Consider the following 55,540-nt stretch of genomic DNA (forward strand, 5'->3'; position numbering starts at 1 on the left):
TGAGGAGCGTGGTGAGGGTGATGCCGAGCTGCGCGCTGGAGAGGTGCGTGGAGGTGTGCCGGAGGGCGGTGATCGCCGGCTGCAGCCCCTTCTCCCCGCGCTCGGTGCGCGCCTCGAGGTCGGAGCGGTCGAGATTGACCAGCGAGAACTCGGAGGCGACGAAGAAACCGGTGCCGATCGTCAGCAGCAGGCCGACGCCGAGCATGACCCACTCAAAGACCACGGTGGCTCCCGCTCTCGAGGAGGGCGTGGCGGGGAGGGCAGCCGTCTCCGACCATCGTCAGGACGGGCAGGAAATGCGCAGAGGGAGGGTCGTCCATTGTCCGTCGAGTATAGCCGCGCTCACCAGCTGACCGGCAGGGCCTTGCCCTCCTCGTAGCCCGCTGCGGACTGCAGTCCGACGAGCGCGCGGTCGTGGAACTCGGCCAGGGTGGATGCCCCGGCGTAGGTGAACGAGCTTCGGACGCCCGAGGTGATCATGTCGAGCAGGTCCTCGACCGACGGGCGCAGCGGGTCGAGGTAGATGCGGCTCGACGAGATGCCCTCGGCGAACAGCGTCTTGCGGGCGAGGTCGTAGGCGTCCAGGCGCCCGAACCGCTCCTGCACGGCCTTGGTCGAGGCCATCCCCCAGCTCTCCTTGTAGAGCCGGCCGTCCGCATCCGTCCTCAGCGTGCCCGGCGCCTCGATCGTGCCCGCGAACCACGAGCCGATCATCACCGAGGAGGCACCGGCCGCCAGTGCCAGCGCGACGTCGCGCGGGTACCGCACTCCCCCGTCGGCCCAGACGTGGGCGCCGCGCTCGTGCGCCGCCGAGGCGGTCTCGAGTACCGCCGAGAACTGCGGGCGGCCGACCGCGGTCATCATGCGGGTGGTGCACATGGCGCCCGGCCCCACTCCGACCTTGAGGATGTCGGCACCGGCGTCGACCAGGTCGTTGACGGCCTGGGCGGTCACGACGTTTCCGGCCGCGAGGGGAACCCCGAGCTTGGCGTCCCGGAGTGCGCGGAGCGCGCGGAGCATCCCCTCCTGGTGGCCGTGCGCGGTGTCGACGACGAGTACGTCGACCCCGGCAGCGACGAGGGCCTTCGCCTTGCCGACGACGTCGCCGTTGATGCCGACGGCGGCCGCGACCCGGAGCCGGCCGTCCGCGTCCAGTGCCGGCCGGTAGATCGTGGCCCGGAGCGCACTCGTGCGGCTGAGAGTGCCGACGACGGCGCCGTGCCGGAGCACGGGAGCGAACTCGATGTCGGCGGCGACCATGGCGTCGAAGGCCTCGCGCGGCCCGGCGAGGTCGTCGGCCGCGAGGGCGGTCAGCGCGCCGTGCAGCTGGGCGCCCTGCAACAGGTCGCCGAGCTGGGCGTCCGGCAGAGCGGTGGCGAGGCGGGATGCGGCGATGCAGCCGAGATACGAGCCGTCGGCCTCATGCAGCACGAGTCCCTGACCGGCGACAGCGGGCACCTGGAGCAGAGCCTCCTCGACGGTCTGCTCGGGGCCGAAGACGAAGGGGGTGTCGAACTCGACCGGCTGGTCCTTCACCCAGCGGATCGCGGCCGCGAGCTCCTGCAGCGGCATGTCCTGCGGCAGCACGCCCAGACCGCCGCGGCGGGCGAGCGTGGCGGCCAGCCGAGGGCCGGTCACGGAGTTCATGTTGGCCGACACGATCGGGAGGGTCGCACCCGTCCCGTCCTCCGGCGCCAGCGACACGTCCAGGCGCGAGGTCACCGCCGATCGCGACGGAATGAGGAACACGTCGGAATAGGTCAGGTCGTCTCGGCCGGGGCCGCCATAGAACTCCATGTGAACACGCTAAACCCGCCCGCCCATGACCCGACGACGGCCGGGGAAGGTTTAGGGTTGTTGGTGCACGTGTCCACGCGTGAACAGCAGCGCAGCAGACACCGGCACGTGCCACACGTGAGGCAACGGGAAGTGGGCGATAGGCTTTGGCTAGCCAAGTGACGGGTACGAGCACCGACGAAGGCGCATCAGGAGAATTCGGCGCGAACGAATGGCTGGTGGACGAGCTCTACGAGCAGTACCTCGCCGACAAGGATTCGGTCGACAAGTCGTGGTGGCCGGTGCTGGAGAGCTACCGCTCCCACGTGTCGGGACAGGCAGATGCGGCTCCTGCCGCTCCGGCAGCGGCATCCGGGCCGTCCGAGGCCGCCGTGGCCGACGCAGCCACCACTGCTGCTCCTGCCGCCCCTCCTGCTTCTGCGACGCCGTCGCAGGGTGACGTGCCGCCGGCTCCGCCCACGCAGCCGGTCGCCAAGACCACGAGCCTCGAGGCCAAGCCGCAGCCCATCCCGGCCGAGGCGCCCGCCGCCCGGTCGACCGCCGAGCAGGACGCCGAGCAGGCCGAGAAGGACGTCGTGTCCCCGCTCCGCGGCATGGCCAAGTCCCTCGCCACCAACATGGATGCGAGCCTCACGGTCCCGACGGCGACGAGCGTCCGCTCGATCCCGGCGAAGCTGCTGATCGACAACCGCATCGTGATCAACAACCACCTCCGCCGGTCGCGCGGAGGCAAGGTCTCCTTCACCCACCTGATCGGCTGGGCGCTCGTCCAGGCGCTCAAGGAGTTCCCGAGCCAGAACGTCTACTACGACGAGGTCGACGGCAAGCCCTCTGTGGTCGCCCCGGCGCACGTCGGTCTCGGCATCGCCATCGACATCCCGAAGCCCGACGGCACCCGCGCCCTCCTGGTCCCCGGCATCAAGCGCGCCGACACGATGAGCTTCAACGAGTTCCTCGCCGCCTATGAAGATCTGGTTCGCCGTGCCCGCGCCAACAAGCTCACGGCCACCGACTTCCAGGGCACCACGATCTCGCTGACCAACCCGGGCGGCATCGGCACCGTGCACTCCGTGCCGCGCCTGATGAAGGGCCAGGGAGCCATCATCGGCGCCGGCGCCCTCGAGTACCCGGCCGAGTTCCAGGGTGCCTCGCCGAAGGTGCTCTCGAACCTCGGTATCGGCAAGGTCATCACGCTCACCAGCACCTACGACCACCGCGTCATCCAGGGCGCCGGGTCGGGCGAGTTCCTGAAGAAGGTGCACGAGCTGCTGCTCGGCGAACGCTCCTTCTACGAGAACATCTTCGCCGAGCTCCGCATCCCCTACGAGCCGATCCACTGGGCCGCCGACATCAGCGTCGACGAGGCCAGCGCGATCGACAAGACGGCCCGCGTGCAGGAGCTGATCAACGCCTTCCGCGTCCGCGGCCACCTGATGGCCGACATCGACCCGCTCGAGTACCGCCAGCGCACCCACCCCGACCTCGACATCGCGAACCACGGGCTCACCTTCTGGGATCTCGACCGCGAGTTCGTGACCGGGGAGTTCGGTCTCACCCGCCAGGCCTACCTCCGCGACATCCTCGGCGTCCTCCGCGACTCCTATTGCCGCAAGATCGGCATCGAGTACATGCACATCCAGGATCCCGCGCAGCGTCGCTGGATCCAGGAGAAGGTCGAGCGCCCCTATGCCAAGCCCGGGCACGACGAGCAGATGCGCATCCTCGAGAAGCTGAACGAGGCCGAGGCCTTCGAGACCTTCCTGCAGACCAAGTACGTCGGCCAGAAGCGCTTCTCGCTCGAGGGCGGCGAGTCGACCATCGCCCTGCTGGATGCGATCATCCAGGGCGCGGCCGAGGAAGGCCTCGACGAGGTCGCCATCGGCATGGCACACCGCGGCCGCCTCAACGTGCTCACCAACATCGCGGGCAAGACCTACGGTCAGATCTTCCGTGAGTTCGAGGGCACGCAGGATCCGCGCACCGTGCAGGGCTCGGGCGACGTGAAGTACCACCTCGGCACCGAGGGCACCTTCACCGCCTCCGACGGCAAGGAGATCCCGGTCTACCTGGCCGCGAACCCCTCGCACCTCGAGGCCGCCGACGGCGTGCTCGAGGGCATCGTCCGCGCGAAGCAGGACAGGAAGCCGATCGGCACCTTCTCGACGCTGCCCATCCTCATCCACGGTGACGCCGCCCTCGCCGGGCAGGGCGTCGTGGTCGAGACGCTGCAGATGTCGCAGTTGCGCGGCTACCGCACCGGCGGCACCATCCACGTCAACATCAACAACCAGGTCGGCTTCACGACTCCCCCGTCGGAGTCGCGCACCTCGGTGTACTCCACCGACGTGGCGAAGACCATCCAGGCGCCGATCTTCCACGTGAACGGCGACGACCCCGAGTCGGTCGTGCGGGTGGCCCAGCTGGCCTTCGACTACCGCCAGCAGTTCCACCGCGACGTCTTCATCGATTTGATCTGCTACCGCCGGCGCGGGCACAACGAGGGCGACGACCCCTCGATGACCCAGCCGCTGATGTACAACTTGATCGAGGCCAAGCGCTCGGTCCGGAAGCTGTACACCGAGGCCCTCGTCGGCCGTGGTGACATCACCGAAGAAGAGTACGAGGCCGCGCACCGCGACTTCCAGGACCGCCTGGAGCGCGCGTTCGCCGAGACCCACGCCGCGCAGACCTCCTCGATCCCGGTGATCACGGAGGACATGAACGCGGTCGCCGATCTCGAGCGCCCCGAGTCGCAGCGCGACGACAGCGAGAAGACGCCGTTCGACACCGCGGTCTCGGAGAACACGATCCGCCTCGTCGGCGAAGCCTTCGACAACCCGCCCGCCGGGTTCTCGGTGCACCCGAAGTTGCAGCAGCTGCTCTCCAAGCGGCTCGAGATGAGCCGGAGCGGCAGCATCGACTGGGCCTTCGGCGAGCTGCTCGCGCTCGGCTCCCTGCTGACCGAGGGCACCCCGGTGCGACTGGCCGGTCAGGATGCACGCCGCGGCACCTTCGTGCAGCGTCACGCCGTTCTGCACGACCGCGAGAACGGGCAGGAGTGGCTGCCGCTGGCGAACCTCTCGGACAACCAGGCGCGGTTCTGGATCTACGACTCGCTGCTCAGCGAGTACGCCGCGATGGGCTTCGAGTACGGCTACTCGGTCGAGCGGCCGGATGCCCTGGTGCTGTGGGAGGCGCAGTTCGGCGACTTCGCCAACGGAGCGCAGACCATCATCGACGAGTTCATCTCGTCGGCCGAGCAGAAGTGGGGCCAGCGCTCGTCGCTCGTGCTGCTGCTGCCGCACGGCTACGAGGGTCAGGGTCCCGACCACTCCTCCGCCCGGATCGAGCGGTTCCTGCAGCTCTGCGCCGAGAACAACATGACGGTCGCGCGGCCCTCCACGCCCGCGTCGTACTTCCACCTGCTGCGCCGCCAGGCCTACGCCCGGCCGCGGAAGCCGCTGATCGTCTTCACCCCGAAGGCCATGCTGCGACTGCGCGGTGCGACCAGCTCGGTCGAGGAGCTCACCTCGGGCCGCTTCGAGCCGGTGCTGGACGACGCACGGATCACCGACAAGGGTGCGGTCACGAAGGTGCTCCTGCACGCCGGCAAGGTGCACTACGACCTCGCGAGCGAGCTGCAGAAGAACCCGAACGACGCGATCGCGCTGGTGCGGATGGAGCAGTTCTACCCGCTGCCGCTGGAGGAGCTGAACTCGGTCGTCGAGCAGTACCCCAACGCCGAGCTGGTGTGGGTGCAGGACGAGCCGCAGAACCAGGGCGCCTGGCCGTTCATCTGCACCGAGCTGGCCTCGCGCCTGGACGGTCGCACGATCTCGGTCGTCTCCCGCCCCGCGGCGGCGTCGCCCGCCGCCGGTTCCGCGAAGCGTCACGCCACGGAGCAGAGCAACCTGATCGCTAGAGCGCTGAGCTAAGCGTTCCAGACGCAAGAACGGCCCCGACCCGCACACGCGGGATCGGGGCCGTTCTCATCTGACGTCAGTTGAGCTGGACCGCACGCAGGCGTGCCAGGAGCTGGTCCCGCAGTTCGTCAGGAGCGGTCTCCTTGCAGGCGCGCTGCACGGTCTGGGTGAGCACGATGCCGATGTGGAGCTCGGACTGACAACCCTCGCAGGTCTCCAGGTGCGCGCGGATCTCCGCCGCATCCGTTCGGCAGATCTCGTTGCGGAAATACTCCTCGAGCTCGGCCCGGGCCTTGTCGCAGCCGCAGTCAGTCATTTCTTGCTCCCTTTGACGTTCGTCGCGGCGGCCATACCGCGCTCGCGTGCGTAATCGGTGAGAAGGCCCCGGAGCAGTCGCCGGCCTCGATGCAGGCGACTCATGACCGTTCCGACAGGGGTCTTCATGATGTCGGCTATCTCCTGGTAGGAGAAGCCTTCGACGTCGGCCAGGTAGACGGCCAGACGGAAGTCTTCGGGGATCGACTGCAGCGCCTCTTTGACATCGCTGTCAGGCAGGTGGTCGATCGCCTCCGCCTCGGCGGAGCGGCTCGACAGCGACGCGGTGACCGACTCGGCCGTGCCGAGCTGCCAGTCCTCCATGTCGCTCGTCGACCCCTGGTAGGGATCGCGCTGCTTCTTGCGGTACGTGTTGATGAACGTGTTCGTCAGGATCCGGTAGAGCCACGCCTTGAGGTTCGTGCCCTGCTCGAACTGCGCGAACGCCGAATAGGCCTTGACGAAGGTCTCCTGCACGAGGTCTTGGGCGTCGCTCGGGTTCCGCGTCATGCGGAGGGCGGCGCCGTAGAGCTGATCCAGGAACGGGATCGCCTGCTCCTCGAAGAGGGCGCGCGGATCGGGCGCGACAGGGTCGGGCGAGACGGGGTCGGGCGTGGGAGTGCTCATCAGCGCCCAGTCTACGACCGGCTCGGTCAGCAGTGCGGTTGCCATCTGCGTGCTCCACCTCCCAGTGATCCCTCGTCCATGATCCTTCGTCCGACTATTCTCATAACCGATGCCCGTTTCCAGATATTCCACTCCGCAGTTCAATCCTTACGGCGACGACAGTCCGATCGTCACGGAGGAGCACTGGCCCGCGCCCCGAGCCGAGGCGCCGATCGACGCCGTCCTCACGCTGCCGGGGTCGAAGTCGCTGACCAATCGCGAGCTCGTCCTGTCGGCTCTGGCCTCCGGTCCCTCCCTGCTCCGCGCCCCCCTGCACTCGCGCGACTCCGACCTCATGGTCGAGGCGCTGCGGTCACTCGGCACGGTCATCACCCCGGTCACCGGCGACGGCGCCTACGGGTCCGACCTCGCGATCACGCCCGCCGACGAGCTGCTCGGCAGCACGACGATCGACTGCGGACTGGCCGGCACCGTCATGCGCTTCCTGCCCCCGGTCGCCGCGCTCGCGCTCGGCCCGACCACCTTCGACGGCGACGAGGGCGCCCGGCGGCGGCCGATGGCCACGACCATCAGCTCGCTCCGCGAACTGGGTGTCGACATCGGCGACGACGGGCGCGCGGCGCTCCCCTTCACCGTGCACGGCAGCGGCCGTGTGGCCGGCGGGGCGCTCACGATCGACGCCTCCTCCTCGAGCCAGTTCGTCAGCGGACTCCTGCTGACCGCGGCCCGGTTCGACGACGGCCTGCAGCTCCGCCATGAGGGCGCCCGGCTGCCGAGCCAGCCCCACATCGACATGACGGTCGCGGCGCTGAAGGCGCGCGGCGTGACCGCGAGCTCGGACGGCGACGGCCATTGGAGCGTCGCCCCGGGCCCCATCGCCGGCCGTGAGGTCGACATCGAGCCCGACCTCTCGAACGCGGCGCCGTTCCTGGCGGCCGCGCTGGTCGCCGGCGGCAGCGTCACAATCAGCGGCTGGCCGAGCGACACGACCCAGGTCGGCGCCGACCTCGCGACGATCCTGCCGCTGCTCGGCGCGACCGTGACGCAGGACGGGGATCGCCTGACGGTCACCGGCACCGGCGTCATCCGCGGCATCTCGATCGACCTGTCGACCGGCGGCGAGCTCGCCCCCGCCATCGTCGCGCTCGCGGCGCTGGCCGAGGAGCCGAGCGAGATCATCGGCATCGGCCACATCCGGCACCACGAGACCGACCGGCTCGCCGCCCTGGCGACCGAGATCAACAACCTCGGCGGCGAGGTGACCGAGCTGCCCGACGGTCTCGCGATCACGCCGAGGCCGCTGCACGGCGGGGTCTGGTCCAGCTACGCCGACCACCGGATGGCGACGGCCGGCGCGATCATCGGCCTCGCGGTCGACGGCGTGCTGATCGACGACATCGCCACCACCTCGAAGACCCTCCCCCAGTTCCCGGAGCTGTGGAAGAGCATCCTGCCGGCGCGCGCATGAGCTGGTGGACCGACGGCGACGCCGACGACGAGGACGAGTTCGACGCCTTCGACGAATCGACGATCCGGGTGCGCCCGAATCCGAAGGGCAACCGCCCACGCACCAAGACCCGTCCGGCGCACGAGGATGCGGTGCCGGGCCGAATCATGACGGTCGACCGTGGGCGGTTCTCGGTGCTGGTCGGGGAGGACACCCCCGACGAACGCGAGATCACCGCCTCCCGCGCGCGCGAGCTCGGCCGCACCCCGATCGTCACGGGCGACTGGGTCGACCTGGTCGGCGACTCATCGGGCGAGGTCGGCACCCTGGCGAGGGTCGTGCGGGTGCACGAGCGCAGCACGCTGCTGCGGCGCTCGGCCGACGACTCGGACGCGGTGGAGCGGGTGATCGTGGCGAACGCCGACCAGATGCTGATCGTCGTCGCGGCCGCGAACCCCGAGCCCCGGGCGCGCTTGATCGACCGGTACCTGGTGGCCGCGTTCGATGCCGGCATCACGCCCATCCTCTGCATCACGAAGACCGACCTCGCCGACCCCTCGCAGCTGCTCGCGGAGTTCGCCTGCCTCGACATCCGAGTGGTCACGCTCTCGCGCGACGAGGTGCCGATCGAGGAGCTCACCGAGCTGCTGGTCGGGCACACGACGGTCACGGTGGGGCACTCGGGTGTCGGCAAGTCGACCTTGGTGAACCAGCTCGTGCCAGGGGCCGACCGCGCGACCGGCGTCGTCAACACGGTCACCGGGCGCGGGCGGCACACCTCGTCGTCCACGATCTGCCTGCGGTTGCGGGCCGCCGACGGCCGTTCGGGCTGGATCATCGACACCCCGGGTGTGCGGTCGTTCGGGCTCGGGCACGTCGACCCGGCGAACATCCTCAAGTCGTTCGCGGCGACCGCGCGCATCCCGGACGGGCCGCCGCCGGGAGGCATCCCGCTCACCGAGGCCCACGACTGGGAGATCGTCGACCGGGTCGAGGCCGGCGAGCTCGGCGACAGCGGGCGGGCGCGCCTGGAGTCGCTGCAGAAGCTGATCGCGCACACGGCCTGAGCGGCGGCTGCTCTAGCCTGGACGGGTGACCGACTCGACCTCTGCTGCTTTTGCTGCTTCTGCTCCCTCACTCGCGGACGATCTGTCGCTGGCCCTCCGGCTGGCCGACCTGGCCGACGCGGTGTCGCGCGACCGGTTCCGGTCGAACGATCTCGAGGTGACGACGAAGCCCGACATGACGCCGGTGTCGGATGCCGACAAGGCGGTCGAACAGGCGATCCGCGCCGGGCTCGCGAGCGAGCGCCCCGGCGACTCGGTCTTCGGCGAAGAGTTCGGCACCGAGGGCGAGTCCGATCGGCAGTGGATCATCGACCCGATCGACGGCACCGCCAACTACGTGCGGGGCGTTCCCGTCTGGGCGACCCTGATCGCACTGGTCGTCGACGGCGTGCCGCTCGTCGGCGTCGTCAGCTCGCCGGCCCTCGGCCGGCGCTGGTGGGGCGCGCGGGGCCTCGGCGCCTTCACGACCGACGCCCTCGACGGCGGTACGGATGCGGTGCGCGCGATCCGTGCATCCGGGATCGCCGACCTTGCCGACGCCTCGATCAGCTACAACAGCTTCAAGGGCTGGGACGAGGAGGGGCGGCTGCCCGAGCTCACCGCCCTGGCCCGGGCGGTCTGGCGCACGCGGGCCTACGGCGAGATGTGGTCGTACATGATGGTCGCCGAGGGTCAGCTCGAGGTGGCGGCGGAGTTCGACCTGCAGCCGTACGACATGGCGGCGCTCATCCCGATCATCGAGGAGGCGGGCGGGCGCTTCAGCTCGGCCGAGGGGTCGCCGGGCCCGTGGGGCGGGAGCGCGCTCGCGACCAACGGACTGCTGCACGAGGCCGTGCTGGGGATCATCCGGCCCGCGTGACGGGGTCAGCCCTCTAGCGGTGGAGGGTTCCCAGCTCGGTCCCGGCCTGATCGGCGACCGTGGCGACCCCATCGGCGATCGTGAGGGTGGCGGCGCCTGTGAGCCAGGTGTCGACGCCCTCGCAGAACATCTCGGTCGCGGAGAGTTCGGCAAGCGTGATCACGCCCTTCTGACCCGCCGACCACGTGCCCGAGAGGCTGTTGCAGCCGTCGGAGCCGGTGACCTTCCCGTCGGGCCCGAGGGTGAGTTCGGCGCCAGGCGGCTGGTCGGACGACCAGGTGCCCGTGACCACGGCCGCAGCGTCTTCGGCGTAGGTGGAGCACCCGCTGAGCGACAGTGCCGCGAGGAGGCCCAGCGCGGCGAACCCCGAGCGGATGGCGGTCGTGGCGGCGCCGTGCGCCGTCGGGTGGAGCGTGGTCATGGGGTTCCCTCCTCGTTGCGACCACGCTAACAGCGGGTGCCCGCCCGCTCCTGCGGAGAGGCTCAGATGTTCGCGGCGAAGCTGCCCATGACGTGTTCGATGGCGGGCAGGTCGGCCGGATCCGCGATGGCCACCGAGACGACGATCACGTAGCTCGCGTCGCTGGGCTGGGCGACGACGATCACGTAGTCGCTCTGGCCGCCGCAGCCGCTGAAGTACCGGTACTGTCCCTCGTAGACGCCGTCGGAATAGGCATCCGCACTGACCGGGGTGCATTGGGCGGTGAGGCCAGCGAAGGTCTCGAAGATCGCGTCGGGGGTCAGGTCCGGTGCCGCCTCGGCGGCTGAGATGGTGACTCCCGAGGTGCCCCAGGATTCCTCGAACGCCTGGAGGTTCGTGCTCGCCCGCACGTCGAGGAACTCGTGACCGCCCGGGCCGGCGAACGAGGCACCGTCGACGTCGGCCCAGTCGACTGGAACGTCGACGCTGAGAACGCCCGTGTCGTCGGTGATCGTGGTGTACTCGCGCCCGTCGTCGCCGCCGGCCGCGGAGGCGCCGATGCCGGGAACCGTGACCTGCTCGAGCGCCGACCCGTTGAACTGCCCGCGGTAGAACGCGTCCTCCGAGGGGCGGTAGACGTCGACGTCGATGGTGCCGTCGTCGCCCTGGGTCTGGATCACGTCGCAGTACTCCTCGAGCGTGCCGTCGGCGGCCAGCGTCGTGCCGGCCATTCGCAGCAGGACGTCACCCGGCACGATGCCCGCCTCGTCCGCCGGCGACCCCGCCTTCACCGAGCTGACCCAGACGCCGACCGGGCTGCCGTCGTCGTCGGTGGGCAGGGCCTGCGCATTGACGCCGAGGCTCTGCACGTCCTCCCCCGCGATCAGCTTGTCGAGCACCTCGCGGGTCTCGTCGCGGTGGATCGCGAAGTTCGAGTCGAGCTCGCCGACGCTGGCGTAGTTGACGCCGACCACCTGCCCTTGAGCGTTGACCAGCGGCCCGCCGGAGTTGCCGGGCCGGATCTTGGCGTCGTGCTCGATGATGTGGTCGATCGAGGCCCAGGCCGTGCGGCCGGTCGTGTCGTTCTTCGAGACGATGCCCTCGGTGAGGGTGAACGCGGGGTCGCCGAGCGGATAGCCGGCCGCGTAGACCTTCTCGCCCGTCGTGATGTCGTCCTTCTGCCAGGTGAGGAACGGGAGGCCGCCGCCCTCGACCTTGACCACGGCCAGGTCGAGGCACTCGGACGACCCGAGCAGGCGAGCGTTGTGCTCGTCGCCGCCTCCGCCGATCGTGACCTTAGTGGTGCCGGCCCCAGCGACCACGTGGTTGTTCGTGACGATCAGACCGTCGGCCGAGATGAGGAACCCGGATCCGAGACCGGCCTGCTCGGCCGTCTGCCCGTCCTCCGGGTTCGCGAAGCTGCCCTCCGACTCGATCTGCACGGTCGCCGACTGCACGGCGTCGAATCCGCCACCGGACCCTCCGCCGGAACAGGCGGCGAGCGTTCCCACGGTCACCAGCACGGCGGCGGCAGCCAGGGGGCGAAGGGCAGAGGTGGCGATCATGGCGGGCTCCCGGTCGTGAGGATTTCTCTGGTGTCGGATCAGCATAGCGGTAACGAGACATCCTCACCTCCAGGAATTCGATCGAACCGGGATCTAGACTTGAGAGCGATGAGACTCCTCCTGATCCGCCACGGCCAGACGATCGACAACGTCCGAGGGGAGCTGGGCACCGCGATCCCCGGGCCCGGACTCACGGCGCTCGGGCGTGCCCAGGCCGCCGCCATCCCCCAGGCGCTCGAGGGCGTGCCGATCGACGCGATCTTCGCCTCGGTCATGGTGCGCACCCAGGAGACGGCCGCTCCCCTCGCCGCCGCCCGCGGGCTCACGCCCGTCGTGCTCGACGGCCTGCAGGAGATCACGGCCGGCGACCTGGAGGGCCGCTCCGACAAGGAGGCGGTCCGCACCTACCTGACCACGCTCTTCGCGTGGTGGACCGACTTCTCCGCGCGCATCCCCGGCGGGGAGGACGGCACGGAGTTCTACGCGCGGTACGACCGGGCGGTGGCCGCGATCCGCGAGCTGCACCCGGACGCGACGGTCGCGATCTTCAGCCACGGCGCCGCGATCCGCACCTGGGCCGCGTGGTCGTCGGAGAACGTCGACGCCGAGTTCAGCCGCACCCACGGGCTCGAGAACACCGGCATGGTGACGCTGGAGTCGACCGAGACCGGGTGGGTCATGGTCGACTGGCACGAGGATCCGCTGGGCGGCGACGCGCTGGAGGACGAGAGCGCGCCGGATCCCACCGGCGAGCCCGTGGCCTAACATCGGAGCATGACCACCCCGACGCCTCCGCTGGACACCGCGCATTTCGAGGTCTGGGCCGATTTCGTGCTCGGCTACACGCGCGTCATGCGCCTGATCGAGAAACGGCTCCGAGCCACCGCGGGGCTCACCTGGGCGCAGTACGACGTGCTCTACAACCTCAACAACGGCCCGGGCGAGGGCCTGTCGGTGACCGGCCTGTCCCGCACCCTGCTCTACAGCAGCGGATCGGCGAGCAATCTGGTCGGCAGCATGGAGAAGGCCGGCCTGGTCGATCGTGAGCAGTCCTCCAGCGACCGGCGGGTGAGCCTCATCCGCACGACGGAAAAGGGCCGCTCGGCGTTCGAGGCGGCCACGGTCGCTGTGCTCGAGGTCGTGCGAGACGAGTTCGCGGCGCCCCTCACCGACGCCGAGCTGCCGGCCGTCGCCGCGTTCCTCCGCCGAATCCGCGAGGCCGACCCGAACCTCGCCCGCCCCCCGTACAACCTCCCCGTCACCCTCCCCTGAGTGTTCCCCGCCTTACGGCCGGGTGACGAGAGCGACCAGGAGCACGACCACCATCGGCGACACCATGAATGCGCCGACGATGACCCACCACGACGACACGGATGCAGCCGCGACCACCCGCACGTGGGTGCGCGCCGACACCGACAGGCCCTCCCCGAGCCGGTGGACGATGTCGTCACGACGAGCCATCCGGCGAAGGACGTGCCGAAGACCGCGGCGGTCGCGAGTGCGAACTTCGCGAACCCCACCGCTCGCCGACCCAGCACCGACACCTCGGCGACCGGTCTCAAGGGCGGATGTACGGCACAGATCGCGGCCCCGATCAGCGCGATGACGAAAGCAGCGGCGAGAACAAGAGCGAGCACGACGACGACGGTGATTTCGATCATGCCGCCACGTTAGGAGCCACCTCCGACACGGAGGAACGGGAGGGGGATCAACGGCGTGCGACAGCGGCCGGGTGGTGGAGATGGGGGGAATTGAACCCCCGTCCATCGCTGTGATTCTGCGCCTTCTACGGGCGTAGCCTGTTGAGGCGTTCTACTCGGCTCCGACCTTTGCTACAGGCATCTAGGTCGACGAGCCCAGTCACAGTGCAAGTCCCGCATGACCCTGAGACACGATCATGCAGCAATCTCTCTAGATAATGCCGGAACCCGGGTAGAGAGCATTCCCGGACCGACAGTTGCTATTTAGCTAGGAAGGAAGACCTAGGCCGCGAGGGCGAAGGTGGCCTTCTTGGCCGCAACAGTGCTGTTTGAATTGGCACTTATAGTTTGCGGAGGGCGTTAACGAGATAACCCCGCATCCTCGACCCGCTTCTCGCAGTTTCGCAGGCAATGTCGAAACCGATCATCCCCGCGGTGGGTCGCTGTCGCACGCTGTTGAGTTTCCAATCGCTGCCCGGGACGAATCCCGCGCAGCCTTCAACTATACCGCATGGAATATCGTTGAAGCATGTCTGAGACCATCATCACCGTCGCCGGTCACGGCCGTCTGCGACGGAACCCGGAACGAGCCCGCGTGCGCATCGGCGTCGGCTTCGAGGGATCCAAGCGCGACAGCGTCCTGGCCGCCACCCGCGCGGCCCACGAATCGCTGACGGGCTCGCTCGAGTCCATCCTCGACGAGGTGAACGGACCGGTGGTCAACTGGCACTCCGAGCAGATTCGGGTCTGGGGTCAGCGCCCCTGGAGCCAGGACGGCACCCGCCTCCCGGTCGAGTTCCACAGCGCCGTCTTCGTCGACGCCGAGTTCGACGACTTCGAGGCGCTCTCCGAGTGGATCGACGTGGTCGCCATCCGCGAGGGCGTCGCCATCGACGGCATCGAGTGGCTCCTCTCCCGCGAGACCGAGGCCGTGCTGCACACCGAGGCCCGGCACGAGGCGATCGCGGATGCGCTGACCAAGGCCCGCGAGTACGCCGACGCCCTCGGGCTCGGAGAGCTCGCGGCACTCTCGATCTCCGACCCGGGCCTGCTCGACGACCCGGTCGCAGCCGGCGGTGGCCGGCCGATGGCGATGATGGCCTCGGCCAAGTCCGTGCCGGGCGGCGGCGGGATGGAGCTCCGGCCCAGCGCGATCGAGATCGAGGCGGCCGTGCACGCGCGCTTCCGCGCCGAGAGCGGTCTCGTCTGATGGCCGCCGTCTCCAACGCCCCCGCCCTGCCCGAGCTCTCCGGCCGCACCTACGTCGTCACCGGCGGCACGGGCGGCCTCGGCTACTGGGCCTCCGAGCAGCTCGCGGCCGCCGGAGCCACCGTGGTGGTCGCCGCCCGCAGCGCCGAGAAGGGCGCGGCCGCACTCGCGTCCCTCGAGCGCAACGTGCCGGGAGCCGACGCCCGGTTCGTTCGGGTGGATCTCGCCGATCTCGCGTCGGTCGAGGAAGGCGCCGCCGAACTCGCCGCGCTCCCCCGCATCGACGCCCTGATCGCCAACGCGGGCATCCTCTCGACCGGCGGCGGCCGCACCGAGACGGTCGACGGCTTCGAGACAATGATCGGTACCAACCTGCTCGGCCACTTCGCCCTGATCGGCCGGCTCCTCCCCGCCCTGCAGGCCAACGAGGGCGCCCGGGTCGTCAGTCTCGGCAGCATCAGCCACGAGTTCAATCAGCTCGACCTCGACGACCTGCAGAGCGACCACGGCCGGTTCAAGCAGTTCGCCAGCTACGGCCGGTCGAAGCTCGCCGTGATGACCTTCGCGTTCGAGCTCGACCGGCGGCTGCGCGCGGCCGGCTCCACCCTGGCGAGCCTGGTCGCGCATCCCGGGTTCGCTCTCGACGAGCTCTCCCCGCACCGCGACATCCTGCCCGAACCGAAGACCGCCGGCACCCTGAAGCGCACGGCCTACCAGGTGGTCGCCCAGGGCAAGGATGCGGGCGCCTGGCCGATCGTCGCCGCCGCGACCGACCCGCAGGCGGCTGGGGGCCAGTACTGGGGCCCGGACGGCTGGCGGCAGCTGAAGGGCCGGCCTGCCGTGGTGACGGCGAAACCCTACTCCCGCGATCCCGCCGTCGGCCGCCCGCTGTGGGACGAGGCGGAGCGCCTCACCGGGGTGAGCTACGCGCTCTGAGGCCTAGGCCCAGGCCGGGCCGACCCCGAGGTGGAGACCCTGGCTGGCGCCCAGGCCGAGCCTTCGGGCTAGTCGCCCAGATTCCGGCGCCCCGAGATCGCCCGGTCGGCCTCGCGCTTGTCCTGCCGCTCCCGCAGCGCCTGACGCTTGTCGTACTCGCGCTTGCCCTTGGCGACCGCGAGCTCGACCTTGGCGCGCCCGTCGCTGAAGTAGAGCTTCAGCGGCACGAGCGTGTAGCCGCCCTCTTTGGTCTTGTTGTGGATCTTGAGGATCTGCTCCTTGTGCAGCAGCAGCTTGCGCTTACGCCGAGGCGGGTGGTTGTTCCACGTGCCCTGGTTGTACTCCGGGATGTGCACGGCATCCAGCCACGCCTCGCCCCCGTCGATGAAGGCATAGCCGTCGACCAGCGACGCCCGGCCCTCGCGCAGCGACTTCACCTCGGTGCCGGTGAGCACGAGGCCCGCCTCGTAGGTGTCTTCGATCGTGTAGTCGTGTCGCGCCTTGCGGTTGGTCGCGACGACCTTCTCTCCGCGTTCGCGTGGCACGGTTCACTCCTGGGGTCGGGGGCGGGAAACAGATGATGGGCCGCCGGCATGCGGCAGCCCATCATTCTATGCCTGGTCTAGACCTTCAGGTAGCGCGTGATCGCGAACTTCGCCGAGAGCGCAGCGAGCAGAGCTCCCATCACGATCAGCACCGGCGCCACCAGGAACGCGTCGCTCAGATCGACGAAGGAGGTGAACGGCAGGTTCACGACGAGGTAGTCGCGCACGAAGAACTTGACGATCGCGACCATCGCGGCACCGGCGAGCACCGAGCCGATCAGCGACGCGATGATTCCCTCGAGGATGAACGGGGTCTGGATGAACCGGTTCGACGCGCCCACCAGGCGCATGATCCCGATCTCCCGTCTCCTCGAGAACGCCGAGAGCCGGATCGTCGTGGCGATCAGCAGGACGGCGGCCACGAGCATGAGCGACGCGATGCCGATCGCCGTGTAGCTGGCGGCGTTCAGGATGGAGAAGATCTGCTCGAGGTAGCTCCGCTGATCGGTCACGCTGTCGACGCCCGGGAACCCTGAGAGGCTCTCGACCAGCACGTCGGACTGCGTCGGGTCCTTGAGGTTGACCCAGAAGGTCTCGTTCAGCAGGTCGGAGGTGACGTACTCGGTGACCGGATTGCCGGCGAACTGCTTCTGGAAGTTCTCGAACGCCTGCTGGTGATCCTCGAAGTAGAACTTGTCGATGAACGGGGAGAGCGTCGAGCCCTGGAGCTGCGCCTCCACGGCGTCCTTCTGGTCTTGATTGGCCTCGCCGCCGGCGCAGTTCTCGCCGCCGGAGGTCGCGGTGCACATGTAGACGGCGACCTGGGCCTTGTCGTACCAGAAGTTCTTCATCTGGCCGATCTGCATCTGCAGCAGGATCGCGGCGCCCACGAAGGTGAGCGAGATGAAGGTGACGAGGACGACGGAGACCACCATCGACACGTTGCGACGGAGGCCGGTGCCGACCTCGCCGAGGATCAGTGCGAATCTCACGTCGTCGGCCCCACGTTCTGGTCGTTGTCGCGGGCGGCAGGGGCGCCGGGCGCGCGCAGGCCGAGCTTCTCGGCCAGGGTGAGCGACTCGGTGGCCGGGTCGCGAGGATCGGGTTGCTGCTGCTGCGGCGGCATCAGCGGGGCGACGGGCTGCGGCTGCGCGGGCTGCTGCTGGGGCGCGGATGCGGGCTGCTGATACTGCGGCACGGTCACCGGCTCTCGCACCTGCTCGGTCTCGGCCGGGTACTGCACCGGGGTCGAGGTGGTGACCGGCGGCAGCGGAGGAGCACTGCGCGGGGGCGTCACGTGGGGCTGGGCGGGCCCGGCCGGACGGACGAGACCCTCGGAGAGGGCGATCTCGGCGGTCAGCCCGGAGTCCTGCAGAGCGATCTCCGCGGTCATCCCGTAGCCGCCCTGGTCTTCGTCACGCACGATCTGCCCGCTGACGAGCTCGATCACGCGGCGCTTCATGTGGTCGACGATCGCGTTGTCGTGGGTTGCCATGACGACGGTCGTGCCGCCGGCGTTGATGCGCTCGAGCACGGTCATGATGCCCGCGCTGGTCGAGGGGTCGAGGTTTCCGGTCGGCTCGTCGGCCAGCAGGACGGCGGGCTTGTTGACCACCGCGCGGGCGATCGCCACGCGCTGCTGCTCGCCTCCCGAGAGCTCGTGCGGCAGCCGGTTCGCCTTCTCGGCGAGACCGACCATCTGCAGCACGTCCGGGACGGCCTCCTGGATGAATCCGCGCGACTTTCCGATGACCTGCAGCGTGAACGCGACGTTGTCGAAGACGTTCTTGCCGGGCAGCAGGCGGAAGTCCTGGAAGACGACTCCGAGGTTGCGCCGGAAGTAGGGGACCTTGCGATTCGAGATCGCGTTCAGATCCTGCCCGAGCACGTGGATGTTGCCGGCGGTCGGCCTGTCCTCCTTGAGGATCAGGCGGAGGAAGCTCGACTTGCCCGAGCCCGAGGCGCCGACGAGGAAGACGAACTCCCCGCGGAGGATCTCGAGGTCGACCGAGTTGAGTGCGGGCCGCTTCGTGCCCTTGTAGGTCTTGGTTACCTGATCAAACCGAATCATGACGTGATGACTCTAAGCAGGGCCCCGGCTAATCGACCGCGCGACTCGCTGGACTCGCCGATTCATAGGATTCTTACGATCCGTCGGTGGGGGCGGCTCGCCCCGCGAACCTCAGTCCTGCTTGCGCTTGCGCCACTTGATCCCGGCGGCGATGAACCCGTCGAGGTCGCCGTCGAACACCGCGGAGGGGTTGTTGACCTCGAAATCCGTGCGCAGGTCTTTGACCATCTGGTACGGCGCCAGCACATAGCTGCGCATCTGGTCTCCCCAGCTGGCCGTGATCACGCCCGCGAGCTCCTTCTTCTGAGCCGCCTCCTGCTCACGCTGGATGATCATCAGCCGCGACTGCAACACCCGGAGGGCTGCGGCGCGGTTCTGGATCTGGCTCTTCTCGTTCTGCATCGACACCACGGTGCCGGTGGGGAGGTGCGTGATGCGCACCGCGGAGTCGGTGGTGTTCACCGACTGGCCGCCGGGGCCGCTCGAGCGGAAGACGTCGACCCGGATGTCGCTCTCCGGGATCTCGATCACGCCCGCCTCCTCGATCAGCGGGATGACCTCGACGGCGGCGAAGCTGGTCTGGCGCTTACCGGCCGCCCCGAACGGGCTCATCCGCACCAGACGGTGGGTGCCGGCCTCGACGCTCAGGGTGCCGAAGGCGTAGGGGGCGTCGATCTCGAAGGTGGCGGACTTGATGCCCGCCTCCTCCGCGTAGCTCGTGTCCATCACCGTGGTGGAGTAGTTGTGCTTCTCGGCCCAGCGCAGGTACATCCGCATCAGCATCTCGGCGAAGTCGGCCGCGTCGACCCCGCCGGCACCCGAGCGGATGGTGATCACGGCGGGCCTCGGATCGAACTCGCCGTTCAGCAGGGTCTGCACCTCGAGCTCGCCGAGCACCTTCTGGATGGCGGTCAGCTCGACCCGCGCCTCCTCGGCCGATTCCTCGTCGCCCGCCTCGTTCGCGAGCTCGACCAGCACCTCGAGATCGTCGAGCCGGCTCTGGATGCTCTCGATCTTCGCCAGCTCGCCCTGCCGGTGGCTGAGGGCGCTCGTGACCTTCTGCGCCTTCGCCGTGTCGTCCCACAGGTCGGGGACGCCGGCCTCCTCGCTGAGCCGCGCGATCTCGGCGGTCAGTGCGTCGACGTCGACCACCGATCGGATGTCGTCGAAGGTGCTTCGCAGCTGTGCGATCTGTTCTGAGAGGTCAATGTCCAACATCGTGCGCCCAGTCTAGCGGCGGGAAGGTAATTCACAGGCGTAAAGTAGTTCAGATGACGACCGTGACCGACGACTTCCGCTTCCGGTCGATCGCGCTCCCCGCACTGCTCCCGTCGCTCCTGTTCGGGATCGGCGAGGGAGCGGTCATCCCGGTCATCCCCGCCGTCGCCTCCTCGCTCGGTGCGGGCCTGGCCGGAGCCGGCCTGATCGCGGCGATGATCGTCGTGGGGCAGCTGGCCGGCGACATCCCGAGCGGCTGGGTCGTCTCGAAGATCGGCGAACGGCGCTCGATGATCGCCGCCGCCATCCTGTCGATCGGCGCCGTGACGCTCGCCCTGTTCGCCGTGAACGCGGCGATGTTCGGGATCGCCATCTTCCTGCTCGGCCTGTCGGCGGCGGTCTTCGCCCTCGCCCGGCAGGCGTTCATGACCACCTTCGTGCCCGTCCGCATCCGGGCCCGCGCCCTCTCGACCCTCGGCGGCTCGTTTCGCGCGGGCTGGTTCATCGGGCCGTTTCTCGGTGCGCTGCTGATCGGGGTGACCGGGTCGGTGGAGACCGCGTTCCTCCTGCACATCCTCTGCGCCGTGATCGTGCTGGTCGTGCTCCTGGTGATGAACGACCCGACCGAGACCATGACGCGGCCCGACACCGGGCAGCAGTTCGTGCAGGAGGAGTCCAGCGGACTGTTCCGCACCATCTGGGAGAACCGCGGAGTGCTGGTGCGCGTCGGGTCGGGTGCCGGCGTCGTGGGAGGTCTCCGTGCGAGCCGGCTCGCCATCCTGCCGCTCTGGGCCGTCAGCATCGGGCTGTCGGAGCAGACCACCGCCCTCATCGTGGGCGTCGGTGCCGCCGCCGACTTCGCGCTCTTCTACACCAGTGGCCAGATCATGGACCGGTTCGGCCGGCTGTGGAGTGTCGTGCCCTCGATGATCGGGATGGGGCTGGCGCTCCTCACGCTCTCGTTCACGCACGATCTGCCCGGAGCGGTGCAGTGGTTCATCGTCGTCGCGATCGTCATGGGCGTGGCGAACGGGGTCGGCAGCGGGATCATCATGACCCTCTCGGCCGATCTCGCCCCGAAGCGGGATCCCGCCCCCTTCCTCGGCGCGTTCCGGTTCACGGCCGACGCGGGAGCAGCCCTCGCTCCGCTCGCCGTCTCGGCGATCGTCGCGGTCGCCTCCCTCTCGCTCGCGACCGGGATCGTGGGCGTCGTGGGGATCGCGGGCGCCGGCATCCTCGCCCGCAACATCCCCCGTTATGTGCCCCACCGGAAGGCCGCCTGACCCGCCCACGGGTCGGTGCAGACGCGGCGGGACACGCTCGGGAGTCTGCTGAAAAGCTGCCGAGGCCCAGCCCCTACACTGGAATCCAGCGTGCGGGAGTGGTGAAATTGGCAGACACGCAGGATTTAGGTTCCTGTGCTTTCGAGCGTGAGGGTTCAAGTCCCTTCTCCCGCACTCCCCGACGACTGGAGAACCGACCGTGATCGCCGCTGCAGCACCTGCCGCCCTCATCCCCTGGCTCGACCCCAACACCCTGCTCGGCGGCGTGTTCGGGCCGGTGGCCCTCTTGATCGTGTGCGCGATCGTCTTCGCCGAGACGGGCCTGCTCGTCGGGTTCCTCCTCCCCGGCGACACCCTCCTGTTCTTCACGGGCGTGCTCGCCGTCAGCGGCAAGTTCGGCGTCGACATCTGGTGGGTCTGCCTCGGCATCTCGCTGGCCGCCTTCCTGGGCGGTGAGGTCGGGTATCTGATCGGTCACAAGTTCGGCCCGCGGGTGTTCGAACGCAAGGAGTCGGGGCTGTTCAGCGTGCGCAACGTCGAGCGCACCAACGAGTTCTTCGAGCGCTTCGGCGGCTTCGCCGTGATCGTGGCGCGCTTCGTGCCGATCGTGCGCACCTTTGCCCCGATCGCCGCCGGCATCGGGCACATGAGCTACCGCCGCTACTCGCTCTACAACGCCATCGGCGCGCTGATCTGGGGCTCGGGCATCACGATGCTCGGCTTCGGGCTCGGCCAGATCCCGCTGGTCAAGGAGTTCGCCGAGAAGTACCTCGACCTGGTGCTCATCGCCGTGGTCGTGCTCACCGTGATCCCGACCGTGTTCCACTACGTGCGCACCTCGCGCGAGGCCAAGCGCAACGCGCTGGCCGCCGACGCCGAAGAGGTCGAGGTGACCGGGGCCGCCGAGAAGCTCACCCTCGAGCCCGAGGTGTTCGGCAACGACCTCGACACGAACCCGCGCCCGTAACGTCACGAGCCGCGGGCGGGCAGGCGCGCTGGCTGTCGTCGCTCTGGACCGCCGCGCTCTAGAGGTGCGGCCGCTCCTCGTGCCGGGCGTGCTCGGCGGGTTCGAGCTGGAAGGTCGAGTGCTCGACGTCGAAGTGGGATGACAGGCACGCGCCCAGCGAGTCGAGCAGCGGCCCGGTCGCGCCTCGCTCGAACACCTGGCGCTCCACCACGACGTGCGACGAGAAGACGTACCGTCCCGAGGTGATGGCCCAGACGTGCACGTCGTGCACCTCGACCACGCCCGGCTCCTCCAGGATGTGCGAGCGGATGCCCTGCACGTCCATGTCGGACGGCGTCGACTGGTTGAGCACCGACACCACGTCCTTCAGCAGCGACACCGCGCGGGGCACGATCATGGCGGCGATCAGGAGCGACGCGATCGCATCCGCCCGCTCGAAGCCGGTGGTGAGGATGACGACGGCCGCGATGATGACCGCGATCGACCCGAGAAGGTCGCCGAGCACCTCGAGGTAGGCGCCGCGCATGTTGATGGAGGTCTTGGCGCCACCACGGAGGATCATCAGGGACGCGAAGTTGGCGACCAGACCGATCCCGGCGACGGCCAGCATGAGCCCGCCCTGCACCTCCCCCGGCTCGGAGGAGATCAGGCGCCCGACCGCCTCGAAGGTCACGAACGCCGCGACGACGATCAGGATGAGGCTGTTGATCAGGGCCCCGAACACCTCGGCGCGCTGGTAGCCGTAGCTGTGCCGCTCGTTCGCCGGGCGGGCCGCGACGATCGTGGCGATTAGGGCGATGATCAGGCCGATCAGATCGGAGAGCATGTGCCCGGCGTCGGCGAACAGCGACAGCGATCCCGAGAGCAGGGCACCGGCGGCCTCGACGACCAGGACGGTCGCGACGATCGCTATCGCGACGGTCAGGCGCCGGCGGTTCGCGCCCGAGCCGTGCGAGTGCGCGTGCGAGTGCGAATGCGATTGACCCGAGGTCGACGCTTTCGAGGATGCGGCGGGCGCGCCCGCGCGCGCGACATGCCCCGACGCCGGGCCGCAGCCGGCCGGGACGCCGTGCTCGTGCCGAGGGGTGTCGTCGCTCATCACGACAACGATAACCGCCGGAAACCCGCCCCCGGCCGGTTCTCGCCTAGTCGGGAATGAGGCTCGTTCTCAGCACGGGGATTGCCTCGGCGAAGGCGCGGGCCCGATGGCTCACCGCGTTCTTCTCGTCGGCGGTCAGCTCGGCAGCGGTGATCTCGGAGCCCTCCGGGATGAACAAGGGGTCGTAGCCGAAGCCCCCGCCCCCGTGTGGGGTTCTGGCCAGCCGGCCGCGCCAGGTGCCCGCGACGACGGTCTCGAATCCCGTCTCTGGCACGACGATGGCGATGTGGCAGGCGAACTCGGCTCCGCGGTCGCCCTCGTGCACGTCGGCCAGCTGGTCGACGAGCAGCGCGAGGTTCGCATCCGAGCCGCGGCCGTGCCCGGCCCAGCGGGCCGAGAAGATGCCCGGGGCGCCGCCCATCACGTCCACGCAGATGCCCGAGTCGTCGGCGAGGGCCGGGAGCCCGGTGTGGGCCGCGGCCGTCCGCGCCTTGATCAGCGCGTTCTCGGCGAAGGTCGTGCCGTCCTCCACCGGCTCGGGGCCGTCGTAGGCGACGATCTCGAGCTCGGGGAGCTCGGTGCCGAGGATGGCCTGGAACTCGGCCACCTTGTGGGCGTTGTGCGTGGCGAGGACGACGCGCATCCGGATCCCTCCGTTACTCGGCGTCGGTGCCGGACGCGAGGATCGCGGCCTGCAGGGTCGTGAGCTCGGTGGTGCCGAGGAGGGCGAGATCCAGCAGCGAATCGAGTTCACGGCGGTCGAAGGGGGCGCCCTCGGCCGTGCCCTGCACCTCGACGAACAGTCCCCGGCCCGTGACGACGACGTTCATGTCGGTCTCGGCCCGGACGTCCTCGACGTAGGCGAGGTCGAGCATGGGCGCGCCGTCGATGATCCCGACCGACACCGCCGCGACGCTGTCGAGCAGCGGCTTCGACTTCTGGCCGATGAACTTCTTGGTGCGGGCCCACTCGATCGCGTCGGCCATCGCCACGTAGGCGCCGGTGATCGCGGCGGTGCGGGTTCCGCCGTCGGCCTGCAGCACGTCGCAGTCGATCACGATCGTGTTCTCGCCGAGTGCCTTCATGTCGACGACGGCACGCAGCGATCGGCCGATCAGGCGGGAGATCTCGTGGGTGCGGCCGCCGATGCGGCCCTTGACCGACTCGCGGTCCATCCGGTCGTTCGTCGAGCGCGGCAGCATCGAGTACTCGGCGGTGACCCAGCCCTTGCCCGATCCGGACTTCCAGCGTGGGACGCCGTTCGTGAACGAGGCGGTGCAGAGCACACGCGTCTTGCCGAACGAGATCAGCGCCGAGCCCTCGGCCTGATCGCTCCAGCCGCGCTCGATGGTCACCGGGCGGAGCTGGTCGGCGGTGCGGCCGTCTTTGCGGACGGCGGATGCCTGGGGGTCGGTCACGGTGTTCTCCTCTGATGGGGGATGGTGATGGTGCCGGTCTCGACGAGCTCGACGGTCGAGACCTCGGGGCCGAGGAACTTCTCGGCGAGGCGGAGGAACTCCTCGGCACTCGTGCCGGTGGCCTCGTAGCGGTAGGTGGGCGGGGCCGAGGAGGTGCGCTCGATCCCCGCGCGGACAAGCGTGCGGTAGACGTCGTTCGCGGTCTCGGTGTCGCTGGAGACCAGGCGGACGCCGTCGCCGACGACGTAGGAGATGGCGCCCTTGAGGAACGGATAGTGCGTGCAGCCGAGCACGAGGGTGTCGATCCCCTCGTCGAGCAGGGGCTGCAGATAGCCCTCGGCGAGGGACACCAGCTCGCGGCTGGTCGTGTCGCCGGCCTCGACGTAGCGCACGAACTCCGGGCAGGCCTGCGTGAACAGCTCGAGGTGCGGGGCGGCGGCGAAGGCGTCGTTGTAGGCGCGCGAGGTGATCGTGGCCGTGGTGCCGATCACACCGACCCGGTTGTTGCGGGTGACGGTCACCGCCGTGCGGACAGCGGGCTGGATGACCTCGATCACGGGGACGCTGTAGCGCTCACGTGCATCCCGGAGCATGGCCGCCGAGGCCGTGTTGCAGGCGATGACGAGCATCTTCACGTCTTGGGCGACGAGGTCGTCGAGCACGTCGAGCGCGTAGCGGCGCACGTCGGCCAGTGGCTTGGGGCCGTAGGGCGAGTGGGCGGTGTCGCCGACGTAGAGGATCGACTCCCGCGGCAGCTGGTCGCGCACCGAACGGGCGACCGTGAGGCCCCCCACCCCGGAGTCGAAGATCCCGATCGGTGCATCACTCACGGTGCACAAGCCTAGCCCGCCATCCTGGGTGGCCCTTTATGCTCGGACTGTGACCACCTCCACCGGATCAACAGGGTCGGCCGGACCCGCGGGATCGACCGCGCTGCTCACCGATCGCTACGAGCTCACCATGATCGACGCGGCCATCAAGGCCGGGACCCACGACCGGCCGAGCGTCTTCGAGGCGTTCGGGCGCAGCCTCCCCCGCGGCCGGCGCTACGGGGTCGTGGCGGGGACGGGGCGGCTGCTGCAGCTGATCGCCGACTTCCGGTTCGGCGACGCCGAACTTCAGTTCCTGCGCGCGAACCGGGTGGTCGGCCCCGCCACCCTCGACTGGCTCGCCGACTACCGCTTCTCGGGGACGATCACGGGGTACCGCGAGGGCGAGATCTACTTCCCGAACTCCCCGCTGCTGGTCGTCGAGTCGAGCTTCGCCGAGGGCGTGCTGCTCGAGACCCTCGTCCTGAGCGTGCTCAACTACGACTCCTCGGTGGCGGGGGCGGCGGCCCGGATGGTGTCCGCGGCCCGCGGACGGCCGCTCGCCGAGATGGGCTCCCGGCGCACCGGGGAGCGTTCGGCGGTCGCCGCCGCGCGCGCCGCCTACATCGCGGGCTTCGGCGCGACCTCGAACCTCGAGGCCGGGCGCAGCTGGGGTGTGCCGACGATGGGCACCGCCGCGCACGCCTTCACGATGCTGCACGACAGCGAGGAGGAGGCCTTCCGTGCTCAGGTCGACGCCCTCGGGCCCTCGACGACGCTGCTCGTCGACACCTACGACGTTCCCACCGGGGTCGAGACCGCGGTGCGCGTCGCCGGACCGTCGCTCGGCGCGGTGCGGCTCGACTCCGGCGACCTGCTCACCCTCGTGGGCTCGGTGCGCGACCAGCTCGACGGGCTCGGCAACACCGGCACGAAGATCACGGTCACCAACGATCTTGACGAGTTCGCGATCGCGGCTCTCGCCGCCACCCCGGTCGACTCCTACGGCGTCGGCACCTCGGTCGTGACCGGTTCGGGCTCCCCCGCGGCGGGCATGGTCTACAAGCTCGTCGCCCGGCAGGGCGCCGACGGCGAGTGGGTGGCCGTGGCGAAGAAGTCGGCCGACAAGGCGACGCGCGGGGGGCGGAAGCATCCCGTGCGGCTGCAGGACGCCTCCGGGACCGCTGTCTCCGAGACCGTGTACGTCGGCGACGCGGCGCCGGCGGATGCCCGGGGGCGCGCACTGCACGTGCCCCTCGTCGTCGACGGGGTCGCGCTGCCCGAGCACCTCGGGGCCGCGGGCGTCGAGGCCGCGCGGGAGCACTGCCGGTCGGCACTCGCTGAGCTGCCGGACGAGGCGTTTCGGCTTGCGGCCGGGGATCCGGTCATCCCGACGGTGTACCGGGAGGTCTAGGGCCGGTCACCTGGCCGGGGGCAAGCTCGCCCGCTCGCCCGCGCGCGCTAGTCGCTTGCTCGCTCGACGAGCAGGCGCGTGACGACCTCGCTACTCGTCGAGCAGGCGCTCGTAGATCTCTTTGCAGGTGGGGCAGATCGGGAACTTCTCGGGGTCGCGCCCCGGGGTCCACTTCTTGCCGCAGAGGGCCTTCACGGGCTTCCCGGTCATCGCCGACTCGAGGATCTTGTCCTTCTCCACGTAGTGCGAGAAGCGCTCGTGGTCACCCGGATCGATGTTCTCGGTGTTGAGGAGGTCTTCGAGCTCGCGGTCGAGCGTGGTGGTGCCGCCTCCGCCGTCGGGGAGACCGCCGGGTTCGTCGACCCGTGCGAATGCCGGAGTGTTCATGGAGACGATTCTAGATCGGGTTTCAGTTGCGCTGGGCGGCGGCGAGGATCTCGGGCCCCCGGCGGTTGAAGATGGCTGCTCCCGCCGCGACCCCGCCGACGAGGACGACGAAGCCGACGCCGAGGCCGGTCCAGAGCGACATCCAGTAGTACTCGGGGTCGACGAAGACGCCGAGCACGCCGTAGATGATCGACGGCAGCGACAGCAGCACGGTTCCGACGAAGGAGAACGCCGGGGCGATCACCGAGGTGGCCCCGGTGGACTGGGGCTGGCTGAACGCGCTGTCACCCGGTCGCGCCGCCGCGTAGGGGAAGCGCGCGGAGAAGATGCTGCCGAGGCCGAGGCCGCTGAGCACGAGGCAGGTGCTCGCACCGAGCACCGCCGGGAGGGCGTCGAAGTCGTTCGCGAAGAAGACGCTGAGGAACGAGCCGATGCCGATCAGCGGGATCGCGATGAACACGGCCGGGAACATCCGGCCGATCCGGTCGGCCAGGCCCACCCTGCCGGCGACCACGTGGAGCCACACGGCGGTGTTGTCGAAGGCGACGTCGTTGTGCACGACCCAGCCGATGAACACGGCCATGACCGGAACCGGGAGGAGCGCCGTGTACTCGATCGGCACGCCCACGAAGGCGAGCACCGCCACCGCGACGATGGGCACCACCGGGACGATCAGGAGCTGCGCGTAGTAGCGGGCGTCGCGAGCCCAGTAGGTGAGCGAGCGTGCCGCGACGGCACCGGTCGCGGTCGTCGGCGTGCGGCCGAACCAGCCGAGGCCGGCGTGGTCGCGCTCGGGCTGCTCGCGGCCGGGGGTGACGAGCATCAGCGAGACGAGCCCGCGCCAGGCCAGCCAGAGCAGCGCGACGGTCGCGACGGCGATCAGCAGCTTCAGCACCGCGAACACCCATTGGCCGTTCGCCGCGTCGGCGGGCACGGCCCAGACGGCGCCGAACGGGGTCCAGCTGAGCACGCTCTCGAGCGAGACGAAGAACCCGTTGCCCGAGGAGCCGCCCACGATCATCACGAGGGCGATGCCGGGGACGATGACGAGGATGGCGAGCACCCCGATGGTGGCCCCGATCTCCCGCGCGCGGCGGGTGTTCAGGGCGAAGGAGGCGATCGAGACGGACAAGCGACCGCCGAGGATGCAGGTCACCGAGGCCACCACGGCTGAGACCACCGCGAGCAGGGCAGACCCGGGCGAACGCGACCACGTCACGATCGCCGCGAAGGCGACGACCGTCACCACGAGCGACGGAACGCTGAACAGCGACGCGACGGCCAGGCCTCGCGCGATCTTCGCATCCGTGACCCCGAAGAGCGAGAACGACCTAGGGTCCATCGAATCGCGCACCCCGAAGACGAGGGGCAGGAAGAAGAAACCGGCGACCACCAGGGATCCGCCGATGACGACGATCGTGCGGGCGAGCACGGGCTCGGCGTCACGCAGGGAGACCAGGGCGATCACGAGTGCGACGGCCATCGCCAGACCGTAGAGCACCCCGATCAGGATGCCCACCAGCTGGGACGGGCGACGCGCGAACACGTTGCCGATCAGCCGGAACTTCAGTCGGAGGAACTCAGCAACCATTCCATGCCTTCTGCGCTCTTGCGGCCGCCCGCGAGTTCGACGAAACGACGCTCGAGCGAGCCGCCTTCGCGCACCTCGTCGACGGTGCCCTTGGCGAGCACGCGGCCTTCGACGATGATGGCGACGCGGTCGCAGACGCGCTGGATCATGTCCATGCTGTGGCTGGAGAGCACGACCGTGCCCCCGCCCTCGACGTACTTCTGCAGGATGTCGACGACGTTGGCCGCCGAGACCGGGTCGACCGACTCGAACGGCTCGTCGAGCACCAGGATGCGCGGCGAGTGGATCATCGAGCAGGCGAGCGCGATCTTCTTCGTCATGCCCGCGGAGTAGTCGGTGACCAGGCGGCCGAGGGCCTCCTCGAGCCCGAAGGCGGCGGCGAGGTCGTCGCTGCGCTGGGCGACCGTAGCCGAGTCGAGGCCGCGGAGGGTGCCGGAGTAGTACAGGAGCTGGCGACCGGTCAGGCGGTCGAACAGGCGCAGGCGGTCGGGCAGCACGCCGATCAGGCGCTTCGCGGCCACCGGGTCGCGCCACACGTCGTTGCCGTGCACGGTGATGGAGCCGCCGTCGGGACGGAGGAGCCCGGTGACCATCGAGAGGGTCGTCGTCTTGCCGGCGCCGTTCGGGCCGACGATGCCGTAGAACGACCCCTGTGGCACGTCGATGTCGATGCCGGCGACGGCGGTGGTGCTGCCGAACTTCTTCACGAGCCCCGAGATCGACAACACGATGTTCGTGGGGTCGATGTCGCGGACGACGGAGGGGATCGACTTCGCAGTGATGCGGGGGCGGGCCGGGGTTCTCGGCGTGCGCGGGGCGCGGGCGGGCTGGGAGGCGTCGGCGCGCTGGACGGGCTTGCGCGGGGCGGCGGGACGCTTGGGGGCGGGTGCGGTGACGGCGGCTTCGGTGTCGGCCGCGGTGTCGGTGTCGGTGGCGTCGGCTTCGTCGATCAGGGCTTCTAGGTCGGCGAGGGAGTCGGTCTCGATGACGAGCTCGGTGTCGGGTGCGACGTTCGTCTCGGTTTCGGCCGCCGGGGACTCGGTCGCCGCGGACTCGGCCGCCGGGATCTCGGTCAGAGCGGTCTCGGTCTCGGGGAGATCGGTCGCCGGCTCCTCGGCCGGAGCCTTCACGACGGGAGCCTTGGCTGCGGCTGCCTTCGCCGCAGCGGTCTTCGCGGCGGTGGTCTTGGCGGCGGCGGGCCGACGTGCGGCAGCGGGCTTCGCCGGGGTCGCCGACTTCGCGGCGGTCGCCGGCTTCGACGCGGTGGTCGATTTGGGGGTGGCCGCGGACTTCTGCGCGGGTGCACGCTTCACCGGGGCACGACCCGTCGCCGACGCCGAGGACGTCGCCGACTTCGCGGGGGCACGGCGCGGGGCACGGGCACCGCCCGACGGTGCTCCCCCGGCGTCCGGCGTGTCTGACTCTGAGCTCACCGCACCAACCTATCAATCCCGATCCGGCCACGCACGAGGCCTCCACGCGCGTTCACGAAGTTCCTAGTCTGACACCTCCGGAGGGGTGGTGACGCATCGCGAAACAGAAACGATACACATCCGACGTGAACGCCCCTCCACCACAGACGCCCTCACCGCCCGAGTTGTCCACATCCGCCCGACCCCACCCCGCCACCGGCCCCGATCGTCGGTAGCCCGCACTACTACTACCCTCATGGCACGCACTCACCTCACACCTCTCGACACCCCGTCCGCCGCCTACGCCGTGCCGCTGCAGCTCGATCGTCGCGACGCTCCGCACAGCTATTGGCTCACCAACATCAGCCGCGAAACCCTCCGCGGGCTCGCGTTCACCCTGCACGGAGCCGGGCTCATGCGGGCGACCCCGCCGCTCCTGCTGCATCCCGGTCAGCAGGTGCGATTGCGCATCCACGGTTCGACGCTCGAGGTGTCGGCCATCCTGATCATCCGCTGGTTCCGGCCGAACGGCGACGAGTACCTGTGGCGGGTGAGCTTCTGAGCGCGCCCACCGCGGGCGGCGCGGCGCGGTCAGCGCTTCTCGGCCTCTTCGCGGGCCCGGATCAGGTCGGCCACGGTCACCTTGTGCGGGCGGTCCGGCAGCAGGTCAGCGGTCATCCCCTCGAGCAGCCTGCCCGGGTTCATGTTGAGGGCCGTCGCGATCCGGAGGATGGTGTGCAACGAGGGGTTCGCCTGGCCGCGTTCGATCTTGCCGAGATTGGTGAAGTGGAGTCCGGCCAGCTCGGCCAGCTCCATCTGATTGATCGAGAAGCGCTGCCGTTCTTCGCGGATGCGGGTGCCGAGCAGTCGGGCGGCATCGGAATGAACGGTGGTCACCCATCATGCCTACCTGCCGCATGCTCGTGCAGCCAGAGCGCACAGGATGCATGCGTTTGTACCTATATCGTCCGAGCCACGCGCGCCATCAGAGACCGGCCCGGAGTACCGCCGGTGCCGCCACCCGCGAGACGAGGAGGTCGAGGGCCGCCCAGGCAGCACGGCGCCCGATCCCGAGGTGCCGGGCGTAGACGGCGAAGTACTCCAGCTCGGGCTCCGCCCCACGATGGCGTTTGAAGTCGGCGACGCCGCTCGAGGCGTGCAGGTCGGCGCTCTCGTCGTGCGCGGTGCGGGCGATCAGGTAGCTCAGCATCCGGTACAGCCCCGCCTCCTGCGGCAGGGTCGTGTCGTACCCGACGACGGGAGCGGCCAGCAGGCCGTGCGCGACCGTGTACCCGATGACGCCGTCGATCCGTCCGTCCCGCTCGAGGAGGAGGAAGCTGAGGAGACCCGAGCGCTGGGCGAGCGCAATGAACTCGGGCGAGTAATCGGGGTTCAGGCGGGAGTACTTGCCGAGGTAGAGCATGCCGTAGAGCTCGGCGATCCGCTCGAGCGTCGCGCGACCCGAGACCCCCGTCTCCGGGTCGATCTCAGCGGGGCGCACGGCGTAGCCCGATCCCTCGAGCAGGGCGCGGTCGCGCCCGACGTCGCGGAGGCTCTCCCACTCGGCGTCCCGCGTCGGCGCGAAGAGCACGCTCCGCGACGGGATGAGGCGGTACCCGTTCTGTCGCAGCGACTCCGGGAGGCGGCTGCCGCGACCGTGCACGCTTCGCCAGGCGATTGCGAGCTCCGGATGCGCGGCGGCGAGCCGCCCGGTCACGTCGGCGACGGCGGCCTCCCCCAGGTCCGGCAGCAGGTTGGTCGAGACGAGCGCGTTCCCCACGATCGCGACGTCGTCGGCGCGCCCGGCGCGGAGCACCCGCTCGAGCACCGCCAACGCCGCGCTGCCGGCGACCCGGGCGGCCCTCGACTCGACCAGCCGCAACTCTTCGCGGGCGTAGTGCACGTAGTGGGTGATCGGCGAGACGACGTAGCTCGCGGGGATCGTGACGGGATGGTCGGTGGAAGTTGAGCGGGGACGAGTGAGAGGGAGCAGGATTCCCGCCGCCTCGATCCCCTCCACGACGACGTCCGCGTTCTCGACCAGCGGGTGGCATCCGGGGGCCGTGGCAGCTTCCGTGAAGCCGGCGACGAATTCGCCCGCCCGCGGTGCCACCGGGGCCCGATCGGCCAGGAGGGGTTCGCCGTTCCACTCGATGTCGTGGGTAGAGGCGGCGAGCAAGGGAACCCGCGCGCGGAACGCGGTGGACAGCTGCACGGCGAGCGAACGCGCGAGGATGACCGGCGGTACCGCGTCGCCCGGAGACCGAAGGACGTCCGGCGACCGCAGCTGCCGGGCGAAGCGCCGCACGTCGGCCACCGAACGCAGGGCGGGGAGGCCGTAGAGCACGTGGGGAAGACCGAGTCGCGCCGACGCCCGTCCACCTTCGACGACAGGGCCGGGCCGAGACGGATCGATGGGACGCACGAAGGCCGCGGGGAGGTCGTCGGCGGGCGTGAAGAGGTGCAGCCCGCTCGTCGCACGGGGATTGCACTCGAGCACGACCACCTGCCCAGGCCGGCCCGCCGGCTCGGGCCGGCCGGCCTGCCCGAGCCGGGAGTCGTCGGGTCCGGGGCGAGCCTCGGTCCGCTCGATCAGGTCGAGACCGAACTGACCGGTGAGGTCGAGTTCGGCGGCGAGCAGCGAAGCGATGCGACGGGCCTCGACCGCGGCCGGACCACGCGGGTCGAGTCGCTCGAACGCGACCCCGGCACCCGCGCCGGCCCGCGACACCGACCGGTACGACACGAAGGCCGTCAGCTGCCCCGCCACCGCAACCGCGTGGGCGCTGAACTCGTCGCCGACGACCCGCTCCTGCACGACCCACTGCTCGTCGCGCGTCACACGACCCGGATCGGGCAGTTCCTCCCCCGTCCCGACGAACAGTGTCCGCGCGCCGAAACGGGAGAACGCCGGCTTCACGACGAGCGCCCCTGACACCACCGCCCCTGTCGCACGCCCCGAGCCGGCCGCTCGGGCCGCCCGGGCCGCCCGTCGCCGCTTCTCGGACAACCGGCGCCACTGCAGGCGGGAGGCGACGATCGTGGTGTCCGGCTGCGGGATGCCGAGTGTGCCCAACAGCTCCGAGAACGCCGCCTTGTCGTGCACTCTGCGCAGTGTGTCGGGTGGAGGCGCGAACAGAGGCATCCCGGCGATGACGGACGTCTCTGCCCCGAGCGGCGAACCGGCGTCACCGCGGGCGCGGCGTTCGCGGGCCTCGGCGACGACCGCGGCCAGCCAGAAGATCTCCTCGTTGCACGGGATCACCAGGTCGACTGCATGGCGCCGGGCGATGCCCGCAATCGCCGCCGCGAACTCCCGCGGGCGGAAGCGTGCCGACGGCACCCGGTAGGCCTTCCCGACCGACTTCGACCCCGACGCGAGCGCCGGCTGCGAGTCGGCCACGACGACGAACGCACCCGAAGCCGCGAACTGCCGGGCCAGTTCGAGCGTCGCCGGGGCGCGCGAGCCCGTCAGGAGGACTGCGGTCACGCTCCGCCCTCGGCGACGCGGATGCACTCGGCGAGACCCCGGCGCATGTACGCCATCCAAATCGGCCCGATCACGCGTGCAACGAGCGCACGCCGGCGCGGGAGCGGCCGGAAGCCGTAGCTCCAGCGGATGGTCGACCCGCCCGCCGCCGGCGCGAACTCCCAGCGCGCCCGGGCGTCCGAGACCAGGCGACCGAGCACTTTCGTGTAGTCGGTGACGTCGTAGTCGAAGCGGCCCCGAGCATCCGGAGCCGGAGGCCGGTCGTAGCGCACCAGGTGCTCACGGAACCTGCTGCCGTCGGACAGGTGCACGGTGCGCTGCTCGCCGGGCCGCGTCCACGGGCCGGTCTGCTCCGAGACGCCCGTGACGGCGGGGATGACGAGGAACCGGTGGAAGAGCGTACTGTCGTCGCGCGGCACGACCCGGTCGAACGCCCGCTGCGCGTCGACCGCGGTGTCGCCGATGACCGAGAACTCCACGAATTCCATCTGCACACCGTAGCGCGCCGGGTCGTCGCGCTGCCCTGGCCCAGCACCTTCCCTCCCCTACGCTGGAGCCATGCCCTCCTACCGCGTGACCATGATCGTCGGCCCCCTCGAGATGGGAGTGCGCCCCGAGGACGTGCTGCCGACCCTCACCCAGGCGATCGCCGACTACACCACCGTCGAGGCCTCCGACATCGCGATCTCGGCCGGGGCGCCGCGGGTGACCGTGCGCTTCACCGCCGACGACGACCGGGCCGCCTTCCTGATCGCCGAGCAGGGCATCGACGGCACCCGCGTGTCGATGGACCCGATCGCCTGGCAGGTCACCCGCCAGGTCAAGGGGCGCTGGGAGCCCCTGCCGTGAGCCGGAGGAACGCCGACAGGGTCGCCAGCTCACCGGTGTTCGCCGGCAGATGGTCGGTCAGCGCCGGCGAATAGACCAGGTGCGCCACCCACTTCGCGCGCGAGATCGCGACGTTGAGCCGGTTCTTCATCAGCAAGAACGCGATGCCACGGGGCACTTCCGCCGCCGATGATGCGGCGAGCGACACGATCGCGACCGGCGCCTCCCGACCCTGGAACTTGTCGACCGTGCCGACGGCAGCGCCCTCGAACCCGGCCGCCGACAGGTGCGCCCGGAGGCACTCGACCTGAGCGTTGTACGGGGCGACGACGATCACGTCCGAGGCCTCGAGCGCGCGCGGGCCGTTCTCGTCGCCCGGGTCGGTCCAGAGCCGGCCGACCGCGTCCCGCACGATCGCCACCACCCGCTCGGCCTCCTCGATCGACTCGGTCGCATTGCCGTGATGGGCGACGGGATGCCGCACCAGGCCGGGCTCGACCCCGTCGAGGTGGCGGGCGGTCGTCGCGTGCGGTTCGGAGTGCAGCTCGCCCTCGTACGAGAGCGCGCTGACCGGGGCGCAGACGGCGGGATGCATCCGCCAGCTGACGTCGAGGAAGTAGCCGAGCTCGTGCGGCAGCACGTCGTGCCCCTCAGTCAACCAGCCGAGGGCCGAGGCGTCGACGGGCTCCGGATGCGTGCCCTGGGTCACCTGAGGCAGCTGCTGCGGGTCGCCGAGCAGCAGCAGGTTGCGCGCGGCGACGCTCACCGCGATCGTGTTCGCGAGCGAGTACTGCCCGGCCTCGTCGATCACCAGCAGGTCGAGCTGCTTGCGGCCGACGCGGCCGAGGTTCGTCGCATCCCACGCCGTGCCGCCGATGACGGCACCGCGTCCGCGCGCCGCGGCCCCGGCCAGAAACCGGGCGAGCCCATTCGTGCCGAGCACGGTGAACCGCGCCCCGGGATCGGAACTGACCTTGCCCACCTGCGCCTGGTCGACCCCCGCCGCCACGATGGCGTCGAGCATGTTCTCGACCACGGCGTGCGACTGCGCGACGACGCCCACGGTCCAACCGTGACGGTTGACCAGATCGGCGACCACCCTCGCCCCGGTGTAGGTCTTGCCGGTTCCCGGCGGGCCCTGCACGGCGAGGTACGAGTCGTCGAGGGCGAGCAGCGAGTCGCGGATGGCGTCGATCGCGCCCCGCGCTCCCTCTCCCACCGTCTCGAGCGCACGCCCGTCGCGCCTCCGCGGTGCGGCCCGGCGCAGGATGTCGACGGCCGGGTCGGCGGGGAAGGACGGCAGGGCGTCGGCGAGCTGCTGCCCCCATTCGGCGATCGCCACCTGCAGCGACGCCGTCTTCGGCGGGGCCGACGGGGTCACCGCGACCGGCACCGCCGAGTACGGCTCCCCCGTCATCGGCAGCGACTCCTCGAAGTCGTACTGGGTGATGCCGTTCGGGAGCTCCACCACCTCGCGAAGCGTGGTGCGGTCGTGCGCCACCCGGTCGGTGCGACGCGAGCGGGGAGCGGGCCACGGATGCGGCGGGTCGTAGACGAAGAACCGCCCGCGCGCGCCCTCCTCCAGCCGACTGCCCGGTGCGAGCTCGCCCCGGACCCGGAACCGGCGGCGGAGCGCCCGCTGCCCCGGGTCGCGGTACCACTCACGGTCGACGACCGAGGCCTCGACCGTCAGCACGTCCCTCGTGTCGGCCCACTCCTCGAGGGGCTGCTCGAGGCGGTTGTAGTGCTCCCACCAGAACGACTTGTCCTCGCGCCGGTGGTAGTCGATCGCGGCCGCGGCGAGGGCGACGGCGAGCCGGTCGGCCGGGCGCTCGACGAGAGCCGGATGCGCGGCCCATGCGGCGAGCGACCGGTGCAGCGCGCTCGGCTCCAGATCGAGCTCGTCCGGCGCTGCGGCTGGCGCGTCGGCTGATCCGGAAGCCGGAGTGGTGCCGCCGCCGCCACCGGCCAGCCCGGATCCATCCTCCGTGAGCAGTCCGCCGCCGAAGGCCTCACCGACGCCGTCTCCGTCAGCATCACGGTCAGCAGCACGGTCACCGGCAACGGCCAGCCGTGCCCGTTCCTGCGCGTGGAACTCGACGGCGCGGCCGAGCAGCCAGTTCCGCAGCTCCAGCGTCGACACGCAGTCGTACTCGTTGTAGTCGGCGATTTCCTGGAGCCGGTGCCGGGCGGCCTCGGCGGCCACCGGATCGGTCTCCCCCGCCTCCCGCAGCGCGACGTACTCGGCGTAGGCCGTGATCGAGTCGGCCGCGTTCGTCACCTCGCTGGCGCGGTACCGGTCGCCCATGTAGAGCGGCTCGAGCTTCTTGAGGCTGTACGACGGCGAGCTGACCCGCACGCTCTTCTTGACCACCGGGTACAGGTCGACGAGCACGCCAGCTCGGAGCAGTGCGTCGAGCTGCTCTTCGCCCACTCCGTGCCGGGCGCAGAGCGACTGCAGGTGAGCCCGCTCGTAATCGGCGTAGTGGTAGATGTGCATCCCCGGGTGCTCGCGGAGCCGTCGGGTGGCGTGATCGAGGAAGCCCTGGAGCGCCACGGCCTCCTCGGCGTAGGAGTGCGCCCAGAACGGCAGGAACACCGTCGCCCCCGCCTTCGCCGGGCCGTGCTCGACGAGGCCGAACAGGTAGTCGAGGCCCCACTCGGCGCGCGTGCCGTCCGGCCCCGGCTCGGAGTAGAGCGGATCGCCCTCGAAGTCGAAGAAGATGTCGCCGGGATCAGGCGGCGGCAGCGCATCGAGCGCCGCCGGATCGAAGACCCGGTAGGTCAGGGCGCGCCGGCCGTCGCGCTGCAGCCGCGCCTGGTCTCGGAGCGCCTCCAGGGTCGCGGCGCCGACCCCCGGCACCTCGCCCGACGAGTCGGCCAGCTCGTCGAGCGTCGCGATGCCGGCCGCACGCAGGCGCGACCGCTGGGTCAGCCGCATCCCGGCAACCAGGAGCAGATCGCGGTGCGCGGCCACCTCCGGCGTGCAGACGTCGCAGCGCCCGCACGCGGTGTACCGCTCGTCGCCCCACTCGACCGGGGTCACGTCGGCGCCGATCCGCCCGTCGAGCAGTTCCTCGAGGCGCCGACGCCGATCGAGATACACCGGCAGGATGTCGCGGAGGAGGTGCGTCGATCGCGTGCCGTCGCCCAGCAGGAGGTGCACCTCCTCGCCGAGCGGGACCCCGAGCCGGCTGAGCTGCTCGGAGTAGGCGGCCAGCTGCAGGAGCGCGGTGATCTTGGCGTGTCGCGCGAGCTTCGTGTCGTAGACCTCGTAGACCGGCTCACCGGCCTCCGTGTCGTCTCCCGTCCGGACGATGAAGTCGGCGAAGCCGAGGAAACGGCCGTCGAAGAAGGTCGCCTGGAACACGACGTCGGCCCCCGCGCGGAGCGCCTCGAGCGTCAGCGCCTCGGCCCGGGCGAGTTCGTCGGGAGCGGTGCGCGGCGGGCGCTCGATCTCGGCGACGCCCCGCCCGCGGTCGGGATCGAAGGGGCCGTAGCGGAGCCGGTAGGCCTCGAGCGTGCGCAGCTCGTGGACGTCGCCGAGGCGGGCGGCGCGCTCCAGCATGTCGTCGACGACCTCCGGGAGCGGATCGATCCGCCCCAGCTTGGCATCGAGCCGACGCACGAGCGCGAACTCGCAGCTGGCCGCCGCCGTGAGATCGGTGGCGCTGTAGAGCACGGTCGTGGGGGTGCCCGCTTCGCCGACGACGATCATCCGCTCTCCCTGTGCTCAGGCCTGTGCTGGTGCCCGTACTCGTGCTCGGACTCCTGCGGCCGACCGGGATGTAGAACCCCGGGGCCGCCGCCAGACTAACCGGGACCGCCGACATCGCCGTGCCCAGGCCGGCGCACCAGCACCAACACCAGCACCAAAACACAGGCCTCCGCGCCGGCCGCCCGGCACGGGCTGCGGACAGCCGGGCGGATTAGGATCCGAGCGAAGCAATCTCAAGGGGATCGGAGCGGGCGATGACAGCACGGACAGTGGTCATCACGGGCGCGAGCGACGGGATCGGCGCGGCGGCCGCACGCACCCTCGCGGCCCAGGGCGACGAGGTGGTCGTGGTCGGGCGGTCGCGGGAGAAGACCGCGGCGGTCGCGGCCGGTCTCGGTCCGGACGGCCGGGACGCGGCCTGGTTCACCGCCGACTTCGCCCGGCTCGAGGACGTGCGCGACCTGGCCGACCTGCTGCGCGACCGCTATCCGCGGATCGACGTACTCGCGAACAACGCGGGCGGGCTCATGGGCCCTCGCACCGAGACCGTCGACGGCCACGAGCTCACCTTCCAGGTGAACCACCTCGCCCCGTTCCTCCTGACGACGCTGCTGCTGGACCGCCTCACGGCCGGCCGCGCCACGGTCATCCAGACCTCGAGCGTCGCCCACCGGCTGTACAGCGATTTCGACATCGACGACCTCGAGCTGCGCGGCAAATACAGCTCGGAACTGGCCTACGGGAACGCCAAGCTCGAGAACATCCTCTTCACCCGAGAGCTGCACCGCCGCTATCACGACCAGGGCATCTCGGCCGCCGCGTTCCACCCCGGCGTCGTGGCGACGGGGTTCTCGCAGGGATCGAAGAGCACTCTGCGACTGCTCTACCGCACGCCGCTCAAGCACCTCATCCGCACCCCGGACCAGGGCGCGGACACCCTGGTCTGGCTCGCGAGCACCCCGCCCGATGGCGGGATCGAGGACGCCGGCGAGGAGAACGGTGGCTGGCGGAGCGGCGGCTACTACGCGAAGCGCAAGCCGGCCGCCCTGAAGAAGGGTGCGGACGATCCCGCCCTCGCCGCCGCCCTGTGGGACCGCAGCTCGGCGCTCGTGCGCTGACCGCGGCTGATTTCGCGGGAAGGGGCTCGTTCGCTGAAACGCGCGTGACCGCTGAACCGGAGCGTGAGCCCCGAACCGCGGCTCAGGCCTCGGCCGTCTTCCCGCCCGGGAGTCCGACCGCCGGCAGCACGATCCCGTCGATGACCGAGATCAGGAAGTCGCGGTCGACCGGCAGCTGCCGGACCAGTGAACGGTAGGCGGCCATGGAGGGCGCGATCAACGCGATCGCCTCGATGTCGATGGTCTCAGCGATCTCGCCCCGTTCGACGGCCCGGCGGAGCAGGATGCGGTTGACCTGCGCGCGCGGCTCGACGATGGCGGCGTCGATCGTGCTCGCGAGCTCCGGCGAACGGCTCAGCACCGACATCAGGCCGGCCATGATCTGGAGCTTCCGCCCCGCATCCACGATCGTGCGAGGCTTCACCATCGCCAGGAGGTCGCCCCGCAAAGTCCCCGTGTCAGGCAGGTTGTCGAGGTCGAGATCGCCTCGCTTCATGCACGCGACGGCGTCGACCACGAGCTCGCCCTTGGAGGGCCAGCGGCGGTAGAGGGTCGCCTTTCCGGCCTTGGCGCGGGCGGCCACCATGTCGATCGTCATCCCGTCGTAGCCCTCTTCGGCCAGCACATCGAGGGCGGCGTCGAGGATCTCCGGGTCGCGGGAGTGGTCGCGCTTGCGGCCCAGCTTGCGGGGGCCGGGGGTCTCGGCGACGTCGTCGCCCGTGGTCTCGATCTCGGCCGCGGCATCGGGGTCGGTGGAGAGGTCGGGCGGCGTCGTCGCAGCCTTCTCCTCGGTCTGAGTGTTCACGCCTCCAGTGTATGTCGCTTTAACGGAACCGGGTGTATCCGAAACTACTCAGTTCCGTATATAGTTCTCGTCATGTCCTCGTTGAACCCCGCACCCGCTGCCGTCGCACCGCATCGCTGGTGGACGCTGACCACGGTCGCCCTCGCCCAGCTGATGGTCGTGCTCGACGCCACCGTCGTGAACATCGCGCTCCCCTCGGCCCAGGCCGACCTCGGCTTCTCCGACGGCGATCGCCAGTGGATCGTCACCGCCTATTCCCTCGCCTTCGGCAGCCTGCTGCTGCTCGGCGGCCGCCTCTCCGACCTGATCGGCCGGAAGCGCGCCTTCATCATCGGCCTGATCGGCTTCGCCGCCGCCTCCGCCCTGGGCGGTGCCGCCGACAGCTTCGGAACGCTGGTCGCGGCCCGCGCGCTCCAGGGCGCGTTCGGAGCCCTCCTGGCCCCGACGGCCCTCGCCGTGCTCACCACGACCTTCACGATCCCGAGGGAGCGCGCCCGCGCCTTCGGCGTCTTCGGCGCCATCGCCGGAGCCGGCGGCGCGATCGGCCTGCTGCTCGGCGGCGTGCTGACCCAGAGCTTCGACTGGCGCTGGAACCTCTACATCAACGTCGTGATCGCCGTCGTGGCCGTCGTCGGCGCGGCCCTGTTCGTGCGCACCATCCCGCGCACCGGACCGCGTCCGAAGCTCGACCTCCCCGGCACCCTCCTCGTCTCGGCGGGCCTGTTCGCCCTCGTCTACGGCTTCTCGAACGCCGAGACCGACGGGTGGGACTCGCCGCTGTCGTGGGGCCTCCTCGTCGCCAGCGCCGTGCTGCTCGTGGCGTTCGTGATCTGGCAGCGCCGCGCCGCGCATCCGCTGCTCCCCCTCTCGATCGTGCTCGACCGCAACCGCGGGGCCGCGTACAGCTCGGTGCTCATCGCCGGGGTCGGGATGTTCGCGATCTTCCTCTTCGTCACCTACTACCTGCAGACCACGCTGCACTACACGCCGATCCAGACCGGGCTCTCCTTCCTGCCCATGATCGGGATGCTCGTGGTGATGGCCCAGCTGTCGACGAACATCTTCGTGCCGCGCTTCGGGCCGAAGATCATGGTGCCGATCGGCATGTCGATCGCCGCGATCGGCATGGTGCTGCTCACGAACCTCGACGTCGGGAGCAGCTACGCGGCCAACGTGCTCGCGCCGCTGATGATCCTGGGTGCGGCGATGGGCACGATCATGCCCGCCTCCATCCAGACCGCCACGCTAGGCGTCGACCGCGAGTTCGCCGGGGTCGCCTCGGCGATGGTCAACACGAGCCAGCAGGTCGGCGGATCGATCGGCACCGCGCTGCTCAACACGCTGGCCGCGACGGCCGCCGCCGACTACGTGGCGTCGCATATGCCGCCGACCGGCGAGGTGCTCGCCGAGGCCGCGGTGCACAGCTACTCGACCGCGTACTGGTGGGCCGCCGGCTTCTTCGCCTTCGGCGCGGTGCTCTCGGCGCTGCTGTTCCGCCGCCGCGGGCAGGGGCTGTCGTTGTCGCAGGGTGCTCCGGCGGGTGCCGGGGAGACCCCGGCGTCGGCCGATGAGAACCCTGAGCCGGTCATCGCTCACTGATCCCGCTGGGAGAGAACGGCCCGAAGGGACCGGTGGGGCTTCAGGAAGCCGCACCGGTCCCTTCGGCGTCGGTGTCGGCGTCGGGCTCGTGGTCGGCCTCGGCGTCGGACTCGGCCTCGACGTCGACGGAATCCGACCGCACGGTCCGGCCGCCGACCTCGATGAGGCCGCCGGAGAGGCGCCGGGTGAGCAGCCGGGATCCCTCGCCCTGGTCGATCAGCAGGTCACGGCCGAGCAGGTCGGTCAGGCGCACGGCGGCCGCTCCGGTGGCCTCGTCCTCCGCGACGCCGATCGTGGGGGCGAACATGCGGGACCGCACGTGACCCGCCTGCTCGTCGACCCAGGCCCAGGCATAGTGGTTGCCCTCGGTGAAGGACTCCGCCTCGAGCGCGTCGACGTCGGCCGGCGAGCCGAGCTCGTGCCAGGTGAACACCGGCGCCCAGTCGGCCCGGCCCGTGATCCAGGTCAGGCCGCCGTCGTAGCGCACGGCGACCTCCCCCGCCGCGACCCGGAGCGCGGTGACCGGGCTGCCCTGCTCGGCGAGCCACCACGCCGTTCCGACGCAGGGGTGGCCGGCGAAGGGAAGCTCGCGCGCGGGCGTGAAGATGCGGATGACGGCGGTACGAGGATGCGGCGTCGACCCCCCGTGCCCGCCCGAGCCGCCGCCCGGCTCCACGATCTCGTCGACGAACACGGTCTCGCTGAAGTCGAGCTCGGTGGCGATGCGCTGCTCCTGACCGCGCGTGGCCGCCGAACTGCGGATCAGACCGAGCGGGTTGCCGAAGCGGCCCTCGGAATCGGTGAACACGGACACGACCTCGACGGGGATGCGGGAACTCATCCCCCGAGTCTGGCCGGGAGGAGTGGGCGGCTCAAGGGGCCGATCGACGCTCGGTGGCCCGCCGCCGTCTCGCCGCGATCGTCCCTGCGACGGCGTCAGTCGTGCACCGCGATGTTCTGCGAGATCGACGTCCACTGCGGCGGGATCGTCATGTACTCGGTGTGCAGCCAGAACCGCTCGGATCCGCCACCCGGGGTCAGGTAGGCGCCGTGGATGCCGAAGGTCTCCGGGTCGAGGCAGCGCGCCTCCTCGCTCGAGATGGTCTCGACCGTGGAGGCGGCAGGGCTCGTCGGGGCCGTCGTCGCGGCAGGGGTGCCGATCGTCGCAGTCGCGGGATCCGTGGCCGTCGAAGGCGACGTCGACGCGGCGGCCACCGGGATGTCGGCGATGAAGCAGACCTGGTCGGCACGGGTCACGCCGACCCAGAACTCGGTTCCCTCGTATTCGGTGAGGAGGCGCATGCTCGACGGGATGAGGTCGGAGTCGACCCCGGCGAGAATCGGAGGGGTCTGACCGGAGGCCAGCAGCGTGCCGTCGTCGAGGTGCGCGAGCTTCGCCAGGGCGTCCGTCGGATGGGCGTTGGAGCAGCCGGAGAGCAGCAGCACGGCGGCGCCGGCCAGCACGAGGCCGAGGGCGGCCGGCAGGGCGGAACGCCGGGGCGACGGAACGGGATGCGTACCCATGCGGTCCTTTCGCGACGGATTGCCGGAGCGGCATACGACTTCGCTTCGACGATAGGGCACGAAAATGACCGTCTGCTCTGAGCGCTGTGTCCCTTGACAGCGACCCGCGGCAGCTACGCACGACACCGAACAGAGGACTGTCTGGGGTCAGTGGTTGGATGGAGGCATGAGCAGCCACTCGATCGACACCGCGACCTACATCGACGACCTCGCCGCGTTCATCCAGGCCTCGCCGTCGTCGTACCACGCCGCGGCCGAAGCGTCTCGGCGCCTGGAGGAGGCCGGGTCGACGCGGCTCGTCGAGACCGACGCCTGGCCCGCGGAGGCGGGCCGGTTCCACGTCGTGCGCGACGGCGCCGTGGTCGCGTGGGCGGTGCCGGCCGGGGCCACGGCGACGACGCCTTTCCGCATCCTGGGCGCACACACCGACTCCCCCGGGTTCAAGCTCAAGCCGAAGCCGACCATCGGCGGCAGCGGGTGGCTGCAGGCCGGGGTCGAGGTCTACGGCGGGCCGCTGCTCAACTCGTGGCTCGATCGCGAGCTCGAGCTCGCCGGGCGCATCGTGACGACCTCGGGCGACGAAGTGCTCGTGCGCACCGGGCCCTTCCTTCGCATCCCGCAGCTCGCCGTGCACCTCGACCGGCAGGTGAACGACGGGCTCACGCTCGACCGGCAGCGGCACACGGCGCCGGTGTTCGGGGTGGGCGAGGTGTCGCAGAACGATCTCGTGGGCATCCTCGCCGGGTTCGCGGGGCTCGGGGGCGGTGACGAGGTCGCCGGCTACGACATCCTGACCGCCGACACCAACCCGCCCGCGCGCTTCGGCCTCGACGAGAGCCTGTTCGCCGCGGGGCGGATGGACAATCTCACCTCGGTGCACGCCGGGTTGCTCGCCCTGATCGGTGCCGACGTGACGGGGTCTCACATCCCCGTCTTCGCGGCCTTCGATCACGAGGAGCTCGGGTCGGAGTCGCGTTCGGGTGCCAGCGGACCGTTCCTGGAAGAGGTGCTGACGCGGATCGCGTCGGGCCTCGGCGCGAGTACCGAGGAGCGGGCACGTGCGCTGGCGGCGTCGTGGTGCGTCTCGTCGGATGCGGGCCATTCGGTGCATCCGAACTACCCCGAGCGGCACGACCCCGCGAACCAGCCTCTGGCCGGACGCGGACCGCTGCTCAAGATCAACGCGAATCAGCGCTACACGACGGATGCGCACGGGGCCGCGCTCTGGGCTCGCGTCTGCGCGCTGGCCGGGGTGCCGTACCAGGAGTTCGTGTCGAACAACACGGTTCCCTGCGGCTCGACGATCGGGCCGCTCACGGCGACGCGGCTCGGCATTCGCACGGTCGACGTCGGGGCGACCCTGCTGTCGATGCACTCGGCCCGGGAGCTTGCGCACGTCGATGACCTCGTGGCGCTGTCGGCCGCGATCGGGGCGTTCTACTCGCCCGAGCTGAAGCTGTAGGAACTCGGGAACGTCAGCGGAACTCATCCGCGCTGCGGGCCAGGGCGGCAGCAGCACTGCGCCATCGCGCGTGCAGGAGCCAGGGGTCGTCGCCGCTCTCCTGCAGCCGGGCGACGTGCTCGAGCAGCTCGCCCTCGGCCGAGAACCACTCGCCGCCGAGGCGCAGTGTCGCGAACTCGGCGTGCCGGGCCTGTTCGAGGGTGCGACCGCCCCGCTCGAACGCGAGAAGCTCTTCGTGCCGCAGTTGCGCGAGCCGTGACCGCGGGTTCGACGACGTGCCGATCTTGATGCGGTCGCGCCAGCGCAGGTAGTAGACGACGTCGACCCGGCCGAGACCGGGTGTGCTGCTGTTGACCGTGACATCGCGGGCGGATGCTCGGTTGCGGCCCCGCTCGCCGGGCACGTCCCACACGCTGTCGCCCGGATCCGGATGCTCGCCGTGCCGCCACTCGCACACCGCGCACAGCCATCCCGACGGGTACTGCACCCCGAGCCTGGAACCGCAGGCGGGGCACGGCGACGGCAGCACGTCCGTGACGCCGACCTCCCCCACCATCCACTCGTACGCGGCCACGAGATGCTCCCGGCACAACCCCACCCCGGCTGCCGCCTCGACCTCCAGGCCGCACCGCCCGCTGCCGCCCGCGCCCGCCGCCCCGCACCCCTCGCGTCCGTCGCGTCCCTGACGATCACCCATCCGCTGCCGCCCTTCTCCCGTCCGCCACACGCTAATCGCGCCCACCGACACCCGGCCGCGCCAGACGGCCCTCGAGACGTCACTTGTGGTCGCTAAACCCCCTCTGAAGAGACAACAAGTGACGGCTCGAGGACCTTGGGAGGCGGGCGGGCGGGGGCGGGGGCGGGGGCGGGTGTCGGGGGTGGGAGGTAGCGTCGGGACGACGGTGGGAGGTGCGGAAGGAGGTGCCGGCGTGGCCGAGAACATCGGGGCGTGGTGGGAGCGGCGGCAGCGGTCGAAGGGGCGGGAGGTTCCGTATGCGGTGGGGACGTTCCGCGAGGAGTGGGCGTCGTTCCCGATGCTGATCCGCCAGTACCACCCCGACTTCAACCGCGGGATCACACTGACCCAGATCCCTCCCGCGGCCGAGGTCTACCTCGTCTGGCAGTGCGACACGGGCCACATCTTCGTCGCGACCCCCGAGGAGCAGCGGGCACGCCCTGCCGGACGCCGTCGCCGATCGGTGTGGTGTCCGGTCTGCCGCGACCTCGCCAACCCGCCCCGCATCCGCCCCGCGCCGCTCTCGCCCGTGCCCGCCGAGGCCCGTGTGCCTGCCGAAACTCGTGACCCTGACGAATCGCCGCGTTCCACCGAAGCTCGGCGCCCAGCCTCCACCCCCACCGCCCTGCAACTTCCGGGGCCTGTCGATGGCATGGCGCTCGACAGCGGGCCGATGGGTGCACAGCGCATCCGTCGCCCCGAATCGACACCCAGCGCGCCGCGCCGGCCTGCACGGGGACGGTCTGCATCCTCACGGAGCTCGGCGGCCGGCGAGGGCGGCCGGGCGGTGGGGACCGCGTTCTGGAGCGCGGTGGCACCGAAGCCGGCCTCGGCCGCCGAGGCTCTGCTGCGGCACAAGCTGGGGGAACGGCTCGAGGTCGACCTGCGTCCGAACGCCGTCGCGGTGGGGCGCCCGTTCCACGATCGACGCGAGGTCTGGCCCGATTTCGTGATCGACGAGCTGCGGGTGGCCGTGGAGTACGACACGGTGGGCCGGTTCGGGCTCGAGCACGTCGGCCCCCGGGAGGACTCCGATCGCGCGAAGGACAGGCTGTTGCGGGAGGCGGGGTGGGAGGTCGTGCGCATCCGGTGCCGGCCGCTCCGGCCGCTCGGGCGGTGGGACCTCGAGGCGCCCGGCTCCGGGGTGAACGACAAGCTGGTCGAGCGCCTGATCGAGCGTCTCGGTGAGATCCGGGGTGACCTCCTCGTGGCCGCCTACCGCCGTCCGCCCGGCCAGAGCCAGGAGTCGGTGCCGGCCGGACGGGGTGGCGGCGCGAGCGAGGCGTTTTAGGGTGGAAGGGTGGCGAAGAAGGAAGAATACGACCCGCGACTCGCCGCCGCGCGCTACCGCACGGGCGGCGACACCGGCGGCACCGGTGGCACGGATGACAACGAGACCGACGCCGGCGCCCCCACGATGGAGCAGCGGGCGCAGTTCGTCGAGATCCAGATCAGCCAGGCCATCCGCCGCGGCGACTTCGACGACCTGCCGGGCGCGGGCAAGCCCCTGCGCGATCTCGGGCGCACGCACGACCCGAACTGGTGGATCCGCCAGAAGATCGAACGCGAACGCCTCACCGGTCTCGGCCCGCCGGCCCTGACGCTCCGCACCGAGCACGTCGAGCTCGAGGGCAGGCTCGACAGCCTGCACACCGAGCAGGAGGTGCGCCAGACGCTCGACGACTTCAACCGCCGCGTCATCGAAGCCCGGCGTCAGCTGCAGGGCGGGCCGCCGGTGGTGACCCCGACCCGGGATGTCGACGCCGAGGTCGAAGGATGGCGCGACCGACGCGCGGCTCGCGCCCGCGCCGCCGCCGCAGAACGCGAGCGGGAGGCCGCCGCCCTCGCCGCGATGTCCCGCCGCGACCGCCGCCGCCTCCGCCGCGAGCAGGCCCGCGACCTCCGCGACCCCCGCCGCTGAGCGGGACGCGCCCTCGCATGCACCCCTAACGGGAAGCAGGCGCGCGACCTCCGCGACCCCCGCCGCTGACCGGCGAACGCCTACATCAACCCCTGCGCCGCCAGCTCCCACCGCAGCGCCGGCGCGATGTGCTTGGAGTACTCCGGCGTCATGTGCACCTGGTCGTATTTGACCGGCAGCGTCCCCGCGAAGGCCGGGCAGTACCCGCCGGCGCAGCTGAAGCCGAGCGACGAGACGAAGTGGTCACCGGACCCCGTGTTCTGGATGCCGAGCTGCGTGGCACCGGCGAAGTCGTTCCAGGCGCCGTCGACCGCGGCGTTGCAGTTCTGCGGGCTCGTCACCGGCGAGTAGCACGCACCGAGGTTGGCACCGAGGGGCGGCGGCGCGAGGTACACGATCCGGCCGCCGGCGTTGTACTTCGCGGTCTCCGCGAACGTCGAGGCGACGATGCTCGACGCCGAGAGCGGCCGCCGGTCGACCGCGTTGCCGAGCGCGAACGCGTTCGAGACCACCACCAGCTGCGGCGAGTCCGACGCGATGCGGGCCGCGATGTCGGCCTTCCGCTGCGGGCACGCATCCATCACGCCGTCGCCGTCGTTCTGGATGAGCGTGTCGGTGAACCGGCAGCCGTAGAGGCCGATGGTCGTCACCTTCCACTGCCCGCCGCTGGACTCGGCCAGCTCCTTGAAGGCCGGCGCGTAGGCCATGGCCGTGGAGTCGCCGACGAGGTACATGTGGTTGGGGGCGTCTCCGCTCCCCCAGGTGCAGCGCCCGAAGTCGGGCGTCGAGCCGACCTCGAAGCAGTCCTTCGCGGGATTGTGGCTCGAGGTGTCCGAGATGGCGGAATCCATCGAGGGCGAGAGGTTGCCGGGCCACGCGGTCGCCGAGGCCGCGGCCCAGAGATCGGCCTGCATCTGGTCCTCGGGATTGACCGGAGCACCGCCCGACCCGTCACCGCCCGACCCATCAGTACCACTCGAACCACCGGACCCGTCAGGAGCACCCCCCGACCCCGGCCCGTTCCCCGCCGCGACCGCCGCCGAATCCCCCGGCACCTGCAGCGCCAGCGGCCCGTCGCCGCGCAGCGAGATCTGCACGGTCACGACCGAGACGACGACGATCACCACGAGCCCCAGCCCCGAGAGCATGAACTGCGCGCCGAACCGGTCGCGCCAACCCTGCCACGCCTCCTGGCGAGCCGTTCGGTCGGCCTCCTGATCGCCCGTCTTCACCACGTGCGGGGTGCGGTGAAGCGGCTGCTCGATCAAGAAGTACGACACCAGCGACAGCGCCAGGGTGAGGCCCAGCACGATCAGGATCGACTGCAGCCCCTGATCCGGCAGCAGCACGGCCAGGAACACCAGAACCGGGAAGTGCCAGAGGTAGAGCGAGTACGAGATGTCGCCGACGAAGCTCGTCACGGGGTTCGCGATCGGCAGCAGGTAGCGCTGCGGCCCGCCCACCCCCGCCGCGACGACGAACGCGGTCGCGATCACCGGCAGCGCCGCCCACGGCCCGGGGAAGGACATCGTGTCGTCGATCAAGAAGAACGACCCGATGATGCCGGCGAGCCCCACCCAGCCGAGCACGACCCTGAGCCCGAACGGGATGCGCGCCAGCAGCGGTACCGCGGTCGCGAGCAGCGCCCCGAGCCCCAGCTCCCAGGCCCGGGTGAGGGTGGAGAAGTAGGCGACGGTCGGGCTGGTCTGGCTCTGCCACATCGCGAACCCGAACGAGGCCACGACGATCACGCCCATCACGATCGCGATGGCCGTGCGCCGGCGCTTCTCGCTCGCCTTCAGCCCTCCGACGGCGAGCAGCACGATCACGATCAGCGCCGGCCAGACCAGGTAGAACTGCTCCTCGACCGACAGCGACCAGAAGTGCTGCAGCGGCGACACCGCGTCGCCGGCGTGGAAGTAATCGGTCCCCTCGGCCGCGAACCGCCAGTTCGAGACCAGGAGGAAGGAGGCGATCGCGTCCTGCAGCGTCGACCAGAACCGCGGCTGGTTGAACACGAACCAGCCGGCGACCCCGACCGCGATCAGCACGGTGATCGACGCGGGGGCGATGCGGCGGATGCGGCGGCCGTAGAACGCACGCATCGAGGGACGGCCGTCGCGCGAACCGTCGCGCAGCAGCAGACCGGTGATCAGGAAGCCCGAGATCACGAAGAACACGTCGACCCCGACGAAGCCGCCCGAGGGCCAGCCGATCACGTGGTTGAGGATGACGGCGACCACCGCGACGGCCCGGAGACCCTGGATGTCGGCACGGGGGGCGGGTCGGAGAGCGGTGTCCGTCGTGTTCATGGCCTGGAGAGCTTAGCGCCCCCAGACGACATCCGTTGACGACGACGGGCGTCCCGGATGCCGGTCACGAGCATCCACCCCGCGTACCCGAACAGCAGCACCGCCGCGATCGGCACGATCACCCCGCGGGCGTCGCCGTTGACGGCCGAATTCACCCAGCCGAGCAGCGGCACGCTGTACCAGAGCGTGCCCACGATCTGCGGTTCGAGCACCGGCTTCTCGTCGGCGACCGCGTTGTTGTCGCCCTTGGTGACGAAGGTCACGCCGCCGTCGGCCGCCATCGTCTTCTCGATCACCCGGTGGCTGACCACCCCGGGCCGGCCGGACTCGAGCTGGTAGGTGAGCACATCGCCGATCCTGATGTCCTGGATAGCCGTCGGCTTCACGACCACGAGCGTGCCCGGCGGCAGACCGGGCTCCATCGACTGCGTCAGCACGGTGAGCGGCCGCCCGCCCACGAGCGCCGGCAGCACGATCGTGACCACGGCGAGGGCGAGGACGAGGACGAGCACGGCCGCGCTCGTCGCGATGCCGAGGTAGTGCCGCAGCGTCTTCTCGCCGGGCGTCGGCGCCTCGGATGCACGGGGTCGCCCCGCCGCCGCCCGGTGCCGTGCGGGCGTCTCGAGCGAGGCCGTCATCGCGTCCCCCTCCGCAGTCGCACGCCGGCAAGGGCCGAGAACCCGGCGACCAGGAGCACCGCGGCGCCCATCGAGATCAGCACCGCGGGAAGGCCGGTCGCCGCCATCCGCTCAGCTCGGCCGACCGTCGGGCCGGCCGTCTCCGGGAAGACCGGGAGCACGGATCCTCCCGAGCAATCCGCCGCCGGACCCGCGGATTCACCGGGATCGCGGAGGCCGGCGACGAGGTCGAAGCCGGCCACCGCATCCTGAGCGTCGAGTCCGCTCGCTGCCGGATCGAAGTAGACCGTGACCGTGAGCGCCATCGTCGCCCCGGGCTGCAGCACGGGCCCCGCGAACAGGAGGGCGCAGTCGGCGGCCTGCCCGATCGGAAGCGGCGCAGCCGCGATAGGCACCGACACGGTCGAGGTGCCCTCTCCCCCGTCGTCGCGCGCTCCGGCCGACACCAGCAGCCGGTCGGCGAAGACCGGGCTGGACGACCAGGCGTCGGTGCCGCTCAGCCGGAGGACCGCCGGGGTCTCCCCCGCATTCTTCACCCAGAGGGTCGAGGAGATCGTGTCGCCCGGCACGATCACCGGCGGGTGATCGAACAGCGGCTGGTCGAGCCCGTCGGCGAACCGGAACCCGTCGACGCTGACCTCGGCGCCGCCGGGCATCGGGGTCGCTGCGGTCGCCGTAGCGGGAACGCCGAGCACGCCGAACCCGATCGCACCCGCGACGACCGCACCTACGACGACCGCAGAGCCGAGGACAGCTGTCAGGCGCCCCGCGCCCCGGCCCCTCACGCCGGGCACCGCACGCTGAGCAGTGGGAGCAGGGCGGTCCGCAGATTCACCGTCACCCCGGGCGACGAGGTGCCCGAGAACGTCTCCTCGCTGGCGACGACCACCGGCACCGACGACAGAACTCCGGTCAGGCCCAGATCACCCGCCCCGATGGTGGTCGACACGGTCGGGGTCGCCTGATTCACGGTGCGGAACTTCGCCGTGGCCTTGGACCCCAGGTGCAATGTGTACGAGTTCGCATCGGCGACGGGTGCCCAGCTGAGGGTCACCGTGCCGGCGATCGTCAGGGTGCCGGGGTTCTCCGTGCAGGTGATGGTGCCCACATTCGGCACCTGGTACACCTTCTGCACGAAGGGCGCGGAGTCACCGCTCGTGACCCAGGCCGTCCCGACGCGGCCGGTGATGCGGATGACCGGCGACACGCTGAGCCCCTGCTGCGCCGCGACCGTCGTGTCGAGAGTGGTCGCCGCGCACACGGTGACCGAGCTCTGCGGCGCGACCGAGGTGAGCGTCGGCGGCAGCGGCAGGGCGGACGCCGAGAGCTTGACGGGTGCGGTGACCCCGGCCGACGGAGTCTGGGCGCAGCCCTGGCCCGCGCCGTCCCACAGCACGATCGAGATGTTTGCCGCCACCGGGGCGGTGTTGGCGGTCAGCGAGGCGGTGAGGGTGAGCGGCGTCGTGCCGGTGTTCGCGAAGATCATGCTGCCGCGCGCGATGTTCTGGGTCGAGGTCGCCGCGCCGGCGAACCGGTACGTGGTGGCGAGCCCGGTCTGCGACGCGGTGATCGAGGTGGTCGCGGAGGTGACGGTCGCGGTGAGCGGCTGGGCCGTCGCGGTCCAGTAGGCGGCCGCCCCCGCCGAGGAGGTGGCCGCGACGAACACGATCGTGAAGGCGGCCACGAAGGCGGCGAGCGGACCGCGGGATCGCTTACCGGCACGGTCGTCCCTGGTCACAACTGTCTCCCGTCGATCGTGAGGGTGAAGGCGGCGCTCCGGCCCTTCGCGGGATCCGGGGCGGTGGTCGGGATGGTCAGGCTCACGCAGACCACGGCCGTCGATCCCGCGGCCACCGTGACCGGCAGCTCACCAGCTGCCGCGGCGGAGACGAAGGTCCCGCTCCACGACGGCGTGAAGGGCGCGGCGCAGGTGGCCGCCGTGACAGCGGGGCCGGAGGTGACACCGACGGTGATCACGTTCGAGAGGGCATCCGCGGTGCCCGTGAGGGCGAGGCCGGTGACCCGCAGGCGGAGCGGGATCGACCCGGTGTTGGTGATCACCGCCGATCCGCGCGTGGTGCTGCCCGGGTACAGCGGCGAGGAGGCCAGCACGAGCCCGGAGGTCACGGCGATCGAGGCGCTGCCCGCCCGCAGTACGGCGGCGCCCCTCGCGGTGGCCTGTGAGTTGAGGGAGGCGTAGGTGCCTCCGGCCGCCGCGACGGCGAGCACGATTCCCGCGCCCGCCGCCGCAGCGGCCATCAGCAGTCGGCGCACGACGCCGGTCAGGGCTGGGCGGGGAAGGTCTGCGCCAGCGTCACGTTCATGTTGCTGAGGTTGACCGACCCGAGCTTGGCGTCGTTGTACTCGCCCTCGGCGCCGCGCGGGAACGCGATCGTCGCGGTGACCGTGACGACGCTCGTCACGCCGGTCGCGCCTGCCGTGATCGTGTACGGGCCGGTCCCGGTGACACCGGTGCCGCTCGCGGCGAGCACGGCGTTCTTGGTGAGGTACGACGCCAGACGCGTGTCCGCGGTCGCGGAGGTGCTGCCGGCGATCGACTGCGCGCCGAGCCCGAGCGTCGCCGTCAGGTGGTTGCCGACCGCGGTGACGGTGAGGTCGTCGGTGTAGGTGAGGGTGTCGCCGGGCACGATCTTGTAGGTGGCGATATTGATCGCAGACCCGGTCTGGTCCTTCCACACGCCTGCGGTGCCGTCGTTGACGACCTGCAGGTTGCCGGCCACGATGGTGCCACCGGAGACCTGTGCCTGGTCGTTCCAGTAAGCGAAGGTGCCGGCTCCTCCGAGCAGGAGGGCGATTCCGGCGGCCCCGGCGATGGCGCCCTTGGCGAGCTTGTTCATTCGTGTTCCTTTCGCGCCGGCGACCGGCGCAGTCCTGGCGACGACCGTCGCATGAGTGATGAACCGAGTGTCGCCAACCGGCCCCGCGGTGCGCCAGGATGCGCGGGCCGCTTGTCGCGCGGGTGACGGAAGGTGTCGCAACGGTGACGACGGCGACTACCGACACCTGCATCCGCGGCCCCGTTCATCCACGGCCGGCCCGCTCGGTAGTGCCTGCGGAGGGAGTACCGGAGCAGTACCGGGAACCCCGCCGCGCGGGCGGATGGCGACCTAGCGTGGTGACCAGATCACGCGGGCGGGCGGGGTCGGACAGGCGCACCGGTGGGTGTCGGGTCTCGGAGGTGGTGGGCATGGCCGGTCAGGATGCGGTGCTCACCCGCGGCCAGCTGATGGACCGTTTCGGAACCCGCTCGGCCTCGATCGGGTCGGTGACCGTCTCGATGACGGCGCTGCCGGCCGGTCCGCTGCTCCTGGCTCCGGCACCGGCTTCCGAGCCACGAGCGCTCGACCTCGTGCTGCCCGTCGACGCGCCCCTGGTCGTCCGTGACCGCACCGGGAACCAGCACCTCGTCGGGCGCCGTTCGCTCACCTGGCTGCCCGGGTGGCTGCCGGCCGGCCTCTACACCGCCTGCCCGGGCGAGGTGGCGTGGGTGCGGGTGCCGGACGTGCTGCTGGATGAGCGGACTGCTCTCGCGGCGCCCCTGCCGCCGGCTCCGGCGCCGGCGTCGGCGCTGATCGACCCGGTGCGCGCCTTCGTGCAGACCGCGGTCGCCGACGAGCTCGCGCTCGAGCCGATCGCCGCGCGACTGTTCGACGAGCTGCTGGTGGGGATGCTCGAGGCGCTCGTGCTCGAGGCCCGCGGGGTCGCGCCGCTCACCGGCGGGGTCCGGCCGCCGCTCCGCATGCAAGCCATCGCCCACATCTCGGCCTTCCGGGACAGCCCGGCCCTGTCACCGCAGCAGATCGCCCGAAGCCTCCGGATCTCGGTGCGGCAACTGCAGCGGGCGTTCGAGGAGGCCGGGACGACGGTGGCGGCCGAGATCCGGAGGCAACGGCTGGAGGCAGCGGTCGAGATGCTCACCGACGACCGCTTCGACGCGCTGTCGATCGCGGACGTCGCCGGACGGGCGGGCTTCCGCAACGACGCCGAGCTGCGCCGGGCCCTGGGTGCGGACGGCGGCACGACACCGTCGCAGTTGCGCGGGCGGCGCGTCCAGGTGGCCTGAGAAGCGGGGCGGTCAGGGGGGCAGGATGCCCGCCTGAGGCCGCGGGCCGCGGGCATTCCGTCGTCTCAGACCGTCTTCTTCAGCGCGCGCCGGGCGTCGTCCGCCAGCGAGAGCGCCCGGCGGGCCTGGTCGAGCGCCCGCTGGTAGAGCACGCCGTAGGTGAAGCCGCCCTCGCCGGCCGCTTCCGCGCGCGGAGCGGTGAGGAGCAGGTACTCGGCGAACAGCGCCGCATCGCGGTGCATGCCGAGCGCATCCTGCAGCTCCTCGGCGGTGTCGCCGAGCTCCTCCGCCCGGCCTCCGAGCACGGCGGCGGGGCCGTCGGTCGCGAACTCGGCCGCGTGTCGGAGGCGGCGGGCCGCCTTGCGCGACTCGTGCAGCGCACCGAGGGCCGTCGCCGCCTGCACGAGGTCGCCGCTCTCGCCCTCCTCGTCGCGGGCGGGACGGGCCCGGCCGGGCGCGACGGTGCGGGCGAGGGCACGGCGGGCGGTCTTGCGCAGGGTGCGCTCGGCCTCCTTCTTGGCGGCCTTGCGGGCGCTCGCCACCGCATCCTTCTTCGCGTTCTTCGCCTTCTTCGCGTTCTTGCCGGAGCTCTTCGCGCCCTTCTTGGGGCTCTTGCCGCTCTTCTGGCCGCTCGCGTCGCCCGCTCCTCCGCCCTCAGAGGCTCCGGCCCCGCCGGCCGCCGCCGGCGCCACGAACTCCTCGAGCGCGTCCAGCAACCGGAAGTACTGCGACCCGGACAGCACACCCACGAGCCGGGCGTGGGCCTCGTCGTGCTCCCGGGTCGGATCCTCGACCAGCCGGCGCCGCGCCGCCTCGTCGTCGACACCCCGCTCGGCCGCCAGCTCGTCCAGCGCGATCCGGGCCCAGTCGGCCCGCACCTCAAGGTCGCGCACCTCGCCGAGCACCGACCCGAGCAGCCCGAGGGCGTCACGCAGGTGCGCGACCTTCTCGGGGTCGAACAGCTTCCGGTGCACCGCGAGCAGGTTCTTCATTCGCCGCACGGTGGTGCGGGCGCGGTGCACCGCATCCGCCGCGTCGGCCCGCACGTCGGGATCGAGGGCGATCAGCCGCTCGACCAGCTCCGCGATGCCGGCCAGCACGATCCGGGTGCTCTCGGGCACGGCGCTGACATCAGCCGACCCCGCATCCACGGTCCCAGCACCCGCATCCGCCGCTCCCGCATCCCCCGCTCCCGCATCCGCTGACCCTGCCGGCACCGTGTCCG

Annotated in this window: 52 protein-coding genes, 1 tRNA gene and 1 other RNA gene (2 of these 54 running past the window's edge); 20 read left to right on the plus strand and 34 right to left on the minus strand. The window is 70.7% G+C overall.

From position 1 onward, the window contains the following. On the minus strand, positions 1 to 205 hold the 5' portion of the coding sequence (locus tag HSO01S_RS07970; protein WP_084361456.1) for a hemolysin family protein. It extends 1,208 nt beyond the left edge of the window; only the first 205 of its 1,413 coding nucleotides appear in the window; the start codon lies at positions 203 to 205; its stop codon lies off the left edge, out of view. 137 nt (positions 206 to 342) lie between these two features. Continuing rightward, entirely contained in the window at positions 343 to 1,797 is a 1,455-nt protein-coding gene (gene guaB1 / locus HSO01S_RS07975) for a GMP reductase (RefSeq protein WP_066040208.1), read from the minus strand. A 146-nt stretch (positions 1,798 to 1,943) separates the two neighbouring features. Between guaB1 and HSO01S_RS07980 the strand changes: the two genes are divergently transcribed. After that, positions 1,944 to 5,732, plus strand: coding sequence for a multifunctional oxoglutarate decarboxylase/oxoglutarate dehydrogenase thiamine pyrophosphate-binding subunit/dihydrolipoyllysine-residue succinyltransferase subunit (locus HSO01S_RS07980; protein ID WP_084361457.1), 3,789 nt, complete (start codon positions 1,944 to 1,946; stop codon positions 5,730 to 5,732). Between the two features lie 64 nt (positions 5,733 to 5,796). Here HSO01S_RS07980 and HSO01S_RS07985 read toward each other — a convergent pair whose 3' ends face one another. Both HSO01S_RS07985 and HSO01S_RS07990 read right to left on the minus strand, forming a co-directional pair. Beyond that, positions 5,797 to 6,036, minus strand: coding sequence for a zf-HC2 domain-containing protein (locus tag HSO01S_RS07985; protein ID WP_066040213.1), 240 nt, complete (start codon positions 6,034 to 6,036; stop codon positions 5,797 to 5,799). Further along, positions 6,033 to 6,662 carry a sigma-70 family RNA polymerase sigma factor gene (locus tag HSO01S_RS07990; protein ID WP_174522976.1) on the minus strand — a complete coding sequence of 210 codons (630 nt, stop codon included), beginning with the start codon at positions 6,660 to 6,662 and terminating at the stop codon, positions 6,033 to 6,035. The genes HSO01S_RS07985 and HSO01S_RS07990 overlap by 4 nt, the downstream gene beginning before the upstream one ends. A gap of 109 nt (positions 6,663 to 6,771) precedes the next feature. Between HSO01S_RS07990 and aroA the strand changes: the two genes are divergently transcribed. From aroA to HSO01S_RS08005, 3 genes are read left to right on the plus strand one after another with little or no spacing between them, the layout of a single operon-like run. Next, positions 6,772 to 8,130 carry a 3-phosphoshikimate 1-carboxyvinyltransferase gene (gene aroA, locus HSO01S_RS07995; RefSeq protein WP_066040216.1) on the plus strand — a complete coding sequence of 453 codons (1,359 nt, stop codon included), beginning with the start codon at positions 6,772 to 6,774 and terminating at the stop codon, positions 8,128 to 8,130. Next, positions 8,127 to 9,176 (plus strand): ribosome small subunit-dependent GTPase A, encoded by a 1,050-nt coding sequence (rsgA, locus tag HSO01S_RS08000; RefSeq protein WP_066040219.1) that lies wholly within the window; start codon positions 8,127 to 8,129, stop codon positions 9,174 to 9,176. Before aroA ends, rsgA begins: the two co-directional genes overlap by 4 nt. Positions 9,177 to 9,201: 25 nt before the next feature. Beyond that, positions 9,202 to 10,035: an inositol monophosphatase family protein gene (locus HSO01S_RS08005; RefSeq protein WP_066040221.1), complete on the plus strand. Its 834-nt coding sequence runs from the start codon at positions 9,202 to 9,204 to the stop codon at positions 10,033 to 10,035. Between the two features lie 13 nt (positions 10,036 to 10,048). Here HSO01S_RS08005 and HSO01S_RS19050 read toward each other — a convergent pair whose 3' ends face one another. Then, the gene (locus HSO01S_RS19050) at positions 10,049 to 10,456 is read right to left on the minus strand and encodes an META domain-containing protein (protein WP_066040223.1); all 408 of its coding nucleotides are present in this window, start codon (positions 10,454 to 10,456) and stop codon (positions 10,049 to 10,051) included. 62 nt (positions 10,457 to 10,518) lie between these two features. Next, a complete protein-coding gene (locus HSO01S_RS08015) occupies positions 10,519 to 12,021 on the minus strand; it encodes a S1C family serine protease (RefSeq protein ID WP_066040225.1) in 1,503 nt (500 codons plus the stop codon). Between the two features lie 108 nt (positions 12,022 to 12,129). On the opposite strand from HSO01S_RS08015, the gene HSO01S_RS08020 reads away from it, so the two are divergent. After that, the gene (locus tag HSO01S_RS08020) at positions 12,130 to 12,786 is read left to right on the plus strand and encodes a histidine phosphatase family protein (protein ID WP_066040227.1); all 657 of its coding nucleotides are present in this window, start codon (positions 12,130 to 12,132) and stop codon (positions 12,784 to 12,786) included. A 9-nt stretch (positions 12,787 to 12,795) separates the two neighbouring features. Next, positions 12,796 to 13,293, plus strand: coding sequence for a MarR family winged helix-turn-helix transcriptional regulator (locus tag HSO01S_RS08025; RefSeq protein ID WP_066040229.1), 498 nt, complete (start codon positions 12,796 to 12,798; stop codon positions 13,291 to 13,293). A gap of 12 nt (positions 13,294 to 13,305) precedes the next feature. Here HSO01S_RS08025 and HSO01S_RS18700 read toward each other — a convergent pair whose 3' ends face one another. Further along, entirely contained in the window at positions 13,306 to 13,482 is a 177-nt protein-coding gene (locus HSO01S_RS18700; protein WP_157078965.1) for a hypothetical protein, read from the minus strand. Positions 13,483 to 13,754: 272 nt separating this feature from the next. Further along, positions 13,755 to 14,153, minus strand: a transfer-messenger RNA (tmRNA) gene (gene ssrA / locus HSO01S_RS08030). Between the two features lie 97 nt (positions 14,154 to 14,250). Here ssrA and HSO01S_RS08035 point away from each other — a divergent pair. Together HSO01S_RS08035 and HSO01S_RS08040 are read left to right on the plus strand one after the other, a co-directional pair. Next, positions 14,251 to 14,931, plus strand: coding sequence for an SIMPL domain-containing protein (locus HSO01S_RS08035; protein WP_066040231.1), 681 nt, complete (start codon positions 14,251 to 14,253; stop codon positions 14,929 to 14,931). After that, complete coding sequence (locus HSO01S_RS08040; protein WP_066040233.1) at positions 14,931 to 15,866, plus strand: oxidoreductase; 936 nt, start codon at positions 14,931 to 14,933, stop codon at positions 15,864 to 15,866. Before HSO01S_RS08035 ends, HSO01S_RS08040 begins: the two co-directional genes overlap by 1 nt. 68 nt (positions 15,867 to 15,934) lie before the next feature. Here HSO01S_RS08040 and smpB read toward each other — a convergent pair whose 3' ends face one another. From smpB to prfB, 4 genes are all read right to left on the minus strand, one after another. Further along, the gene (smpB, locus tag HSO01S_RS08045) at positions 15,935 to 16,411 is read right to left on the minus strand and encodes an SsrA-binding protein SmpB (protein ID WP_066040235.1); all 477 of its coding nucleotides are present in this window, start codon (positions 16,409 to 16,411) and stop codon (positions 15,935 to 15,937) included. Between the two features lie 77 nt (positions 16,412 to 16,488). Then, entirely contained in the window at positions 16,489 to 17,403 is a 915-nt protein-coding gene (gene ftsX / locus HSO01S_RS08050; protein WP_066040237.1) for a permease-like cell division protein FtsX, read from the minus strand. After that, positions 17,400 to 18,482 carry a cell division ATP-binding protein FtsE gene (gene ftsE / locus HSO01S_RS08055; RefSeq protein WP_084361462.1) on the minus strand — a complete coding sequence of 361 codons (1,083 nt, stop codon included), beginning with the start codon at positions 18,480 to 18,482 and terminating at the stop codon, positions 17,400 to 17,402. The genes ftsX and ftsE overlap by 4 nt, the downstream gene beginning before the upstream one ends. Positions 18,483 to 18,593: 111 nt before the next feature. Next, entirely contained in the window at positions 18,594 to 19,700 is a 1,107-nt protein-coding gene (gene prfB / locus HSO01S_RS08060) for a peptide chain release factor 2 (protein WP_066040239.1), read from the minus strand. 53 nt (positions 19,701 to 19,753) lie between these two features. Between prfB and HSO01S_RS08065 the strand changes: the two genes are divergently transcribed. The 3 genes from HSO01S_RS08065 to HSO01S_RS08075 all read left to right on the plus strand — a co-directional run bounded on the left by HSO01S_RS08065 (position 19,754) and on the right by HSO01S_RS08075 (position 21,950). Beyond that, positions 19,754 to 20,983, plus strand: a complete 1,230-nt coding sequence (locus HSO01S_RS08065; RefSeq protein ID WP_066040241.1) for an MFS transporter — start codon at positions 19,754 to 19,756, stop codon at positions 20,981 to 20,983. Between the two features lie 92 nt (positions 20,984 to 21,075). Next, positions 21,076 to 21,157 (plus strand) — tRNA-Leu (locus tag HSO01S_RS08070). A 25-nt stretch (positions 21,158 to 21,182) separates the two neighbouring features. Further along, positions 21,183 to 21,950 (plus strand): DedA family protein, encoded by a 768-nt coding sequence (locus HSO01S_RS08075; RefSeq protein WP_084361463.1) that lies wholly within the window; start codon positions 21,183 to 21,185, stop codon positions 21,948 to 21,950. Positions 21,951 to 22,008: 58 nt separating this feature from the next. Here HSO01S_RS08075 and HSO01S_RS08080 read toward each other — a convergent pair whose 3' ends face one another. From HSO01S_RS08080 to murI, 4 genes are read right to left on the minus strand one after another with little or no spacing between them, the layout of a single operon-like run. Then, positions 22,009 to 23,049 (minus strand): cation diffusion facilitator family transporter, encoded by a 1,041-nt coding sequence (locus tag HSO01S_RS08080; RefSeq protein WP_084361513.1) that lies wholly within the window; start codon positions 23,047 to 23,049, stop codon positions 22,009 to 22,011. A 46-nt stretch (positions 23,050 to 23,095) separates the two neighbouring features. Further along, positions 23,096 to 23,692 (minus strand): RdgB/HAM1 family non-canonical purine NTP pyrophosphatase, encoded by a 597-nt coding sequence (rdgB, locus tag HSO01S_RS08085; protein ID WP_066040243.1) that lies wholly within the window; start codon positions 23,690 to 23,692, stop codon positions 23,096 to 23,098. Between the two features lie 13 nt (positions 23,693 to 23,705). Further along, positions 23,706 to 24,467, minus strand: a complete 762-nt coding sequence (gene rph, locus HSO01S_RS08090; protein ID WP_066040245.1) for a ribonuclease PH — start codon at positions 24,465 to 24,467, stop codon at positions 23,706 to 23,708. Next, positions 24,464 to 25,297, minus strand: a complete 834-nt coding sequence (gene murI / locus HSO01S_RS08095; protein ID WP_066040247.1) for a glutamate racemase — start codon at positions 25,295 to 25,297, stop codon at positions 24,464 to 24,466. Before murI ends, rph begins: the two co-directional genes overlap by 4 nt. 130 nt (positions 25,298 to 25,427) lie before the next feature. Between murI and HSO01S_RS08100 the strand changes: the two genes are divergently transcribed. Next, the gene (locus HSO01S_RS08100; protein WP_066040741.1) at positions 25,428 to 26,690 is read left to right on the plus strand and encodes a nicotinate phosphoribosyltransferase; all 1,263 of its coding nucleotides are present in this window, start codon (positions 25,428 to 25,430) and stop codon (positions 26,688 to 26,690) included. A gap of 90 nt (positions 26,691 to 26,780) precedes the next feature. Here the strand turns inward: HSO01S_RS08100 and HSO01S_RS08105 are convergent, their stop codons facing one another. From HSO01S_RS08105 to HSO01S_RS19680, 3 genes are read right to left on the minus strand one after another with little or no spacing between them, the layout of a single operon-like run. After that, complete coding sequence (locus HSO01S_RS08105; RefSeq protein WP_066040249.1) at positions 26,781 to 27,077, minus strand: DUF3039 domain-containing protein; 297 nt, start codon at positions 27,075 to 27,077, stop codon at positions 26,781 to 26,783. Positions 27,078 to 27,099: 22 nt separating this feature from the next. After that, positions 27,100 to 28,668, minus strand: a complete 1,569-nt coding sequence (locus HSO01S_RS08110; protein ID WP_066040252.1) for a hypothetical protein — start codon at positions 28,666 to 28,668, stop codon at positions 27,100 to 27,102. Next, positions 28,644 to 30,101 (minus strand): ABC transporter ATP-binding protein, encoded by a 1,458-nt coding sequence (locus HSO01S_RS19680; protein ID WP_306306981.1) that lies wholly within the window; start codon positions 30,099 to 30,101, stop codon positions 28,644 to 28,646. The genes HSO01S_RS08110 and HSO01S_RS19680 overlap by 25 nt, the downstream gene beginning before the upstream one ends. Before the next feature lie 235 nt (positions 30,102 to 30,336). Here HSO01S_RS19680 and HSO01S_RS08120 point away from each other — a divergent pair, with 235 nt between their 5' ends. Continuing rightward, positions 30,337 to 30,642: a hypothetical protein gene (locus HSO01S_RS08120; protein WP_066040254.1), complete on the plus strand. Its 306-nt coding sequence runs from the start codon at positions 30,337 to 30,339 to the stop codon at positions 30,640 to 30,642. Between the two features lie 29 nt (positions 30,643 to 30,671). On the opposite strand, the gene HSO01S_RS08125 is transcribed toward HSO01S_RS08120, so the two are convergent. From HSO01S_RS08125 to HSO01S_RS08135, 3 genes are all read right to left on the minus strand, one after another. Beyond that, positions 30,672 to 30,977 carry a helix-turn-helix domain-containing protein gene (locus HSO01S_RS08125; protein WP_066040256.1) on the minus strand — a complete coding sequence of 102 codons (306 nt, stop codon included), beginning with the start codon at positions 30,975 to 30,977 and terminating at the stop codon, positions 30,672 to 30,674. 88 nt (positions 30,978 to 31,065) lie between these two features. Beyond that, positions 31,066 to 33,570, minus strand: coding sequence for an ATP-grasp domain-containing protein (locus tag HSO01S_RS08130; protein WP_066040259.1), 2,505 nt, complete (start codon positions 33,568 to 33,570; stop codon positions 31,066 to 31,068). Then, positions 33,567 to 34,058 (minus strand): SRPBCC family protein, encoded by a 492-nt coding sequence (locus tag HSO01S_RS08135; RefSeq protein WP_066040261.1) that lies wholly within the window; start codon positions 34,056 to 34,058, stop codon positions 33,567 to 33,569. Before HSO01S_RS08135 ends, HSO01S_RS08130 begins: the two co-directional genes overlap by 4 nt. 70 nt (positions 34,059 to 34,128) lie before the next feature. Here HSO01S_RS08135 and HSO01S_RS08140 point away from each other — a divergent pair, with 70 nt between their 5' ends. Beyond that, on the plus strand, positions 34,129 to 34,419 hold the full coding sequence (locus HSO01S_RS08140) for a hypothetical protein (RefSeq protein ID WP_066040262.1): 291 nt from the start codon (positions 34,129 to 34,131) through the stop codon (positions 34,417 to 34,419). Here the strand turns inward: HSO01S_RS08140 and HSO01S_RS08145 are convergent. Continuing rightward, positions 34,391 to 38,116 carry a TM0106 family RecB-like putative nuclease gene (locus tag HSO01S_RS08145; protein WP_066040264.1) on the minus strand — a complete coding sequence of 1,242 codons (3,726 nt, stop codon included), beginning with the start codon at positions 38,114 to 38,116 and terminating at the stop codon, positions 34,391 to 34,393. The two genes, HSO01S_RS08140 and HSO01S_RS08145, sit on opposite strands and share 29 nt — an antisense overlap. A gap of 254 nt (positions 38,117 to 38,370) precedes the next feature. Here HSO01S_RS08145 and HSO01S_RS08150 point away from each other — a divergent pair, with 254 nt between their 5' ends. Next, positions 38,371 to 39,234 carry an SDR family NAD(P)-dependent oxidoreductase gene (locus HSO01S_RS08150; protein WP_066040266.1) on the plus strand — a complete coding sequence of 288 codons (864 nt, stop codon included), beginning with the start codon at positions 38,371 to 38,373 and terminating at the stop codon, positions 39,232 to 39,234. Between the two features lie 82 nt (positions 39,235 to 39,316). On the opposite strand, the gene HSO01S_RS08155 is transcribed toward HSO01S_RS08150, so the two are convergent. Further along, complete coding sequence (locus HSO01S_RS08155) at positions 39,317 to 40,039, minus strand: TetR/AcrR family transcriptional regulator (protein ID WP_245635937.1); 723 nt, start codon at positions 40,037 to 40,039, stop codon at positions 39,317 to 39,319. Between the two features lie 72 nt (positions 40,040 to 40,111). On the opposite strand from HSO01S_RS08155, the gene HSO01S_RS08160 reads away from it, so the two are divergent. Continuing rightward, entirely contained in the window at positions 40,112 to 41,638 is a 1,527-nt protein-coding gene (locus HSO01S_RS08160) for an MFS transporter (protein WP_084361464.1), read from the plus strand. 40 nt (positions 41,639 to 41,678) lie between these two features. On the opposite strand, the gene HSO01S_RS08165 is transcribed toward HSO01S_RS08160, so the two are convergent. Beyond that, positions 41,679 to 42,479 (minus strand): PhzF family phenazine biosynthesis protein, encoded by an 801-nt coding sequence (locus HSO01S_RS08165; RefSeq protein WP_084361465.1) that lies wholly within the window; start codon positions 42,477 to 42,479, stop codon positions 41,679 to 41,681. 95 nt (positions 42,480 to 42,574) lie between these two features. After that, entirely contained in the window at positions 42,575 to 43,162 is a 588-nt protein-coding gene (locus HSO01S_RS08170) for a hypothetical protein (RefSeq protein ID WP_066040267.1), read from the minus strand. Between the two features lie 166 nt (positions 43,163 to 43,328). Between HSO01S_RS08170 and HSO01S_RS08175 the strand changes: the two genes are divergently transcribed. Then, positions 43,329 to 44,624 carry a M18 family aminopeptidase gene (locus HSO01S_RS08175; protein WP_066040269.1) on the plus strand — a complete coding sequence of 432 codons (1,296 nt, stop codon included), beginning with the start codon at positions 43,329 to 43,331 and terminating at the stop codon, positions 44,622 to 44,624. Between the two features lie 13 nt (positions 44,625 to 44,637). Here the strand turns inward: HSO01S_RS08175 and HSO01S_RS08180 are convergent, their stop codons facing one another. Then, a complete protein-coding gene (locus HSO01S_RS08180) occupies positions 44,638 to 45,321 on the minus strand; it encodes a GIY-YIG nuclease family protein (protein WP_084361466.1) in 684 nt (227 codons plus the stop codon). A gap of 232 nt (positions 45,322 to 45,553) precedes the next feature. Here HSO01S_RS08180 and HSO01S_RS08185 point away from each other — a divergent pair, with 232 nt between their 5' ends. Both HSO01S_RS08185 and HSO01S_RS08190 read left to right on the plus strand, forming a co-directional pair. Beyond that, complete coding sequence (locus tag HSO01S_RS08185; protein ID WP_084361467.1) at positions 45,554 to 46,651, plus strand: putative endonuclease domain-containing protein; 1,098 nt, start codon at positions 45,554 to 45,556, stop codon at positions 46,649 to 46,651. Between the two features lie 9 nt (positions 46,652 to 46,660). After that, positions 46,661 to 47,281, plus strand: coding sequence for a DnaJ family domain-containing protein (locus HSO01S_RS08190; protein ID WP_066040271.1), 621 nt, complete (start codon positions 46,661 to 46,663; stop codon positions 47,279 to 47,281). Between the two features lie 80 nt (positions 47,282 to 47,361). Here the strand turns inward: HSO01S_RS08190 and HSO01S_RS08195 are convergent, their stop codons facing one another. Genes HSO01S_RS08195 through HSO01S_RS08220 form a run of 6 tightly spaced genes read right to left on the minus strand, consistent with a single transcriptional unit; the run spans position 47,362 to position 53,089 of the window. Beyond that, a complete protein-coding gene (locus HSO01S_RS08195; RefSeq protein ID WP_066040273.1) occupies positions 47,362 to 49,593 on the minus strand; it encodes an acyltransferase family protein in 2,232 nt (743 codons plus the stop codon). Next, a complete protein-coding gene (locus tag HSO01S_RS08200; protein ID WP_084361468.1) occupies positions 49,590 to 50,231 on the minus strand; it encodes a signal peptidase I in 642 nt (213 codons plus the stop codon). Before HSO01S_RS08200 ends, HSO01S_RS08195 begins: the two co-directional genes overlap by 4 nt. After that, a complete protein-coding gene (locus tag HSO01S_RS08205; protein ID WP_157078966.1) occupies positions 50,228 to 51,016 on the minus strand; it encodes a hypothetical protein in 789 nt (262 codons plus the stop codon). Before HSO01S_RS08205 ends, HSO01S_RS08200 begins: the two co-directional genes overlap by 4 nt. Further along, positions 51,013 to 51,969, minus strand: coding sequence for a hypothetical protein (locus tag HSO01S_RS08210; protein WP_066040277.1), 957 nt, complete (start codon positions 51,967 to 51,969; stop codon positions 51,013 to 51,015). The genes HSO01S_RS08205 and HSO01S_RS08210 overlap by 4 nt, the downstream gene beginning before the upstream one ends. Further along, positions 51,966 to 52,505, minus strand: a complete 540-nt coding sequence (locus tag HSO01S_RS08215; RefSeq protein ID WP_157078967.1) for a hypothetical protein — start codon at positions 52,503 to 52,505, stop codon at positions 51,966 to 51,968. The genes HSO01S_RS08210 and HSO01S_RS08215 overlap by 4 nt, the downstream gene beginning before the upstream one ends. A gap of 8 nt (positions 52,506 to 52,513) precedes the next feature. Beyond that, on the minus strand, positions 52,514 to 53,089 hold the full coding sequence (locus HSO01S_RS08220) for an alternate-type signal peptide domain-containing protein (protein WP_066040282.1): 576 nt from the start codon (positions 53,087 to 53,089) through the stop codon (positions 52,514 to 52,516). A gap of 350 nt (positions 53,090 to 53,439) precedes the next feature. On the opposite strand from HSO01S_RS08220, the gene HSO01S_RS08225 reads away from it, so the two are divergent. After that, positions 53,440 to 54,315 (plus strand): helix-turn-helix domain-containing protein, encoded by an 876-nt coding sequence (locus tag HSO01S_RS08225; RefSeq protein ID WP_066040283.1) that lies wholly within the window; start codon positions 53,440 to 53,442, stop codon positions 54,313 to 54,315. 65 nt (positions 54,316 to 54,380) lie between these two features. Here HSO01S_RS08225 and HSO01S_RS08230 read toward each other — a convergent pair whose 3' ends face one another. After that, a protein-coding gene (locus tag HSO01S_RS08230) for a CYTH and CHAD domain-containing protein (RefSeq protein ID WP_066040285.1) crosses the window boundary here: on the minus strand, positions 54,381 to 55,540 show its 3' portion. 664 nt of this gene lie beyond the right edge of the window; the window shows 1,160 of its 1,824 coding nt (coding positions 665–1,824); the start codon falls outside the window, past its right edge — the gene reads right to left on this strand; it ends in the stop codon at positions 54,381 to 54,383.

Source organism: Herbiconiux solani NBRC 106740, from assembly GCF_001571005.1.
Lineage (GTDB): Bacteria > Actinomycetota > Actinomycetes > Actinomycetales > Microbacteriaceae > Herbiconiux > Herbiconiux solani.

Bases quoted from the DNA above. Each gene is read 5' to 3' on its own strand.
- guaB1 (WP_066040208.1), bottom strand. From the start codon at position 1,797: ATGGAGTTCTATGGCGGCCCCGGCCGAGACGACCTGACCTATTCCGAC.
- HSO01S_RS07985 (WP_066040213.1), bottom strand. From the start codon at position 6,036: ATGACTGACTGCGGCTGCGACAAGGCCCGGGCCGAGCTCGAGGAGTAT.
- HSO01S_RS07990 (WP_174522976.1), bottom strand. From the start codon at position 6,662: ATGAGCACTCCCACGCCCGACCCCGTCTCGCCCGACCCTGTCGCGCCC.
- aroA (WP_066040216.1), top strand. From the start codon at position 6,772: ATGCCCGTTTCCAGATATTCCACTCCGCAGTTCAATCCTTACGGCGAC.
- rsgA (WP_066040219.1), top strand. From the start codon at position 8,127: ATGAGCTGGTGGACCGACGGCGACGCCGACGACGAGGACGAGTTCGAC.
- HSO01S_RS19050 (WP_066040223.1), bottom strand. From the start codon at position 10,456: ATGACCACGCTCCACCCGACGGCGCACGGCGCCGCCACGACCGCCATC.
- HSO01S_RS08015 (WP_066040225.1), bottom strand. From the start codon at position 12,021: ATGATCGCCACCTCTGCCCTTCGCCCCCTGGCTGCCGCCGCCGTGCTG.
- HSO01S_RS08020 (WP_066040227.1), top strand. From the start codon at position 12,130: ATGAGACTCCTCCTGATCCGCCACGGCCAGACGATCGACAACGTCCGA.
- HSO01S_RS08025 (WP_066040229.1), top strand. From the start codon at position 12,796: ATGACCACCCCGACGCCTCCGCTGGACACCGCGCATTTCGAGGTCTGG.
- HSO01S_RS18700 (WP_157078965.1), bottom strand. From the start codon at position 13,482: ATGGCTCGTCGTGACGACATCGTCCACCGGCTCGGGGAGGGCCTGTCG.
- HSO01S_RS08035 (WP_066040231.1), top strand. From the start codon at position 14,251: ATGTCTGAGACCATCATCACCGTCGCCGGTCACGGCCGTCTGCGACGG.
- HSO01S_RS08040 (WP_066040233.1), top strand. From the start codon at position 14,931: ATGGCCGCCGTCTCCAACGCCCCCGCCCTGCCCGAGCTCTCCGGCCGC.
- ftsE (WP_084361462.1), bottom strand. From the start codon at position 18,482: ATGATTCGGTTTGATCAGGTAACCAAGACCTACAAGGGCACGAAGCGG.
- prfB (WP_066040239.1), bottom strand. From the start codon at position 19,700: ATGTTGGACATTGACCTCTCAGAACAGATCGCACAGCTGCGAAGCACC.
- HSO01S_RS08065 (WP_066040241.1), top strand. From the start codon at position 19,754: ATGACGACCGTGACCGACGACTTCCGCTTCCGGTCGATCGCGCTCCCC.
- HSO01S_RS08080 (WP_084361513.1), bottom strand. From the start codon at position 23,049: ATGAGCGACGACACCCCTCGGCACGAGCACGGCGTCCCGGCCGGCTGC.
- rdgB (WP_066040243.1), bottom strand. From the start codon at position 23,692: ATGCGCGTCGTCCTCGCCACGCACAACGCCCACAAGGTGGCCGAGTTC.
- HSO01S_RS08100 (WP_066040741.1), top strand. From the start codon at position 25,428: ATGATCGACGCGGCCATCAAGGCCGGGACCCACGACCGGCCGAGCGTC.
- HSO01S_RS08105 (WP_066040249.1), bottom strand. From the start codon at position 27,077: ATGAACACTCCGGCATTCGCACGGGTCGACGAACCCGGCGGTCTCCCC.
- HSO01S_RS08110 (WP_066040252.1), bottom strand. From the start codon at position 28,668: ATGGTTGCTGAGTTCCTCCGACTGAAGTTCCGGCTGATCGGCAACGTG.
- HSO01S_RS08120 (WP_066040254.1), top strand. From the start codon at position 30,337: ATGGCACGCACTCACCTCACACCTCTCGACACCCCGTCCGCCGCCTAC.
- HSO01S_RS08135 (WP_066040261.1), bottom strand. From the start codon at position 34,058: ATGGAATTCGTGGAGTTCTCGGTCATCGGCGACACCGCGGTCGACGCG.
- HSO01S_RS08140 (WP_066040262.1), top strand. From the start codon at position 34,129: ATGCCCTCCTACCGCGTGACCATGATCGTCGGCCCCCTCGAGATGGGA.
- HSO01S_RS08145 (WP_066040264.1), bottom strand. From the start codon at position 38,116: ATGATCGTCGTCGGCGAAGCGGGCACCCCCACGACCGTGCTCTACAGC.
- HSO01S_RS08150 (WP_066040266.1), top strand. From the start codon at position 38,371: ATGACAGCACGGACAGTGGTCATCACGGGCGCGAGCGACGGGATCGGC.
- HSO01S_RS08160 (WP_084361464.1), top strand. From the start codon at position 40,112: ATGTCCTCGTTGAACCCCGCACCCGCTGCCGTCGCACCGCATCGCTGG.
- HSO01S_RS08165 (WP_084361465.1), bottom strand. From the start codon at position 42,479: ATGAGTTCCCGCATCCCCGTCGAGGTCGTGTCCGTGTTCACCGATTCC.
- HSO01S_RS08170 (WP_066040267.1), bottom strand. From the start codon at position 43,162: ATGGGTACGCATCCCGTTCCGTCGCCCCGGCGTTCCGCCCTGCCGGCC.
- HSO01S_RS08175 (WP_066040269.1), top strand. From the start codon at position 43,329: ATGAGCAGCCACTCGATCGACACCGCGACCTACATCGACGACCTCGCC.
- HSO01S_RS08180 (WP_084361466.1), bottom strand. From the start codon at position 45,321: ATGGGTGATCGTCAGGGACGCGACGGACGCGAGGGGTGCGGGGCGGCG.
- HSO01S_RS08195 (WP_066040273.1), bottom strand. From the start codon at position 49,593: ATGAACACGACGGACACCGCTCTCCGACCCGCCCCCCGTGCCGACATC.
- HSO01S_RS08200 (WP_084361468.1), bottom strand. From the start codon at position 50,231: ATGACGGCCTCGCTCGAGACGCCCGCACGGCACCGGGCGGCGGCGGGG.
- HSO01S_RS08220 (WP_066040282.1), bottom strand. From the start codon at position 53,089: ATGAACAAGCTCGCCAAGGGCGCCATCGCCGGGGCCGCCGGAATCGCC.
- HSO01S_RS08225 (WP_066040283.1), top strand. From the start codon at position 53,440: ATGGCCGGTCAGGATGCGGTGCTCACCCGCGGCCAGCTGATGGACCGT.